This is a genomic window from Nocardia donostiensis, from assembly GCF_002081715.1.
Taxonomy (GTDB): Bacteria; Actinomycetota; Actinomycetes; order Mycobacteriales; family Mycobacteriaceae; genus Nocardia; species Nocardia donostiensis.
The window spans coordinates 114,908-171,865 of sequence record NZ_MUKP01000007.1 but is presented as its reverse complement, the minus strand read 5'-3'; the positions used below and the strand labels follow the sequence as shown (position 1 = coordinate 171,865).

At 67.6% G+C, this 56,958-nt stretch carries 55 protein-coding genes and 1 riboswitch (1 of these 56 running past the window's edge); of the genes, 16 read left to right on the top strand and 39 right to left on the bottom strand.

From position 1 onward, the window contains the following. Positions 1-43 precede the first annotated feature (43 nt). Entirely contained in the window at positions 44-1,672 is a 1,629-nt protein-coding gene (locus B0T44_RS07220) for an AMP-binding protein (RefSeq protein WP_077115878.1), read from the bottom strand. Positions 1,673-1,771: 99 nt separating this feature from the next. Here B0T44_RS07220 and B0T44_RS07215 point away from each other — a divergent pair, with 99 nt between their 5' ends. Next, the gene (locus tag B0T44_RS07215; protein ID WP_077115877.1) at positions 1,772-2,653 is read left to right on the top strand and encodes a helix-turn-helix transcriptional regulator; all 882 of its coding nucleotides are present in this window, start codon (positions 1,772-1,774) and stop codon (positions 2,651-2,653) included. Between the two features lie 20 nt (positions 2,654-2,673). Here the strand turns inward: B0T44_RS07215 and trmD are convergent, their stop codons facing one another. From trmD to ftsY, 10 genes are all read right to left on the bottom strand, one after another. After that, positions 2,674-3,357, bottom strand: coding sequence for a tRNA (guanosine(37)-N1)-methyltransferase TrmD (gene trmD, locus B0T44_RS07210; RefSeq protein WP_077115876.1), 684 nt, complete (start codon positions 3,355-3,357; stop codon positions 2,674-2,676). A gap of 37 nt (positions 3,358-3,394) precedes the next feature. Then, positions 3,395-3,919: a ribosome maturation factor RimM gene (rimM, locus tag B0T44_RS07205; RefSeq protein ID WP_077115875.1), complete on the bottom strand. Its 525-nt coding sequence runs from the start codon at positions 3,917-3,919 to the stop codon at positions 3,395-3,397. Continuing rightward, positions 3,920-4,162 (bottom strand): RNA-binding protein, encoded by a 243-nt coding sequence (locus tag B0T44_RS07200; protein ID WP_040708791.1) that lies wholly within the window; start codon positions 4,160-4,162, stop codon positions 3,920-3,922. Next, positions 4,162-4,620 (bottom strand): 30S ribosomal protein S16, encoded by a 459-nt coding sequence (gene rpsP / locus B0T44_RS07195; RefSeq protein WP_077115874.1) that lies wholly within the window; start codon positions 4,618-4,620, stop codon positions 4,162-4,164. Before rpsP ends, B0T44_RS07200 begins: the two co-directional genes overlap by 1 nt. A 191-nt stretch (positions 4,621-4,811) precedes the next feature. After that, on the bottom strand, positions 4,812-6,368 hold the full coding sequence (ffh, locus tag B0T44_RS07190) for a signal recognition particle protein (protein WP_077115873.1): 1,557 nt from the start codon (positions 6,366-6,368) through the stop codon (positions 4,812-4,814). 97 nt (positions 6,369-6,465) lie between these two features. Beyond that, a complete protein-coding gene (locus B0T44_RS07185; RefSeq protein WP_077115872.1) occupies positions 6,466-6,777 on the bottom strand; it encodes a hypothetical protein in 312 nt (103 codons plus the stop codon). 168 nt (positions 6,778-6,945) lie between these two features. Further along, positions 6,946-9,354 carry a [protein-PII] uridylyltransferase gene (locus tag B0T44_RS07180; RefSeq protein ID WP_367946984.1) on the bottom strand — a complete coding sequence of 803 codons (2,409 nt, stop codon included), beginning with the start codon at positions 9,352-9,354 and terminating at the stop codon, positions 6,946-6,948. A gap of 156 nt (positions 9,355-9,510) precedes the next feature. Continuing rightward, positions 9,511-9,849 carry a P-II family nitrogen regulator gene (locus tag B0T44_RS07175; RefSeq protein ID WP_077115870.1) on the bottom strand — a complete coding sequence of 113 codons (339 nt, stop codon included), beginning with the start codon at positions 9,847-9,849 and terminating at the stop codon, positions 9,511-9,513. Next, the gene (locus B0T44_RS07170) at positions 9,846-11,111 is read right to left on the bottom strand and encodes an ammonium transporter (RefSeq protein WP_077115940.1); all 1,266 of its coding nucleotides are present in this window, start codon (positions 11,109-11,111) and stop codon (positions 9,846-9,848) included. Before B0T44_RS07170 ends, B0T44_RS07175 begins: the two co-directional genes overlap by 4 nt. Before the next feature lie 245 nt (positions 11,112-11,356). Beyond that, entirely contained in the window at positions 11,357-12,907 is a 1,551-nt protein-coding gene (ftsY, locus tag B0T44_RS07165; protein ID WP_077115939.1) for a signal recognition particle-docking protein FtsY, read from the bottom strand. A gap of 168 nt (positions 12,908-13,075) precedes the next feature. Here ftsY and B0T44_RS07160 point away from each other — a divergent pair, with 168 nt between their 5' ends. Further along, positions 13,076-13,465, top strand: coding sequence for a DUF2237 family protein (locus B0T44_RS07160; RefSeq protein WP_077115869.1), 390 nt, complete (start codon positions 13,076-13,078; stop codon positions 13,463-13,465). Positions 13,466-13,497: 32 nt separating this feature from the next. On the opposite strand, the gene smc is transcribed toward B0T44_RS07160, so the two are convergent. The 14 genes from smc to B0T44_RS07090 form a co-directional block, all read right to left on the bottom strand. After that, on the bottom strand, positions 13,498-17,127 hold the full coding sequence (gene smc / locus B0T44_RS07155) for a chromosome segregation protein SMC (RefSeq protein WP_077115868.1): 3,630 nt from the start codon (positions 17,125-17,127) through the stop codon (positions 13,498-13,500). Positions 17,128-17,321: 194 nt separating this feature from the next. Next, the gene (locus tag B0T44_RS07150; protein WP_077115867.1) at positions 17,322-17,756 is read right to left on the bottom strand and encodes a DUF1707 SHOCT-like domain-containing protein; all 435 of its coding nucleotides are present in this window, start codon (positions 17,754-17,756) and stop codon (positions 17,322-17,324) included. Positions 17,757-17,846: 90 nt separating this feature from the next. After that, positions 17,847-18,296 (bottom strand): DUF350 domain-containing protein, encoded by a 450-nt coding sequence (locus B0T44_RS07145; RefSeq protein ID WP_077115866.1) that lies wholly within the window; start codon positions 18,294-18,296, stop codon positions 17,847-17,849. Positions 18,297-18,356: 60 nt separating this feature from the next. Then, complete coding sequence (locus B0T44_RS07140) at positions 18,357-19,523, bottom strand: glutathionylspermidine synthase family protein (RefSeq protein WP_077115865.1); 1,167 nt, start codon at positions 19,521-19,523, stop codon at positions 18,357-18,359. Then, a complete protein-coding gene (locus tag B0T44_RS28675) occupies positions 19,523-20,032 on the bottom strand; it encodes a hypothetical protein (protein ID WP_077115938.1) in 510 nt (169 codons plus the stop codon). Before B0T44_RS28675 ends, B0T44_RS07140 begins: the two co-directional genes overlap by 1 nt. Positions 20,033-20,361: 329 nt before the next feature. Next, complete coding sequence (locus B0T44_RS07130; RefSeq protein WP_077115864.1) at positions 20,362-20,658, bottom strand: acylphosphatase; 297 nt, start codon at positions 20,656-20,658, stop codon at positions 20,362-20,364. Beyond that, positions 20,658-21,161 carry an OsmC family protein gene (locus B0T44_RS07125; RefSeq protein WP_081511747.1) on the bottom strand — a complete coding sequence of 168 codons (504 nt, stop codon included), beginning with the start codon at positions 21,159-21,161 and terminating at the stop codon, positions 20,658-20,660. The genes B0T44_RS07130 and B0T44_RS07125 overlap by 1 nt, the downstream gene beginning before the upstream one ends. Before the next feature lie 91 nt (positions 21,162-21,252). Further along, positions 21,253-22,368, bottom strand: a complete 1,116-nt coding sequence (locus B0T44_RS07120; protein ID WP_081511733.1) for a PHP domain-containing protein — start codon at positions 22,366-22,368, stop codon at positions 21,253-21,255. 6 nt (positions 22,369-22,374) lie between these two features. Then, positions 22,375-22,956: a dihydrofolate reductase family protein gene (locus B0T44_RS07115; protein ID WP_077115862.1), complete on the bottom strand. Its 582-nt coding sequence runs from the start codon at positions 22,954-22,956 to the stop codon at positions 22,375-22,377. A 63-nt stretch (positions 22,957-23,019) separates the two neighbouring features. Continuing rightward, positions 23,020-23,901: a bifunctional DNA-formamidopyrimidine glycosylase/DNA-(apurinic or apyrimidinic site) lyase gene (mutM, locus tag B0T44_RS07110; protein ID WP_077115861.1), complete on the bottom strand. Its 882-nt coding sequence runs from the start codon at positions 23,899-23,901 to the stop codon at positions 23,020-23,022. A gap of 1 nt (position 23,902) precedes the next feature. Beyond that, positions 23,903-24,625, bottom strand: coding sequence for a ribonuclease III (gene rnc, locus B0T44_RS07105; RefSeq protein ID WP_077115860.1), 723 nt, complete (start codon positions 24,623-24,625; stop codon positions 23,903-23,905). Between the two features lie 14 nt (positions 24,626-24,639). Then, positions 24,640-24,822, bottom strand: coding sequence for a 50S ribosomal protein L32 (rpmF, locus tag B0T44_RS07100; RefSeq protein ID WP_077115859.1), 183 nt, complete (start codon positions 24,820-24,822; stop codon positions 24,640-24,642). A gap of 2 nt (positions 24,823-24,824) precedes the next feature. After that, positions 24,825-25,484, bottom strand: a complete 660-nt coding sequence (locus B0T44_RS07095; protein ID WP_077115858.1) for a YceD family protein — start codon at positions 25,482-25,484, stop codon at positions 24,825-24,827. Between the two features lie 104 nt (positions 25,485-25,588). Next, on the bottom strand, positions 25,589-26,335 hold the full coding sequence (locus tag B0T44_RS07090) for a DivIVA domain-containing protein (RefSeq protein ID WP_077115857.1): 747 nt from the start codon (positions 26,333-26,335) through the stop codon (positions 25,589-25,591). 227 nt (positions 26,336-26,562) lie between these two features. On the opposite strand from B0T44_RS07090, the gene B0T44_RS07085 reads away from it, so the two are divergent. Next, complete coding sequence (locus B0T44_RS07085) at positions 26,563-27,075, top strand: GtrA family protein (RefSeq protein ID WP_077115856.1); 513 nt, start codon at positions 26,563-26,565, stop codon at positions 27,073-27,075. Positions 27,076-27,082: 7 nt separating this feature from the next. Here the strand turns inward: B0T44_RS07085 and coaD are convergent, their stop codons facing one another. From coaD to B0T44_RS07070, 3 genes are read right to left on the bottom strand one after another with little or no spacing between them, the layout of a single operon-like run. Beyond that, complete coding sequence (gene coaD / locus B0T44_RS07080; protein ID WP_077115855.1) at positions 27,083-27,568, bottom strand: pantetheine-phosphate adenylyltransferase; 486 nt, start codon at positions 27,566-27,568, stop codon at positions 27,083-27,085. 3 nt (positions 27,569-27,571) lie between these two features. Then, positions 27,572-28,165: a 16S rRNA (guanine(966)-N(2))-methyltransferase RsmD gene (gene rsmD, locus B0T44_RS07075; protein ID WP_077115854.1), complete on the bottom strand. Its 594-nt coding sequence runs from the start codon at positions 28,163-28,165 to the stop codon at positions 27,572-27,574. Continuing rightward, positions 28,162-31,560 (bottom strand): pyruvate carboxylase, encoded by a 3,399-nt coding sequence (locus tag B0T44_RS07070; protein ID WP_077115853.1) that lies wholly within the window; start codon positions 31,558-31,560, stop codon positions 28,162-28,164. Before B0T44_RS07070 ends, rsmD begins: the two co-directional genes overlap by 4 nt. A 284-nt stretch (positions 31,561-31,844) precedes the next feature. Beyond that, positions 31,845-32,034: riboswitch (cobalamin riboswitch) on the top strand. A 118-nt stretch (positions 32,035-32,152) separates the two neighbouring features. Here B0T44_RS07070 and metE point away from each other — a divergent pair. The 5 genes from metE (at position 32,153) to B0T44_RS07045 (ending at position 37,330) form a co-directional block, all read left to right on the top strand. Beyond that, positions 32,153-34,453 carry a 5-methyltetrahydropteroyltriglutamate--homocysteine S-methyltransferase gene (gene metE, locus B0T44_RS07065; protein ID WP_077115852.1) on the top strand — a complete coding sequence of 767 codons (2,301 nt, stop codon included), beginning with the start codon at positions 32,153-32,155 and terminating at the stop codon, positions 34,451-34,453. 168 nt (positions 34,454-34,621) lie between these two features. Further along, complete coding sequence (locus B0T44_RS07060) at positions 34,622-35,191, top strand: TetR/AcrR family transcriptional regulator (protein ID WP_077115851.1); 570 nt, start codon at positions 34,622-34,624, stop codon at positions 35,189-35,191. Continuing rightward, positions 35,188-35,742, top strand: a complete 555-nt coding sequence (locus tag B0T44_RS07055; protein ID WP_077115850.1) for a hypothetical protein — start codon at positions 35,188-35,190, stop codon at positions 35,740-35,742. The genes B0T44_RS07060 and B0T44_RS07055 overlap by 4 nt, the downstream gene beginning before the upstream one ends. Positions 35,743-36,158: 416 nt before the next feature. Beyond that, positions 36,159-37,037: a hypothetical protein gene (locus B0T44_RS07050; protein WP_077115849.1), complete on the top strand. Its 879-nt coding sequence runs from the start codon at positions 36,159-36,161 to the stop codon at positions 37,035-37,037. Further along, entirely contained in the window at positions 37,034-37,330 is a 297-nt protein-coding gene (locus B0T44_RS07045) for a hypothetical protein (protein WP_139347745.1), read from the top strand. Before B0T44_RS07050 ends, B0T44_RS07045 begins: the two co-directional genes overlap by 4 nt. Positions 37,331-37,381: 51 nt before the next feature. Here B0T44_RS07045 and B0T44_RS07040 read toward each other — a convergent pair whose 3' ends face one another. The 3 genes from B0T44_RS07040 to B0T44_RS07030 all read right to left on the bottom strand — a co-directional run bounded on the left by B0T44_RS07040 (position 37,382) and on the right by B0T44_RS07030 (position 41,047). Beyond that, complete coding sequence (locus B0T44_RS07040; RefSeq protein WP_077115934.1) at positions 37,382-38,503, bottom strand: bifunctional 2-methylcitrate synthase/citrate synthase; 1,122 nt, start codon at positions 38,501-38,503, stop codon at positions 37,382-37,384. 5 nt (positions 38,504-38,508) lie between these two features. After that, entirely contained in the window at positions 38,509-39,417 is a 909-nt protein-coding gene (prpB, locus tag B0T44_RS07035) for a methylisocitrate lyase (RefSeq protein ID WP_077115848.1), read from the bottom strand. 106 nt (positions 39,418-39,523) lie between these two features. Further along, on the bottom strand, positions 39,524-41,047 hold the full coding sequence (locus tag B0T44_RS07030) for an MmgE/PrpD family protein (RefSeq protein ID WP_077115847.1): 1,524 nt from the start codon (positions 41,045-41,047) through the stop codon (positions 39,524-39,526). Positions 41,048-41,213: 166 nt separating this feature from the next. On the opposite strand from B0T44_RS07030, the gene B0T44_RS07025 reads away from it, so the two are divergent. Beyond that, the gene (locus tag B0T44_RS07025) at positions 41,214-42,659 is read left to right on the top strand and encodes a short-chain fatty acyl-CoA regulator family protein (RefSeq protein WP_175647971.1); all 1,446 of its coding nucleotides are present in this window, start codon (positions 41,214-41,216) and stop codon (positions 42,657-42,659) included. Positions 42,660-42,662: 3 nt separating this feature from the next. On the opposite strand, the gene recG is transcribed toward B0T44_RS07025, so the two are convergent. After that, positions 42,663-44,945 carry an ATP-dependent DNA helicase RecG gene (gene recG / locus B0T44_RS07020; RefSeq protein ID WP_077115846.1) on the bottom strand — a complete coding sequence of 761 codons (2,283 nt, stop codon included), beginning with the start codon at positions 44,943-44,945 and terminating at the stop codon, positions 42,663-42,665. A gap of 37 nt (positions 44,946-44,982) precedes the next feature. After that, a complete protein-coding gene (locus tag B0T44_RS27905) occupies positions 44,983-47,352 on the bottom strand; it encodes a DAK2 domain-containing protein (protein WP_245839310.1) in 2,370 nt (789 codons plus the stop codon). A gap of 294 nt (positions 47,353-47,646) precedes the next feature. Here B0T44_RS27905 and rpmB point away from each other — a divergent pair, with 294 nt between their 5' ends. The 3 genes from rpmB to B0T44_RS06995 all read left to right on the top strand — a co-directional run bounded on the left by rpmB (position 47,647) and on the right by B0T44_RS06995 (position 49,495). Then, entirely contained in the window at positions 47,647-47,838 is a 192-nt protein-coding gene (rpmB, locus tag B0T44_RS07005) for a 50S ribosomal protein L28 (protein ID WP_011210730.1), read from the top strand. A gap of 305 nt (positions 47,839-48,143) precedes the next feature. After that, the gene (locus B0T44_RS07000) at positions 48,144-48,707 is read left to right on the top strand and encodes a GNAT family N-acetyltransferase (protein WP_077115845.1); all 564 of its coding nucleotides are present in this window, start codon (positions 48,144-48,146) and stop codon (positions 48,705-48,707) included. Beyond that, a complete protein-coding gene (locus B0T44_RS06995; protein WP_077115844.1) occupies positions 48,704-49,495 on the top strand; it encodes an enoyl-CoA hydratase/isomerase family protein in 792 nt (263 codons plus the stop codon). The genes B0T44_RS07000 and B0T44_RS06995 overlap by 4 nt, the downstream gene beginning before the upstream one ends. Positions 49,496-49,497: 2 nt before the next feature. Here the strand turns inward: B0T44_RS06995 and B0T44_RS06990 are convergent, their stop codons facing one another. From B0T44_RS06990 to B0T44_RS06975, 4 genes are read right to left on the bottom strand one after another with little or no spacing between them, the layout of a single operon-like run. Next, positions 49,498-50,370 carry an alpha/beta fold hydrolase gene (locus B0T44_RS06990; RefSeq protein WP_077115843.1) on the bottom strand — a complete coding sequence of 291 codons (873 nt, stop codon included), beginning with the start codon at positions 50,368-50,370 and terminating at the stop codon, positions 49,498-49,500. 49 nt (positions 50,371-50,419) lie between these two features. After that, a complete protein-coding gene (locus tag B0T44_RS06985; RefSeq protein ID WP_077115842.1) occupies positions 50,420-50,686 on the bottom strand; it encodes a hypothetical protein in 267 nt (88 codons plus the stop codon). Positions 50,687-50,722: 36 nt separating this feature from the next. Continuing rightward, the gene (locus tag B0T44_RS06980; protein ID WP_077115841.1) at positions 50,723-51,406 is read right to left on the bottom strand and encodes a uracil-DNA glycosylase; all 684 of its coding nucleotides are present in this window, start codon (positions 51,404-51,406) and stop codon (positions 50,723-50,725) included. Between the two features lie 11 nt (positions 51,407-51,417). After that, positions 51,418-52,446: a thiamine-monophosphate kinase gene (locus B0T44_RS06975; RefSeq protein WP_245839287.1), complete on the bottom strand. Its 1,029-nt coding sequence runs from the start codon at positions 52,444-52,446 to the stop codon at positions 51,418-51,420. Here B0T44_RS06975 and B0T44_RS27900 point away from each other — a divergent pair. Both B0T44_RS27900 and B0T44_RS06970 read left to right on the top strand, forming a co-directional pair. Next, positions 52,423-52,653 (top strand): hypothetical protein, encoded by a 231-nt coding sequence (locus B0T44_RS27900; protein WP_245839285.1) that lies wholly within the window; start codon positions 52,423-52,425, stop codon positions 52,651-52,653. The two genes, B0T44_RS06975 and B0T44_RS27900, sit on opposite strands and share 24 nt — an antisense overlap. Positions 52,654-52,754: 101 nt before the next feature. Then, complete coding sequence (locus B0T44_RS06970) at positions 52,755-53,663, top strand: DUF3515 family protein (RefSeq protein WP_081511731.1); 909 nt, start codon at positions 52,755-52,757, stop codon at positions 53,661-53,663. A gap of 67 nt (positions 53,664-53,730) precedes the next feature. On the opposite strand, the gene B0T44_RS06965 is transcribed toward B0T44_RS06970, so the two are convergent. Continuing rightward, positions 53,731-54,840, bottom strand: coding sequence for a D-alanine--D-alanine ligase family protein (locus B0T44_RS06965; protein WP_077115840.1), 1,110 nt, complete (start codon positions 54,838-54,840; stop codon positions 53,731-53,733). A gap of 42 nt (positions 54,841-54,882) precedes the next feature. Then, positions 54,883-55,878, bottom strand: coding sequence for an NAD(P)H-dependent glycerol-3-phosphate dehydrogenase (locus tag B0T44_RS06960; RefSeq protein ID WP_077115839.1), 996 nt, complete (start codon positions 55,876-55,878; stop codon positions 54,883-54,885). 31 nt (positions 55,879-55,909) lie between these two features. On the opposite strand from B0T44_RS06960, the gene cofC reads away from it, so the two are divergent. Both cofC and B0T44_RS06950 read left to right on the top strand, forming a co-directional pair. Beyond that, positions 55,910-56,602, top strand: a complete 693-nt coding sequence (cofC, locus tag B0T44_RS06955) for a 2-phospho-L-lactate guanylyltransferase (protein ID WP_077115838.1) — start codon at positions 55,910-55,912, stop codon at positions 56,600-56,602. Between the two features lie 83 nt (positions 56,603-56,685). Beyond that, on the top strand, positions 56,686-56,958 hold the beginning of the coding sequence (locus B0T44_RS06950) for an RNA degradosome polyphosphate kinase (protein WP_077115837.1). It continues 1,911 nt past the right edge of the window; the window shows 273 of its 2,184 coding nt (coding positions 1-273); it begins with the start codon at positions 56,686-56,688; the stop codon falls past the right edge of the window.

Genomic DNA, 56,958 nt, shown 5'->3' with positions numbered 1-56,958 from the left:
GCGGCGGTTTCCCGGATCGGCATGCGCCCCTTGCCTTCCGTGGCTACTCCGCGGCTTCCTGCCGCAGCAGGTACCGCTGCACTTTGCCGCTGGGAGTCTTGGGCAGGCTGTCCACGAAATGCACCCTGCGGGGATAGGCGTGCGCGGCGAACTTCTTCTTCACCAGGGTCTGTAGCCGCTCCGCCAGCTCGGTGTCGCCGCTACCGTCACGCGGCACCACGAACGCCTCCAGCACTTCGCCGCGCAGCTCGTCGGGCACCCCGACGACCGCGGCTTCGGCGACCTGCTCATCGAGCAGCAGCACACTTTCCACCTCGAACGGCCCGATCCGGTACCCGGCCATGATGATGACGTCGTCGTCGCGGGAGGAGAAATGGAAGAAGCCCTCGGCGTCCTGGGAACCGGCGTCACCGGTCAGATACCAGCGGCCGTCGGCGGTGTAGCGCTGGGCGGTGCGTTCGGGAGCGTCGAGGTAGCCGAGGAACCACAGCAGGGGGCTCTGCTCGGTATCGATCGCGATCCGGCCCATCTCACCGGTGGGTGCCACGGTGTCGGCGTCATCGGACAGCACCGCACACGCCCAACCGGGCAGCGCACGACCCATGGAACCGGCGGGGGTCTCGGCCGACAGCTGATCGTGCCAGGCATTGCAGATCACCATGCCGTGTTCGGTCTGGCCGTAATGGTCGCGGACTGCGACGCCGAGTGTTTCGGCCGACCAGGCCACCACCTCCGGGGTGAGCGGCTCCCCGGCCGAGGACGCCCGCCGCAACCGCACCTCGGCCGGCGCGGATCCCTCGGCGCGCAACGCCCGGTAGACCGTGGGGGCGGCGGCGAAATTGGTGACGCCGAATCGCTGCAGCACCTGCCAGGTGAGCGCGGGCGAGAAACCGGCGTGCAGCAGCAGGCTGCGGGTTCCCGCCGCCAGCGGGCCGAGGATCGCGTAATACAGCCCATAGGCCCAGCCCGGGTCGGCAGCGTTCCAGAACACGTCGTCCGGGCGCACATCAAGTGCGAACTCCTGATAGGCGTGGAAGGAGGCGAGGGCGCGCAGTGGGATGGGCACGCCTTTCGGGGTGCCGGTGGTGCCGCTGGTGAACAGCTGTACCAGCAGCCCGTCGCCGCCGACGGGAACGGGTTCGGCCCGCGGGTCGTCGGCCTGGTGGGCGGTGAGCAATGCGGACATCGCGAGCTGTCCGGCCGCGGGCTCACCACCGGCGACGATGACCTGCCACGGTGCGTCGACAGGGATATCGTCGCCCGGGCTCAGCTTGGCGGCCTGACCCGCGTCGGCGATCACCACCGACGCCGCCGCGGCGCCGAGCCGGAACGCGATCGCGGGTGGGGCGAACGCGGTGAACAGCGGTACGTGCACGGCCCCGCGCCGCCAGATGGCCAGCAGCGCCACCACCAGATCGGCGGATTTGCCCATCAGAGTCGCCACCCGGTCACCCCGGCCCACCCCGAGCTCAGCCAGCGCCGCGGCGAACCGCGCCGACTTCTCACGCAGCTCACCGTAAGTGAGATCGGTGGACGACAGATCGGCTTCGATGATGGTGCAGGCGACGGCATCGGCGGGGTGACCGTCGCACAGCAGTTGCGCCGCGCAGGCTTCGGGTCCGTCGTAACGATCCAGTAGTGCACGCACCCGCGCGTTCAGATCGGCGACCATTCGGCTCTCCTTGTCGTGATGCAGCTCACTCCCCCGTACCTGACCTAGGATGTAGGCCACACCACGTTCGTCACTACCCCCGAAAAGGGGTGATCGTCCATGCCCGATTCCCACTCGCTGCTGCGACCTCGCGATACCGATGTGGTGCGCGCGCAGATCCGGTGGGCGGCCGGGGTGACCGGGCTGCCGATCGTGTTCGGCGGCGCTGTACACGCCGACACACTGCTGCTGACCGAGTTCGTCGGCGCACGCACCAATGGGTTACGTGGGTTACCGGTGCCGCGAGCCTCCGGTTTGGGCGGATATGTGATGGATTCGCGGCGGCCGACCTTGGTCAGCGACTACCGGAACGCCGCATCGATCACCCACGACTACGACGAACCGGTCACCGGTGAAGGCATCCGCTCGGTGGTCGCGGTGCCGGTGGTGGTCGGGGGCGAGGCCAGGGCGGTGCTGTATGCCGCAAGCCGCGACAGTGGGCCGGTCGGTGACCGTCACACCGACCTGCTACTGCAGGCAGGTCGCAGATTGGCCACCGAGATCACCCTCCGGGACGAAGTTGATCGCCGGGTGCGGCTGCTCGAACGTGCCGCGCCGCAGCAGGCCGTCGCGGGCGTCGTCCCGGAAATCGGGTGTACCTCGCATGCCTCGGAAGAATTGCGCGAAATCCACGCCGAACTGCGCGGGCTCGCCCACACCGCGGCGGATCCGGCGCTCGGCGCGCGCCTGCATGAGCTGGGCGAGCGTCTCACCCGCGCCCTGTCCGGAGAACCGGCCGCCGACGCGCCCCGGCTGTCGCGCCGGGAACTGGATGTGCTCGCCGAAGTCGCGCTCGGCTGCTCCAATCAGGAAGCCGCGCACCGTCTCAGCCTCGCACCGGAAACGGTGAAGAGTTATCTGCGCAATGTGATGACCAAACTCGACGCGCATTCGCGGCACGAGGCGGTGGTCACCGCGCGCCGGCTCGGCCTGCTGCCGTGATCACCGACGCAGAACCGGCATTATTCCGGCGGCAGTAGATCCGGCCGGCGTTCCCGGGTGCGCGCCAATGCTTGTTCCCGCCGCCACGCCTCGACCTTGGCGTGATCGCCGGACAGCAGAATCGGGGGCACGTCCAGCCCGCGCCAGCTCACGGGCCGGGTGTAGCTCGGGCCTTCCAGCAGCCCGTCGGAGAACGAGTCCTGTTGATGGGAAAGCTGATTGCCGAGCACACCGGGAATCAGCCGGACCACGGCCTCCGTCATCACCAAGACGGCGGCCTCACCGCCGATGAGGACGTAGTCGCCGATGCTGACCTCTTCCACCCTGGCCCGCCGGGCGGCGTCGTCGACGACGCGCTGATCGATGCCCTCGTAGCGGCCGCAGGCGAACACCAGGTGTTTTTCGGTGGACCAGCGTTGCGCGGTGGTCTGGGTGAACGGGACCCCGGCGGGTGTCGGGACAATCAGCAGCGCGTCGTCCGGGCACACCTCGTCGAGGGCCGCACCCCAGACGGTGGGTTTCATGACCATGCCGGGTCCGCCGCCGTAGGGCGAATCGTCGACCGATTTGTGCACATCGTGGGTCCAGCGGCGTAGATCGTGCACGTCGAGGGTGATCAGACCCTTATCGATCGCCTTGCCCAGCAGCGCCGTTCGCAGCGGCTCCAGGTATTCGGGAAAGATGGTGATCGCATCGATTTTCATGGCCGTCGATTCACCCAGGTTTCAGTGGCTGCAGACGTCATTCGGGGTCGAGCAGCCCTTCGGGCGGATCGATGACGATCAGCCGGTCCGCGAGCGACACCGTGGGCACGATGGCGGCGACGAACGGCACCAGGATCTCGCGGCCGTCGTCGGCGGCGCGCACCGACAGCAGTTCCCCGGCCGCGGAATGCAGTACCTCGATGACCGCACCGACCACGGTGCCGTCGGCGAGCTGGACGGTGAGCCCTTCCAGTTCGTGGTCGTAGAACTCGTCGGGATCTTCCGACGGCGGCAGATCGGCGCTGTCCACCACGAACAGGGTTCCGCGCAGCGCATCCGCGGCGGCGCGGTCGTCGATTCCGGCCAATCGCACCAGGAGCCGGCCCGAATGCTCTCGGGCCGACTCCACGGTGAACTCACGAACCTGCTCAGCACGCGGCGCCCGCCCACGCAGTATCGCACCGGGCGCGAACCGCGCCTGGGGCTCGTCGGTGCGGACCTCGACAACCAGTTCGCCACGCACACCATGCGATTTGGCGACCCGCCCTACGACGAGTTCCATCTACTGGTCGGTGTCGACCACGTCGACGCGGATACCGCGTCCGCCGATACCGGCGACCAGGGTCCGCAGCGCGGTGGCGGTACGCCCGCCGCGGCCGATGACCTTACCCAGGTCGTCGGGGTGCACATGCACCTCGACGGTGCGCCCACGGCGGCCGGTGATCAGCTCGACCCGGACGTCCTCGGGATTGGCGACGATGCCGCGAACCAGATGTTCGACGGCATCGGCGACGACGGCGCTCATTACTCGGCGGCCTCGGTGGACTCGGCGGATTCGCTGGCTGCGTTGTCTTTGTCGGCTGTGTTGTCTTTCTTGGCAGCCTTCTTCTTCGGTGTCACAGCCTCGGCGACCGGCTCGTTCTCGGCGGCGGCCAGCGCGGCGTTGAACAGGTCCAGCTTGGACTTCTTGGGCTCGGCGACCTTCAGCGTGCCCTCGGCACCCGGCAGGCCCTTGAACTTCTGCCAGTCACCGGTGATCTCCAGCAGCCGCTGCACCGGCTCGGTCGGCTGCGCGCCGACGCCCAGCCAGTACTGAACCCGCTCGGAGTCGATCTGGATCAGCGACGGCTCTTCCTTCGGGTGGTACATGCCGATGGACTCGATGGCCCGGCCGTCCCGGCGGGTGCGCGAATCCGCGACGACGATGCGGTACTGCGGGTTGCGGATCTTGCCCAGACGGGTGAGCTTGATGCGAACAGCCATGTGCTGATCTGCCTTTCCTAGGTTGGTCACGGCGCAATTCAGCGACCCGCACGGTATTGCGAGCCCGGTTTTGCGTTGAAGTGTGTGACCGCCGCGCGGTGCGTAACCGGAGACGGGCTGACACTGTCCTCGAGGACGGTCGACCATTCTGCCAGACGGCCGAGACCCGGCGGAAATCGCCGGTATCGGTCCTACTTGCCGGGGAACTTCAGTTTGGACAGGTCGAAGCCCTCCAAACCCGGTGGAAGCTGGTCGAGCCCCGCGGGCATATTCGACAGATCCGGCATCCCGGCAGGCATACCGGGCATACCCGGGAAGCCGCCGCGCACCTTCGGCTGGGTCGGGCCGCGGCCCTTCTTGCCCTTCTTGCCTTTGGCGCCCTTCTTGTTGCGGCGGTTGGCGCCAGGCATACCCATCTGGCGGCCCATCGCCGCCATCATCTTCTTGGCCTCGAAGAACCGGTCGACCAGCTGGTTGACTTCCGAGACCTGGACGCCGGAGCCGTTGGCGATACGCAGCCGCCGGGAGGCATTGATGATCTTCGGGTTGGCTCGTTCGGCAGGAGTCATACCGCGGATGATCGCCTGCACCCGGTCCAGCTGTTTGTCGTCGACCTGCGCCAGCACATCCTTCATCTGGCCCGCGCCGGGCAGCATGCCGAGCAGGTTGCCGATCGGGCCCATCTTGCGGATCGCCAGCATCTGGTCGAGGAAGTCCTCCAGGGTGAGTTCCCCGCTGCCGATCTTGCGCGCGGCCTCCTCGGCCTGCTGCTGGTCGTAGACCTGTTCGGCCTGCTCGATCAGGGTGAGCACATCACCCATGCCGAGGATGCGGCTGGCCATCCGGTCGGGATGGAAGACGTCGAAGTCCTCCAGTTTCTCGCCGGTGGAGGCGAACATGATCGGCGCGCCGGTGACATTGCGCACGCTGAGTGCCGCGCCACCGCGGGCATCGCCGTCGAGTTTGGTGAGCACCACACCGGTGAACCCGACACCGTCGCGGAACGCTTCCGCGGTGGTGACCGCATCCTGGCCGATCATGGCGTCGAGAACGAACAGGGTTTCGTCCGGCTGCACGGCGTCGCGGATACCGGCGGCCTGAGCCATCAGCTCTTCGTCGATACCGAGCCGACCGGCGGTGTCGACGATCACCACGTCATATTGTTTGGCGCGAGCCTCGGCAACACCGGATTCGGCGACCGCGATCGGGTCGGCCGCGGACACACCGAGCTGGTTCTGACCGCCACCGATGGATGTCCCCGGATGCGGGGCGAACACCTGGACACCCGCCCGTTCGCCGACCACCTGCAGCTGGGTGACCGCGCCGGGACGCTGCAGGTCGCAGGCCACCAGCAGCGGCTGATGCCCCTGTCCCTTCAACCAGGTGGCCAGCTTGCCCGCCAGCGTGGTCTTACCGGAGCCCTGCAGACCGGCGAGCATGATCACCGTCGGCGGGGTCTTGGCCAGCGTCAGCCGCCGGGTCTCGCCGCCCAGAATGGCGACGAGCTCCTCGTTGACGATCTTGACGACCTGCTGGGCCGGGTTCAGTGCCGCCGAGACTTCCGCGCCCTTGGCCCGCTCCTTGACCTTGGCGATGAACCCGCGCACCACCGGCAGTGCGACGTCGGCCTCCAGCAGCGCGAGGCGGATCTCCCGGGCGGTAGCGTCGATATCGGCCGGCGACAGGCGTCCCTTACCGCGTAGGTCGGTGAGGGCACCGGTAAGCCGGTCGGACAGGGATTCGAACACCGATCGCGCTCCTGATCTCGAGTGGCGTCACTTCTATCCCAGCGTAATGGGATCACCCGCCTGCCTGCGCAGGCGGTGCACACCCGAGTGGCGCGGCTTACCGCCGCGCGCCGCGCGGTCGGCCCGGCCTGCTGTAGTCGCGCTGTTCCATGGCGATCATGAACGCTGCCTCCCGCCCGGTCAGACCCAGTTCGAGGGCCCGATCGTCAAGGCAGCTCCAATCACTGTCGACGGGTGGTCCGGCAACGGCCACCGCAACGGCCATGGTCATCGCGGTCACTGCCTGCCGTCCGGTCAGCGTGCGACCGGGCAGCCACGAGACGACCCACCGATCTTCGCCGACGCACCTGGCGATATGTGGGGTGTCATTACTGGACATGATCGACGAGGAAACTACTTCGATTGCCACCGAACTGCTCCCCTCGTGCTCGCGGTTGGACCGACCCAGTGAATAGTAGGGTGTGCGAAGCGCAGGGAATCAGAATTCAGCGAGCAATTCGCGATAGATATTCGACGGTAATAAATAGAAGGTGACCGCATTATCTGCCGGAATTAACTATTAATCGACGGCATCTGATTACGATTTCGCGTCGGGTTCCGGTCTTCGCGGTTCGGGCTGCGGCACCACCGCCAGCACCGCCTTTTCCACCGCCGCGCGCCTGCCCCGGCTGGTGTCGGCGCCCAGATCGAGGCAGAACGCGTCGCCCACCCAGGCGCCCATGGTGACCACCTTCGCCCAGCGCACATCGACGCCACAGCCGGCGAGCGCGGCGGCCAGCCTGCTGAGCAGACCGATCCGGTCCTCGGCTCGCACCTGCAGAATCAGCTGTCCCGGCGTCGAGGTCTGCGCCCACAGCACCCGCGGCTCGGCGTGCGCGTAGCGGCTCGCCCCGATGACCCCCGCTTCCCGTTCGTGTTTTTCCAGCAGCGCGGGCAGATCCAGATCGCCCGCTATGGCCCGGATGAGTTCCTGGCGCAGCAGACCGGGTTCCGGCGGGCCGCCGAACCGCGGCGACACCACGAAGGTATTGATCGCCGACTCACCCGCCCCGCCCAGATCGGCCGAGAGAACCCGCAGTGAATGCACTGCCAGCACGCCCGCGGCACAGGACAGCAATCCCGGATTGTCGGGGGCGATAATCGTGACCGTATAGGTGTATTTTCCGGCCGCCGGACGCAGGTCGACGTGCACGCCGCCCGCGGCGGCGCGGTTGCGCAGATCCGGTGGAACGGATTCCGGGACGGGCAATTCCTCCCCGGCCATCACCATTCGGCAGTGGTGCACCAGCTCCGCGATCAGTGCCGCCTTCCACTCACCCCACACCCCGGGCCCGGTCGCCAGCGAATCCGCTTCCGCGAGGGCGTGCAGCAATTCCAGCAGCTGCGCGTCGCCGTCGAGCGTGTCGACCACGAACCGCACCGTCTCCGGGTCGGTGGTATCGCGGCGGGTGGCGGTTTCTGGTAGCAGCAGATGATGGCGCACGATCGCCCGCAACGTTCGCACGTCCGATGGCCACAGGCCGAGCCGCTGCCCGATCCGAGCGGCCAGCTCGGCGCCGACGACACGATGGTCTTCCGGCCTGCCCTTACCGATATCGTGCAGCAGCGCGCCGAGAGCGAGCAGATCCGGGCGGGCGACCCGGGTACTCAGCGCGGCGGCGTAGGCGACCGTTTCCGTCAAGTGCCGGTCGACTGTCCAGGTGTGCAGTGGGTCGCGTGGCGGCAGGTCTCGCACCGCTCCCCATTCCGGCAGTATCCGCCCCCACAAGCCGGTGCGGTCCAGCGCCTCGACCGCGTCGATGACGCCGCGACCCGCGCCCAACAGCACCAGCAGATCGTCGAGCGCGTCCCTGGGCCATGGTTTCCGCAGTTCGGGTGCTTCTTCGGCGAGCCGCTCCAGGGTGGTCGCCGACATCGGCAAACCGGTCTGCGCCGACGCCGCAGCCACCCGCAGCACCAGACCTGGATCGCGTAGCGGTCGAGCGCCCCTGGCCAGCACCACCTCGCCCGCGTGCTCGACCACGCCTTCGTCGAGCGGGCGGCGCACCGGTATGCGGCGCAGCCGGGCCAGCCCGCGCCGCGGCAGTGCGTTACCCGCGGTGCGCAGGCCGACGTCGACCGAATAGCACACTGTGCGTGCCGAGTCGCTGAGGGCACGCGCGAGGTCGAAGCGGTCGCCGATCTGCAAGGCTGCGCCGATCTCGTCGGCGTCCTGGGCCCGTAACTGGTCGCGAGCCCGCCCGGCGACGCGGTGCAGTTCGGTGCGTACGTCGAGCAGCCACCGACGCGCTTGTTGCAATCCACCGCCGGGAGCATCGGGGCCGAGGCCGGGCATGGCGTCGGTCAATTGCGCGATGGCCAGCGCGTCGAGCAACTGGATATCGCGCAGACCGCCACGCCCGTTCTTCAGATCTGGTTCGGCACGGTGGGCGATCTCGCCACTGCGCTGCCAGCGGGCGCGCGCCCCCGCGATCAGCTCGTCGAAGCGGGACCGGATACCGGTGCGCCATTCCCGGCGTACCCCGCCGATGAGCAGATTGCTCAATTCGACGTCGCCGACGATATGCCTGGCCTCGAGCATGCCGAGCGCGGCGACGAGATCATCGCCCGCGACGCGCAGAGCTTGCGATACGGTCCGGACGCTGTGGTCGAGTGGGATATGGGCGTCCCACAGCGGATACCAGAGCTGGTCGGCGATCTCGGCGACCACTTCCGGGGGGACGGTGTCTTCGTGCAGCAGCACCAGGTCGAGATCGGAATAGGGCAGCATCTCCCGGCGGCCGAGCCCGCCGACAGCGACGAGCGCCACCCCGCTGTCGCCGGTAATGCCCAGCTCGGCGCCTTTTCTGGTCAACCACAGCTCGTACAGGTCGATCAGTGCCGCACGCAGCGATTCGGCGCCCAGCCGGGTATGGCGGAGCACACCGGCGTCGAGCAGTTGTTTCCTGGCCCGGACCAGATCGGCGGCACCGGCGTCGTGCGACACCGGGCGGTCGCTATTGCGTTCGTACCTCCTGGGACCCACAAGCCCACCACCCGTTCACCCATCCGGCCCCGCCCCGACCGGTATCCGGTGGGAGCGAGGCCGTGTTATCGCTGTCAATGCTGTCGTTTCATTTGTCCTGCTGCGCACGGAATCGCGCTACAGTGCGTCGGTCCCGCGCTCACCGGTCCTGACCCGGACGATCGTCTCGACCGGGGTCACCCAGACCTTGCCGTCACCGATCTTGCCGGTGCGCGACGCCTCGACGATCACCTCGACGACCCTGTCGACGGAAACGTCGTCCACGACGACCTCGACCCGTACCTTGGGCACGAAATCAACTGCGTATTCCGCGCCGCGGTAGACCTCGGTGTGCCCCTTCTGACGGCCGTATCCCTGCACCTCGCTCACGGTCATACCGAACACGCCCGCCTGTTCCAGGCCGGTTTTGACGTCTTCGAGCGTGAACGGTTTGACGATTGCGGTGATCAGTTTCATGCGGTCATGCCCTCCTTGACGGCCGAACGTGCCGTGCCACCCACAGCAGCAAAATCGTATGCGGTCTCCGCATGTTCGGATTCGTCCATACCCGCTGCCTCGGCTTCCCGGGTGGCGCGCAGGCCGATGGTGAACCTGAGGGCGACGGCGATCACCAGCGCGATCACGAACGAGTAGCTCAGCACGGCGACCGCACCGACAGTCTGCCTGCCGAGCAGGCCGAGGCCGCCGCCGTAGAGCAGGCCCGCGACGCCGGCCGGGGCCTGGGGAGCGGCGAAGATACCGATCAGGACGGTGCCGAGGAGGCCACCGACCACATGGATGCCGACCACATCGAGCGAATCGTCGTAGCCGAGGCGGAATTTCAGGCTGACCGCCAACGCACACACCGCACCCGCGATCGCGCCGATGGCCAGCGCACCGAACACATTCACCGACGAACAGGACGGGGTGATGGCGACCAGGCCGGCGACGATACCGGAGGCGGCGCCCAGCGAGGTCGGCTTGCCGTCGCGGATCTTCTCCACCAGCAGCCAGGCCGGCATCGCGGCAGCGGTCGCGATCAGGGTGGTGACGAAGGTGACGCCCGCGACGCCGTCGGCGGCGGCTGCCGAACCGGCGTTGAACCCGAACCAGCCGAACCACAGCAGCGCCGCGCCCAGCATCACCAGCGGCAGATTGTGCGGACGCCACGGTGCCTTCGGCCAGCCTGTGCGAGTACCGACGACGAGGGCCAGCGCCAGCGCGGCCGCACCGGAGTTGATATGCACCGCGGTACCGCCCGCGAAGTCGATCGCCTCCAGTTTCGCGCCGATCCAACCGCCGCCCCACACCCAGTGCGCGACGGGAAAGTAGACGACGGTGACCCAGATCGCGCAGAACACCAGCCACGGGCCGAACCTCAGCCGGTCGGCCACCGCACCGGAGATCAGTGCGACGGTGATGATCGCGAACATCGCCTGGAACGCGACGAACACCGTGGCCGGGATCGTGCCGGCCAGCGGGACGCCCGCGGAGTCCCCGGCGAACCCGGTGATCAGCGTGCGCAGCCCGAAGAACTGCGCCGGATCACCGATCAAGCCGCCCTTGTCCGCACCGAAGGCGATCGAGAATCCGTACAGCACCCAGAGCACCGCGACAACGCTCATCGCGCTGACGCTCATCATGATCATGTTCAGCACGTTCTTGCTGCGAACCATGCCGCCGTAGAAGAACGCCAGACCGGGTGTCATCAGTAACACGAGTGCGGCGCTCATGAGCATCCATGCGGTATCACCGGCGCTGGGCGCGCCGATCACAAGATCCACCTGTTGTCCTCCTCATCTCGCGGCCGCACCGTCGCTGACGTGGGCCTGCAGAAGAAGAGTGCTCATTCGGTGTTTCGTCCGTGACGCCGCACCGTTTCACCTGCGTGAACGGATGACGCAGTGGTGTTGCTTCGATGTTTCCGTCCGCGCACAGGTGATAACGGGCTCCGGTGAGCCCGGTGTGTGATCGGTCGCCGGGCTCAGCCGAGCAACGCGTCCACGAACGCGCCGGGTTCGAACGGGGCCAGGTCGTCGGCGCCCTCGCCGAGCCCGACCAGTTTCACCGGGACGCCGAGTTCGTGCTGCACCTGGAAGACGATGCCACCCTTGGCGGTGCCGTCCAGTTTCGTCAGCACCACGCCGGTGATATCGACCACCTCGGCGAATACCCGGGCCTGCATGAGCCCGTTCTGACCGACGGTGGCATCGAGGACGAGCAGCACCTCGTCCACGGCGGCCTTCTTCTCCACGACGCGCTTGACCTTGCCCAACTCGTCCATCAGGCCGGTTTTGGTGTGCAAACGGCCCGCGGTGTCGATGAGCACAGCGTCCACGCCGCCCTCGACACCCGCCGACACAGCATCGAACGCGACGGCCGCCGGGTCGGCGCCCTCCCGACCGCGCACCGTATCCGCACCGACCCGTTCACCCCAGGTCTGCAACTGGTCCGCGGCGGCGGCGCGGAAGGTGTCGGCGGCGCCGAGCAGCACCCGGCGGCCGTCGGCGACGAGCACTCGGGCCAGCTTTCCGGTGGTGGTGGTCTTGCCGGTGCCGTTGACGCCGACGACGAGCAGGATCGACGGGTGATCGGCGTGCGGCAGGGCACGTACGGAGCGGTCGAGTTCCGGGCGCAGCGCTTCGACCAGCACATCGCGCAGGACAGCGCGAGCCTGGTCGGTGGTGCGGACACTGCGCGCGGCCATCTCTTCCCGCAGCCGCTCCACGACGGTGGCCGTGCTCGCGGTGCCCAGATCGGCCAGCACCAGGGTGTCCTCGACCTCTTCCCAGGAATCCTCGTCCAGGTCGCCGCCGCCGAGCAGACCGAGCAGACTCTTGCCTACCGCGTTCTGCGAACGGGAGAGCCGTCCCCGCAGCCGCACCAGGCGGCCCTCGGTAGGCGCGATCTCCTCGATTTCGGGAACCACATGCGCACCGGCGGGAGTCTCGGGGGCGACGACCTCGGGCGGGGCGGTGGCGGTATCGGGTTCAGCGGTCGCGGCGCCTGCATCGGCCGTGGGCGCCTGCGTGCTGTCTACCTCGGGCGGGGCGGTCGTCTCCGCGGTGTCGGCGGTTGTTTCGCCGGTGACCGTGTCGCTGATCTCGGTCTCCGGAACATCTGACGGCGGGGCTTCGGGTACCGCCGTCAGGTCGGGCTCGATGGTGGGTGCGCCCGCGCCGCCGGGCGCTTCGTCGACTTCTACGGGTTCGGGCAGTGGCACGTTGGTGATACCGCGGCGGGGTGCGTCACGTGGCACGGCAGCGTCGTCGCCGATATGCGGTTGCCCCTCGGTATCGGTGCGTTCGACCGGTATCGGTTCGGGTCGCGGCGGAGCCGCGGTAGCCTGGCCGCCCTGGCTGAAACTGAATCCCCCCGCGGCCTGGTATCCACCCGACCGGTCGGTCAGTTCACGTTTCTCGGCCGGCTCGGTCAGCGATACCCGGCGGCGTTTGTACAGGATGAAGCCTGCGACAAACGCCACCAGCAGCACGGCGGCAATCGCGGCGATCAGAATCCAAGCTTCGGCACTCACACCGCCCATCCTTGCAGAACCGGGCCAGGGGGCCGACGACCCCGCCCGCGCGCCCGAGGACGCTGCGGGCACGACCGCCCAGGTCGGCGGGGTGGATACCACCGGTCACAGACATCGAGATTTCTTGTCCTGCGCAACTTCTGGCCCTCGCACAATAGGATCGGCGAGGTGACCGATCGAAACGTGCTTGGGGGTCCGCTCGAAGAGTGCGGCACCGATCCTCTCACCGGGTTCTACCGGGATGGTTGCTGTAGTACCGGACCGGAAGACCTCGGTAGCCATACTGTGTGCACGGTCGTCACGGCCGAGTTCCTCGAACATCAGGCATCCATCGGCAACGATTTGAGTACTCCGCGGCCGGAGAACAACTTCCCCGGCCTGCAGCCGGGGGACAGGTGGTGTGTGGTGGCCGTGCGCTGGTTGCATGCGCACGAGGACGGTGTCGCTGCCCCGGTGGTGCTGGCAGCGACCCATGAAGACGCTCTGGAAGTGATCTCGATGGAGATCCTGCGCAAATACGCAGTCGATGTGCCCGACGACGTCAGCGATCTGCTCTGATCCGGGCCCGGCTCGGCTGAGCTCGTTCTCGGTCAGGTCGCCGCGCCGGCTTGCGCCAGGTTCTCGCCACGCAATCGCTGCGAGATCACCTGGGTGATGCCGTCTCCGCGCATGCTGACGCCGTAGAGGGCGTCGGCGATCTCCATCGTCGGTTTCTGGTGGGTGATGACGATCAGCTGGCTCTTCTCCCGCAACTGCTCGAATAGGCCGATCAGCCTGCGCAGATTGGTGTCGTCGAGCGCGGCCTCCACCTCGTCCATCACATAGAACGGCGATGGGCGGGCGCGGAAGATCGCGACCAGCAGCGCAACCGCGGTCAGCGACTTCTCGCCGCCGGACAGCAGCGACAGCCGCTTGACCTTCTTCCCCGGCGGGCGGGCCTCCACCTCGATACCGGTGGTGAGCATGTCCGACGGGTCGGTGAGCAGCAACCGTCCCTCGCCGCCGGGGAACAGTTTCGCGAAGACCTCGACGAATTCGCGCGCCACGTCGGCGTAGGCGTCGGTGAACACCTGCAGGATGCGGGCATCGACCTCGGCGACGACGTCGAGCAGGTCCTTGCGGGCGTTCTTCACGTCATCGAGCTGAGTGGACAGGAAGTTGTAGCGCTCCTCCAGGGCCGCGAACTCCTCCAAGGCCAGGGGGTTCACCTTGCCGAGGGTGGCGAGGTCTTTTTCGGCGCGTTTGGCGCGGCGTTCCTGCCAGGCGCGGTCGAATGGCATCGGGGCCGGTTCGACGACCTGTTCGCCCCGTTCCTTGGCCTGCTCGTACTCCTGCCATTCCAGTTCGCTCGGCGGCAGCGGTACATCGGGGCCGTATTCGGCGATCAGATCGGGCAGCGCGATCCCGAACTGTTCGGCGATACCGGCCTCCAACTGTTCGATCCGCAGCGCGGCCTGCGCCTTGGCAACCTCGTCGCGGTGCACCGCGTCGGTGAGCTGAGCCAGCTGCGCGGTCAGCGCGCGCACCCGTTCCTTGACCTGATCGACCTGGGCGGCACATTCGGTGCGGCGGCGCACCAGGTCGTCGCGGCGCGCCGCCGCCGCGGCGACTACTGCGTCCAGTTCCGTCGCCACTTCCGTACCGGATTCGGCGACCGCCGCGGCCACCTTGGCGGCCTGCCTGCGTGCTGCCTGGGCTCGTTCAGCCCGTGCCCTGGCCTCTCGTTCGGCGCGGGCGGCGCGCCGAAGCGCATCGGCTTTCCCGCGTACCGATTCGGCGCGTTCCTCGGCGGTGCGCACGGCCAGCCTGGCCTCCACCTCCATCGACCGGGCCTGAGCGAGCGCGGCCGCGGCCTCTTCCCTGGCGAACCCGGCAGCTTCGGTTCCGGCGGTACCGAGCCCGTCGGCGTCCAGATCACCGTGTTCGAGTTCGGCGTGACGCAGCCGGTCCTCGAGTTCGGCAAGCGCGGTCGAGGTCGCGTCGCGGCCGGTTTCCGCTGCGGCGCGCTGGGCTATGAGCCGCTCGCTGTCCGCCTGCGCGGCACGGGCGGTGTGGCCGAGCCTGCCTAGACGGTCGTAAATCGCCACCAGCGCCTGATCGGATTCGTGCAAGGCGAGCAGTGCGTGGTCCACGGCGTCCTTGCGGTCGGCCTGTTCGGCCAAAGCCCCGGACAGGGCAGCCTCTAGCTCTTCGGCCGTGCGCCGGGCGGCGACCAGTTCCGCGCGAGCGGCGTCGATATCGGCCTGGATCTCCAACCTGCTCGGGGCGCGGTCGGATCCGCCGAGCAACCAGCCGGAACCGGTGAGGTCGCCGTCGCGAGTCACCACCCGCAGCGCGGGGTGTTCGGTCAGCACCTGCGCTGCGGCGCGCAGATCGTCGACCACCACCACCTGCGACGCCAGGGCCGCGAGCGCGCCCCGCACCGATTCCGGGCAGTCGAGGACATCGATGAGCCGGTGCGCCGAGGCAGGCAACTCCGGTCCGGTCTGCTGTCGGAAAACGGTCGCGTCGACACCGCCGTAGACGACTGCCGCACGGCCACCGTCGGCGGCTTTGAGTGCGTCGATGGCCGTATGCGCGGTGGCGGCGGAGTCTGCGGCAACCGCGTCGGCGATCGGGCCGAGAACGGCAGCAACGGCGGCCTCGAACCCGGCGTGCACCCGCAACAGGCCCGACAGCGGTCCGAGCAGACCGTCGGGGTGGTTTTCGGTGAGCCAGGCCGCGCCGTCGCGGCGCACCAGGTTCATCTCGAGCGCTTCGATCCGCGCGGTCAGCGAGGCGACACGTTTACCTGCATCGCGGTCGGCGGCCCGCAGCTCGGTAACCCGCTGCTCGGCCAGTTCCAGCGCTGCGACGGCGTGTTCGTGCTGGGCGTCGAGCCCGGCTTCGCCCGCGTCGAGTTCGGCCAGCTCGTCCTGGACGGTGTCGAACTCGGCGTTGGCGGCAGCACCACGCGCCCTGGCCTCGCCGATGGCTGTGGTCAACCGGACGATCTCGGCGTCGGCCGACTGGGCTTTGGTGCGCAGATTCTCCACCTGCCCGGTCAGCCTGGCCAAGCCCTCCCGCCGGTCGGCGATGGCGCGGACCGCGGCCAGATGCGCCTGTTCGGCGACCTTGGCCGCCTGCTCACGTTCGGCGAGGCTGTCACGGGCGGCCTCCAGCGTTTCGGCGGCCATCTCCACTGCCTCTCGCAGTTCGGCTTCTTCGGCCTCCACCCGGTCGGCTTCGGCTTCCAGCTGTTCTGGGTTGCGGCCGGTGCCCACCGGCGTGGCGGTGTCCAGGTGCCGGGCGCGGTCGGTGGCGATCCGGATGGTCGCGTTGACTCGTTCGGCCAGCGCGGACAGCTGGAACCACAGCTGCCCCGCTGCTTCGGCGCTGGGAGTCAACCGGGACAGCTGGAACTCCTGCTGCGCCAGCACCGCGTTGGCGGCGTCGAGTTCGGACTGCACGGTGATCTGCTGTTCGCGCGCGTACGCTTCCTTATTCTGCTGGCTTTCCAGTTCCGCGCGGCGGGTCACCAGATCGTCGGCGGCCAACCGCAGCCGGGCATCGCGCAGATCCGCCTGCACGGTTTGGGCACGGCGGGCGACCTCGGCTTGTCTGCCCAGGGGTTTGAGCTGGCGGCGCAGTTCGGTGGTGAGGTCGGTGAGGCGGGCCAGGTTGGCCTGCATCGCCTCCAGTTTGCGAACCGCTTTTTCCTTGCGTTTACGGTGCTTGAGCACGCCGGCGGCCTCTTCGATGAAGGCGCGGCGATCCTCCGGCCGCGATTCCAGGATGGCCGACAGCTGGCCCTGCCCGACGATGACATGCATTTCCCGGCCGATACCGGAATCGCTGAGCAGTTCCTGCACGTCCATCAGGCGGCAGGAGCTGCCGTTGATCTCGTACTCACCGGCGCCGTCGCGGAACATACGGCGGGTGATGGACACCTCGGCGTAGTCGATGGGCAGTGCGCCATCGGAATTGTCGATGGTCAAGGTGACCTCGGCGCGGCCCAGCGCCGCCCGGCCCGAGGTGCCCGCGAAGATGACGTCCTGCATTTTGCCGCCGCGCAGCGCCTTGGCGCCCTGCTCCCCCATCACCCACGTGAGCGCGTCGACGACATTGGACTTCCCGGACCCGTTCGGGCCGACCACGCACGTGATCCCGGGTTCGAACCGCAGTGTCGTCGCAGACGCGAAGGATTTGAACCCCTTCAACGTCAAGCTCTTCAGGTGCAAAACCGGCGACCCTTTCCGTTTTCCGCCCGGTGTGCCCGCTGACCAGGGCGACCAGCCATGCTAGCCCCCTGACCGCATCCACCCCGCGCACACCGCCCGCGATCCCCGGCCTCGGCTCGGCACAGGTCGCTGGTACGGCGCGAACTCACCCCAGGCTAGCCACCGCCGCTACGTCACGGGCATTCGCCTCGCCGTCACACCGGTCGACGCGAGCAGCGACCCGCTTCGATACCCGTGATCGCACGCACAGCGAGGACGGCGCCCCACGGCCCGATCACCCAGATCGGCCACGGGTAGGTGAATTCGCCTACGGCCAGTGAGATCGCACCCCAGATGATCAGGACGAGAACGCTCACACCCAGCCAGGCGCTCGCTTCGATGCGCTGCCAGATCGGGAAGCGCGAGCGATGTGCGCGCGTGCCTGCGGGCTGGCTCGGGTCATCAGGCAGGGCAGGCAGATCGGAGAGGACGAGATTCAGATCCTCGCGGGTGGAGGTGGCATAGACGCGCTCCACTCGCTGATCGTATTCGGCGAGGTCGATACGGCCGTCGGTCATATGCCTGCCGAGCAGTCGCACGATGTGGTCGCGTTCGGCGTCGGAAGCCCGGGTGCCCGGCGAGATATCCATGTCTCTCCCTTACGACGGTCCCACCCTCCACAGTGGAATACAGCTACCATGCGCCTTCCACTGTGGAATGTCAAGAAAGATGCGGAAGGTTCAGAGAATGGCGACCGCGACCACCAGACCCAGCGAGAAATGCGCCGCGGCAACCGGTAGCACCTCGGTGGTGTAGAGATCCGAATGCAGCACGGCGCCGATATCGATCCCGATGACCAGCTCGACGATCCGCACCGACGCCACCTGCCCGACAATGCCGATCAACCCGAACACCAGCGCGGCGATCAGCCCCTCCAGCAGTCTGCCGCCCGCGGAGTAGATCGCCAACACCACGATCAGCGCCATACTGACCATGCCCGCCGCGGTGACGATGATGGCGTTCGGCTTCCCCGCGACAACCAGCTGACGCAGCCGTCCCGGGGTAGTCAGATCGATCGCGAAGAAACCGACCAACATCAGCACCAAACCGACGAGGGCGTAGAGCAGGATCGCCCCCACCCCCCTGGCCAGCGAACTCCAATAGCCCGAATCGAGGGCGAGAGCGGTCATCGTGAACCTTTCGGCGTTTCCTGCGGCGGTGGTGGACCAGAACCCGGTCCAGTGCGCAATCTATGCCGTGACGATCCGGTGCGGAACGAACGCCGCGCCGTCGTCGGTGATCAGCCCCGCGGTCTCCCTGATCCCCAGCCCCGCCGACTCGTCGCCGACGAGCCACGCCCCGAGCACCGGGCGCATATCATCGAACACCGGCAGCGGGTCGAGCAGTTGATACACATACCCCTCTTCGCCGTACACACCTCCCGTGGCGGTTTCCATCCCCGCGCCGACGATGGTCATATTCGCGCCTTCGCGTCCCAGCTTCGGTTTGCGGATGTATTCGGTGAGCTCGTTCGGCTGATCCAGATAGGCGGGCAGCAGATTCGGATGGCCGGGATACATCTCCCACAGCACCGCAAGGATCGCCTTGTTACTGAGCAATGTCGTCCACAGCGGTTCCACCCACATCGTTTCCGGCAGACTGTCGACGACCCTTTTGCCGAATTCGTCGTCGAGCACCCATTCCCACGGGTAGAGCTTGAAAATTGCCTCGATCGGTGCCTCGGCCAGATCCACGAAACGCTCCAGCTCGGTATCGAACCCGACCTCCTCGATGGGCAGCGCGATGGTGTCGAAACCGGCTTCGGCGGCGGTTTCCTGCATATAGGCGGTGGTGACGTTGTCCTCACCGGTCGCGTCGGCGCTCGACCAGGTGAAGTGCAGATGGGCGCCGGGCAGCGCGTGCCGCAGCGAACTCCATCGCTCGACCAGCTTCTCGTGCAGCGAATTCCACTGGTCGTCATCGGGATACAGATCGGTCAGCCAATACCACTGCACGATGGCCGCCTCGAGCAGCGACGTCGGGGTGTCGGCATTGTATTCCAGTAGTTTCGCCGGCCGCCGGGCGTCGTACCGCAGATCGAAGCGGCCGTACACGTACGGGTCGGCGCGCCGCCAAGATTCGGCGATCGGCCCCCAACTCCATTCCGGCAGACCGAAATCGGCGAAACGCTCGGTGAGCACGATGTGCTCCACGGCATTGAGGCACATCGAATGCAACAGTTCCACAGCGGCCTCGAGCGCGAGAATCTCGTCCATCTCGAACTCGTAATGCACCGACTCGTCCCAATACGGTCGCGGCTGACCGCTGGCATCACGACCGGGTATCCCGTAGACGAGGCCCTGATTTTCGATGATCTGCTGCCAGCCCGGCCGCGGCTCCGACCGCACCCGCCGCATCAGGAACCACCGCCGCCCTTGCTCCCGAGACCGCCGCGCTGGATGACGGTGCCGCTTTTGGTTTTGATCTCCGCGCCTTTGGGTTTGACTGTGGAGCCACCGATCGGCGGCTGCCCAATGGTGTTGTTACCACCGTAGTAGTAGCGGTACTGCATGCCGTTGAGGATGAGGATGCCGCCCATACCCGGTGATCCGCGGGATGCGGTATCGCAGTACCTGTCCTCGACAACCACTTCTTTACCGTTCTCGTCGATCCGGGTGCAGTATGCGGTGACTTCGGGGGCAGCGACCGCGCGATAGGCCAGATAGCCGCCGCCGACCAGCGCGGCCACCCCGACGACCGCGGCACCGCCGATCATCACCCGGTTCCGCTTACGGCGTCTCGCCTCCTCCGCCTCGGCTGCCGCCCGGCGCGCGGCCTCGGCCCGTCGGCGCGCCTTGTCCCTGGCGCGGGCCTCGGCCACGGTCGGCGGCCGGGGCTGGGTCCGGCCAGGTTCCTGGCGCTGGATACTGCCGGGGCGCGGGATACCGGACAGGTGTGCACCCGAACCGGAAGGCGAGCCGCCCGCATCGCCCCGCTCCCCTGACTTCTCCAGGCTCGGTCCGGGTCGCTGCGCCTGCTGTTCGCCGGGAGACTCCGCAGACTGTCTCAGGGGGTGAAACGGCTCGCCGCTCGATGGCTGCGCAGGGCCCGATTGCGGCTCCCCCTGATCGCCGCTGTCATGGCTGTCATCGCCGGGTCGCGGATCAACCCTGTCCGCGTCGCTGTCGCCCGGATCGCCCGCACCCGGATACCGGTTGCTCATCGCTGCCTCCCCGGGGCCGCCCCGGCCCTCGCCTAGCGTTCCTCGAACCCGCGCATACCGCCGCGCGCGTCTTCCCAGCTTTCCACAACCAGGTCGACCCGACCGGGAGTATCACCGGATCGCAGCAACTCGAGCAGCCGGGACACCGCCCGCCGCGGCCCCTCCGCGACCACGTGCACGCGCTGGTCGGCAGTGTTGGTGGCATGCCCGGTGAGGCCGAGCTCCAACGCCCGCGACCGGGTCCACCAGCGGAACCCGACACCCTGGACGTACCCGTGCACCCAGGCGCTGAGCCGGACCACCTCGTCGGGGTCGGTCGGCGCGCCCATCAGTCGGCGGTATCGATATCGAACGACAAGTCCACCGTGGTGCCCGCCTGTAACGTCCGCCCGACGGTGCACACCTTGTCGACGGCGCGCTGCACCGTCACCAGCAGCCGTTCCCGAGCCTGGGCGTCGAGTTCGCTCAGATCGAGCTCGAACACCTCCTCCAGCCGCGGATACACCTCGTTTTCCCGGTCGGCGGCCCCGGACACGCGGATCGTGGCGTCATAGTTGTCGCCGAGCCGCCGGGAGAGCGGGAAATCCGAACTCATCCCGGTGCACGCTGCCAACGCGATCTTGAGCAGCTCCCCCGGCGTGAACACCCCGGGCACCCCTTCCGACCCGATCAGCACTTCCGCACCCCGCGAGCTGCGCCCGGTGTATCGCCTGGTCTCGGTCCGCTCGACCCACAACTGGGCGGGGCCACTCGTCCCCGCGGCCGTGTTCTGCCCTGTCGTCTCGGTGACCGGCGTGGTCGTGTTCGCCGTCACGGCGGTCTGTTCAGCCATACCTTGATCCTGCCATCCGCGCTGCGCTGCCCTCATCAGCACCGAACCGGAACGGGGCAGTGTCCCCGACCCCTTGTTCCCGCGCGGAGGTTCAGGAAGGCCCCGACCTCGTCCACTCCAGCAGCTCGTCCACCGGGCGGGTATTGATGACGCGCTCCGGCGCAACACCATTGGCCAGGGCGCGGGCACATCCATAGCCCTGCCAGTCCAGCTGACCCGGGGCGTGAGCGTCGGTGTCGAGGGCGAATTCGCATCCCATCCCGGCCGCGAGCCGGATCAGCCGCGACGGCGGGTCCCGACGCTCGGGCCTGCTGTTGATCTCGACAGCGGTGCCGTAGACGCGGCACGCTTCGAAGACGACTTCGGCGTCGAACTGTGATTCGGGCCGGGTACCCCGCCCTCCCGTGACCAGCCTGCCGGTGCAGTGGCCGAGCACATCCACATGCGGGTTGGCGACCGCGTAGACCATGCGCCGGGTCATGGTCTCGCTATCGTCACGCAACCGCGAATGCACGCTGGCCACGACGATATCGAGTTCGGCCAGCAGGTCGGCGTCCTGGTCCAGCGCGCCGTCGTCGAGAATGTCGACCTCGATACCGGTGAGGATCCGAAACGGCGCCAGCTGCGCGTTCAGCTCGGCGACCACGTCCAGCTGCCTGCGCAACCGTTGCGCCGACAGCCCGTTGGCGATGGTGAGCCGCGGCGAATGGTCGGTCAGCGCACAGTATTCGTGGCCGAGCGCGGCCGCGCAGCCCATCATCTCCGCGATCGGGCTGCCGCCGTCGGACCAGTCGGAGTGGGTGTGCAGGTCACCGCGCAGCAGCGAGCGCAGCGGCGCGCCTTCCGGGCCGACGGGTGTGGCTGCTGCTCGTAACTCGGCCAGGTAATGGGGCACGACACCGGAACAGGCCTCCTCGATCACCGCCGCGGTCTTCGGCCCGATCCCGGCCAACTCCTGCCAGGTGCCGTGGGCTCGATGCCGGTCCAACTCCGCGTCGGGCAACCCCTCCAGCACGCGCGCGGCCCGCCGGTATGCCTGCACCCGGTGAGTTTGCGCACGGGAACGTTCGAGCCAGAAACCGATTTCCCGCAACGCCGCGACCGGTCCCGGAGCTGTGTTGGATTCGCGGCGCTCACAGGGCCCTCCATGGTCACGCTCCCCTGCCGCATCCGGACCCGTCGCTCCCGCCGCCGTGCCGCCGGCCATGCTGCTTTATTCGACCCTGCTGTATTTCACGAACGCGACGCCGTCCTCGAACACCTGACTGGTGATCACCCGGAACCGGGACGGTTCGGGCAGCTGCGGTTCGGACCCGAACAGGGACCGGCCGTGCCCGAGCACGATCGGATACAGCTTGAGGAAGATCTGATCAATTTCCGGTAACAGCGCCTGCGCCAGTTCCCCGCCGCCGCACAACCAGATGCCGAGGCCGGGCGCATGTTTCAGTTGTCGCACCTTACCGATCGGGTCGGACGAGATCAGCTCGACCGCCGGATCCGGGCTCTCCGGCAGCGTGGTCGACACCACGAACTGACGCAGATGCGCGTACGGGCTCGCGGTGCCGGTGCGCACCCCGAAATCGTGGGTTTTTCGACCCATCAGCACGGTGTCGAAATTGGTGTTGCGCCTATCGATGCCGAGGGCTTCGCGCACCTTCGTGGGCAACGTCTCCGGGTACTGCGCGGTGATCGCAGGCCCGTGATCGCCGCCGACCGGGAAGAAATCCACCGATCCCTCCTCGGTGGCGATGAAGCCGTCGATCGTCGAGGCGACGTAGTAGGTGAGCTTGCGCATGCGGTCCCTTCCCGGCACGACCCGATGGCCTCGTCGCGGGGTGCCTGACAAAACCGTAGCTCGCTAGCGGGCGCGAGGGCGACCCTTCACCTGGCATCGCGGACACGAGTAAGAGGACCGGTTCATGAACTTCTCCCGCACGATCGGCGCACCGCAGCGCAGGCACGGTTCGTCGCCCCGGCCGTAGACCGCCAGGGATCGTTCGAAGTAGCCGGATTGGCCGTTGACGTTCACATACAAGGCGTCGAAAGAGGTGCCGCCCGCGGCGAGTGCCTCGGTCATCACCGCCGTGACCTCGGTGAGCAGGGTGCGCAACGCCGAGCGGGTGAGGTTCGTTGCGATATGGCCACCGTGGATCCGCGCACGCCACAGCGCCTCGTCGGCGTAGATATTGCCGATACCGGAGATCACCGACTGATCCAGCAGCACCCGTTTGATCTGGGTTTGTTTGGTACGCAGCGCGGTGATCACCGATTCGGTGTCGAACTCCGGGTCGAGCGGATCGCGGGCGATATGCGCGATCGGCTCGGGCACCGCCGTTCCCGCCACCTCGACCAGCGGCGCCAGCAACCAGCCGCCGAAGGTGCGCTGGTCGACGAACCGCAGTTGCCCACCGTCGTCGAGGGTGGCACGGATATGCGCATGCTTTTCCACCGGCGCGCCGGCGGGACACACCAACATCTGACCGCTCATCCCCAGATGGACGACCAACGCCGAGTCGGCAGGACCTGAGCCGGGTTCGGCGAAGGTCAGCCACAGATATTTGCCACGTCGTTGAGCGGCCGCCACCTGCAGGCCGGCCAGCCGGGCGGCGAGATCCGCGGCTCCGGCCAGATGCCTGCGCACCGAACGCGCATGGGTGACGGTGACCGACTCGATGACCCGACCGACTACATGATCGGCCAGGCCGCGGCGGACCACCTCGACTTCGGGCAGCTCGGGCACGTCAGTATTCGGCGGTCAACGCCTGATAGGCGGCGCCCGCGGCTTTCTGCTCGGCTTCCTTCTTCGACCGGCCGATACCCTGACCGTAGGCGCGGCCACCGATCACCGTGGTGGCGGTGAACTCCTTGTCGTGGTCCGGGCCGGTCGAGGTGATCTCGTAGTTGGGCACGCCGAGACCGCGTTCGGCGGTCAGCTCCTGCAGGCTGGTCTTCCAGTCCAGTCCGGCGCCCATCCGCGGTCCGCGTTCGAGCAGATCGGCGAACAGCCGCAGCACCACCCCACGGGCCACGTCGATACCGTGCTGCAGATGCACCGCGCCGAGCAGTGATTCCATACCGTCGGCCAGAATGCTCGGCTTATTGCGGCCGCCGGTGAGCTCCTCACCCTTGCCCAGCAGCAGATGCGCGCCGAGACCGCCTTCACCGAGTCCGCGCGCCACCTCGGCGAGCGCGTTCATATTGACCACGCTCGCCCGCAGCTTCGCCAGCTCGCCCTCGGATTTATCCGGGTGCTCATGGTAGAGCCGCTCGGTGATGCTCAGGCCGAGTACCGAATCGCCGAGAAATTCCAGGCGTTCGTTGGTCGGCAAGCCGCCGTTCTCGTAGGCGTAGGACCGGTGGGTCAGCGCCAGCCGCAGCAGGTCCGGCGGTACATCGACGCCGAGCGCGGCAAGCAGGCTCGCGTGGTCGCCGGATGCGCCGGGTTCGTCCTTGCCCGCTGTCACAACTCGAAGCCGGCTCAGACGGCCGCGGTGACCTGGCGGCCCTTGTAGGTGCCGCAGGACGGACAGGCCATATGCGGCAGGGTCTTCTCGCCGCAGCCCCGGTTCGGGCAGGTGATCAGGGTAGGCGCGGCGGCCTTCCACTGGCTGCGCCGCGACCTGGTGTTGGAACGGGACATCCGGCGCTTGGGAACGGCCACGACTACTTCTCCTCTGTCCTATTGCTTGCCTTGTCGGCGGAACTGTCTTCGGTGGCCGCACCCTGCTCGGGGCTGCCGCTGCCGGTCGATCCGGTGGCGAACTTCGCCAGCCCGGCCCAGCGGGGATCAAGTATCTCATGCCGATGATCGGATCCCGCAATCGCCATCCGCACCCCGCATTCGGGGCACAGTCCGGCGCAGTCGGGAGAGCACAGCGGCTGCAGTGGGAGTTCGGTTCCGAGCGCGTCGACGATGACCGGTTCCAGGTCGATCAGATCGTCGTCCATCCGGTACATCTCATCGTCGGAGGTGGTCTGTTCGGTGACGCTGTCGGGGTAGGCGAACAGTTCGGTCAGCCGCAGCTCGGTCCGGTCGGTGAACGGTTCCAGGCAGCGTGAGCATTCGCCGGACAGCGGCGCGGACACCGTCCCGGTGACCAGGACACCTTCGGACACCGCCTGTAGTTGCAGATCGAGGTCCACCTCGGAACCGGCGGGGACCGCGACCAGGTCGAGTCCGATCCGCTCGGCGGTGGTGACCGTGCGGCGCACTTCGCGCAGGGTCCCCGGGGCGCGGCCGAGGCTGCGCACGTCCAGCACGAAACCCGTATCCGGCGCGCGGCGCGAGCCGGTACGCGAGCGCGAGGAGGAGTCGACGGGCATGACAGAGCTCATTTCACGATCGATCGGGTAATGGGCAACCACTCCACAGTACGCGAAACGCCGCTACCCACTCAATCCGCTATGCCCGTCCGAACCGGCGCCGGTCAGCGGCGGAACTCGGCAGCGTAGTCGGGTACCCCGAGCCCGGTGCGTAGCTGCTGACGCCCCCGGCCGACCGTGCGCAGGGTGGCGTTGAGGGTTTCCTCGAATTCGGCAAGTTTGCCGTCGACGTACTGGTCGCAGTCCGCACGCATCCGGTCGGAGTCGGCGTGTGCGGTATCGATGAGGCGGGCCGATTCGGCGTGCGCGGCGCGCACCACCTCGGTCTGTTCGACCAGCCGGGACTGCTCGGCCCTGCCTTCGGCCACCGACCGTTCGTAGGAGGCCTGGCCTGCCTCGATCATCCGGTCGGCTTCGGCGCGAGCCCGGCCGGTCACCGTCTCGTATTCGGCCTTGCCGTCGGCGACGATGCGCTCGGCTTCGGCCTGCGCGGTGTCGACCAGCCGGTCGGCGTGCGCGGTGGCCTCGGCGACCATCCGGTCGGCGTGCGCTTTGGCCTCGGCGAGGATGCGGTCGGCTTCGTTGCGGGCCGAGCCGATGGTGTCGGCGGCCTCTTCGTTGGCGCCGGCCACCGCGGTCTCGGCGGCGGTGCGGGCATCGGAGACGATCTTGTCGCGGTGGTCGAGCACGTCCTGGGCGTCGTCTAGTTCGCCGGGCAGCGCGTCGCGCACATCGTCGAGCAGCTCCAGCACATCACCGCGCGGCACGATGCAGTTGCGGGTGGGCGGGATACCTCGCGCCTCTTCGACAATGGCAACCAGCTCGTCGAGCGCCTCGAATACGCGATACATGCTTACCCTCCTGCTGACTCCTCCGGCGAAACTTTCCCGCCGAGCCCAGTGTGCCTGCCACCACCGCCCCTGCCGCGCCATCGGACGGTGTGTCGTCTGCGGTGAGGCGTGTCTGCAACCCCACACCTCGAAGTGGAGGATATAACTCCGCTTCATGCTAGATTCGGACAAAAGTGCCCCGACGGGTAGCTGCCGGGGCAACTGGCCTGTGCTCGATCGGAACGACAATGAGTGTCCTGCAACTGCCGCCGTACTCGCCGTACACAGCCTTCACCGGCGGGAACGCGGACGCGACATGGACCGATCGCGGCCAAGACGAGAAACCCTGGTTCGGGCGAGTACTGCACTATCTACGCGGGGACCGGGCGTTTGCGCAGTTGATCCGCTTCGCGCTCGTCGGCGGCTCCAGCAATATCGCCTACGTCCTACTGTTCCTGCTGCTCGCGGGCGTCGGCCCGCTGCCTGCCAATATCGCCGGATCGCTGGTCAGCACGGCATTGGCCAACGAGCTGCACCGCAGGCTCACCTTCCACGCCGCAGGCCGGGTCAGCTGGTTCACCGCCCAATGGGAGGGTGGCGGGCTGGCCCTGCTCGGTCTCTGTGTCACCACCACCGCGCTGGCCGCCCTGGAATTCCTCGCCCCCGGCCTCGGCCAAGGGGGCCAGGCAGGCGCGATCCTGGCGATCACCGCGGCGGTGGGCGGATTACGGTTCCTCGCCCTGCGCGGGCTGGTTTTCTGAGCTTGCGCTAGCTCTGACGCTCGGCCAACCGCTCCAGCAGCCGCTTGTGCACCATCGGCGGCAGCATATCGGCGACATCACCGCCGAAGGTCGCCACTTCCTTGACCAGAGAACTGGACAGGAAGCTGAACGCAGGGTTGGTGGCGACGAAGAAGGTGTCGACCCCGGAGAGCTTCTTGTTCATCTGCGCCATCTGCAGCTCGTAGCCGAAATCGCCCGCATCGCGCAGGCCCTTGACGATGGCGGTGATGCCCTGCTCCCTGGCGAAGTCGACCAGCAGACCGTGCCAGGTCGCGACCCGCACGTTCGGCAGATGCGAGGTCGCCTCGCGCAGCATCTCGACACGTTCGTCGACGCTGAACATGCCCTTCTTGCTCTTGTTGATCATGACCGTGACGACGACCTCGTCGAATTGGGCCGCAACCCGGTTGAAGACGTCGAGATGCCCATTGGTCACCGGGTCGAACGAGCCCGGGCACAACGCTCCTGCCATGGTTCAGACGCTAGCAGGCCGGTGATCGACGCCCTCGGACGTCCCGGTGAACTCGGCCAGCTCGATCCTGGTCTCACCGTAACGACGGGGCTTCTCACCGAGAAACCCGGTAGGCCAGTCGATCTCGAGCGACCGGCTGGAACGTTCCACCACGATCAGCGCACCTGACGCGAGCCAGCCGTGCGCGGCCAGCGCGGTCAGGTCGGCGATCACGGCCTCGGTCGTCACGTCATAGGGCGGATCGGAGAACACCAGATCGAACTCGCCCGCACCGCCACCTGCCAGCACCGGGGCCACCGAGCCGACCCGTAACCGGGCACCGGGCAGCGCCAGACCGGCGATATTACCGCGGATCACCGCGGCGGCCTTGCGGTCGGATTCGACCAGCAGCGCCGCCGCCGCGCCCCGCGACAGCGCCTCGAGGGCGAACGCGCCCGAACCCGCATACAAGTCGAGCACCCGCGCGCCGTCGAGATCCAGCCGCGCGCCGATAGCGGAGAACATCGCCTCACGCACCCGGTCGGAGGTGGGGCGGGTGCCCGCGGGCGGCACCCGGAGGCGCCGCCCGCCTGCCTTCCCGGCGACGATCCGGGTCATTCGGATTCGCGCACGGTCAGCTCGACCAGCAGGTCACCACCTTCGACCTGCTGCACCTTGCTGATCGCGATCCGGCCGACCACCCCACCGCGCGGTGCGGTGATCGCGGCCTCCATCTTCATCGCCTCGATACTGCCGATGACGTCGCCCGCCGCGATCTGATCACCTTCGGACACCGCCAGTGTCACCACGCCGGCAAACGGTGCGGCGATATGTCCCGGGTTGGTCTTGTCGGCCTTCTCCGCGGCCGGGACCTCGCTGGCGACCGACCGGTCACGCACCGTAACGGGGCGCAGCTGGCCGTTGAGGATGCACATCACCGTGCGCATACCGCGTTCATCCGGCTCGGAGATGGCTTCCAGGCCGATGAGCAGGGTGACGCCCTTCTCCAACTGCACACGGTGTTCCTCGCCCCGGCGCAGACCGTAGAAGAACTGGTTGGCCGAGAGCCCGGTGGTGTCGCCGTACTTCTCGCGGTGGGCCAGGAATTCGGCGGTGGGGCCGGGGAACAGCAGCCGGTTCAGCGTCGCCCGGCGCTGCGCCGAGGTGCCGCCGAGCCCGGCCTCGTCGTCGACGGTCAGCGGTGTTTCCGGTTTCGCGGGCCCGCGCCCGGCGAGCGCCTTGCTGCGGAACGGCTCGGGCCAGCCACCGGCCGGAACGCCGAGTTCACCGCGCAAGAAACCGATCACCGAATCCGGGATGTCGTAGCGACCCGGGTCGGCGGCGAAATCCTCGACCTCCACACCGTTACCGACCAGCGCCAACGCCAGATCACCGACCACCTTCGACGACGGGGTCACCTTCACCAGCCTGCCGAGCAGCCGGTCGGCTGCCGCGTACTTGGCCTCGACTTCCTCGAACCGATCGCCGAGGCCGAGCGCGATCGCCTGCTGCCGCAGGTTCGACAGCTGACCGCCCGGGATCTCATGGGTGTAGACGCGGCCGGTCGGCGCGGGCAGACCGGATTCGAACGGCGCGTACACCTTGCGCAGCGCCTCCCAGTACGGCTCCAGATCGCAGACGTTGCGCAGGCTGAGGCCGGTGTCGTATTCGCTGTTCGCGGCGGCCGCCACGATCGCCGACAACGCGGGCTGGCTGGTGGTGCCCGCCATCGCGGCGCTGGCCCCGTCGACCGCGTCCGCGCCCGCCTGCCAGGCCGCCAGATAGGTGGCCAGCTGCCCGCCAGGGGTGTCGTGGGTGTGTACGTGCACCGGCAGGTCGAAGTTGCTGCGCAGCGCGGTCACCAGTTTCGCCGCGGCGGGAGCACGCAGCAGACCGGCCATATCCTTGATCGCCAGCACATGGGCGCCTGCGTCGACGATCTGCTCAGCCAGCTTCAGGTAGTAGTCGAGGGTGTAGATGTTCTCGTCCGGGTCGGACAGGTCACCGGTATAACTCATCGCCACTTCCGCGATCGCTGTACCGGTTTCGCGGACCGCGTCGATGGCCGGACGCATCTGGTCGACGTTGTTGAGCGCGTCGAAGATACGGAAGATATCGATCCCCGTCGCGGTCGCCTCCGAGACGAACGCCCGCGTCACCCGCTCCGGGTATGGGGTGTATCCCACCGTGTTACGGCCGCGCAGCAGCATCTGCAGGCAGATGTTCGGCACCGCCTCGCGCAGCGCCGCCAACCGCTCCCACGGGTCCTCGTACAGGAACCGCAGCGCCACATCGTAGGTCGCACCGCCCCAGGCCTCGATCGACAACAGCTCCGGTGTCAGCCGGGCGACATGACCTGCGACGTCGAGCAGACCGTTGGTGCGCACCCGAGTGGCCAACAAGGATTGGTGTGCGTCGCGGAAGGTGGTGTCGGTAACGCCCACCGCGGTCTGCTCCCGCAGCGCGCGAGCGAACCCCTGGGGCCCGAGCGCCAGCAGCCGCTGCCGGGAACCGTCCGGCGGCGGCACGGTCAGGTCGATCGGGGGCAGTTTGTCGTGTGGGTATACGGCGGTCGGCCGCTGACCGTGCGGTTTGTTGACCGTCACATCGGCCAGATAGTTCAGGATCTTGGTGCCGCGGTCGCCGGATTCGCGGAGTGCGAGCAGTCCGGGACGTTCATCGATGAACGAGGTGGTGACCCGGCCGCCGGTGAAGTCGGGATCGTCGAGCACGGCGAGCAGGAACCCGATATTGGTGGTGACGCCGCGGATGCGGAACTCGGCAAGTGCGCGCCGCGCCCGCGCCGCCGCGGTGGGGAAGTCCCGGCCCCGGCAGGTCAGCTTGACCAGCATGGAGTCGAAGTAGGCCCCGATCTCCGCGCCCAGGTTCGCCCCGCCGTCGAGACGGATACCCGCGCCGCCGGGAGTGCGGTAGGCGGTGATGCGGCCGGTGTCGGGGCGAAAACCGTTGGCTGGGTCCTCGGTGGTGATCCGACATTGCAGCGCTGCGCCACGGATGGTCAGCGCATCCTGGCTCAGACCCAGGTCGGCCAGGCTTTCCCCGGCGGCGATCCGCAGCTGCGACTGCACCAGGTCCACATCGGTGATCTCCTCGGTCACCGTGTGCTCGACCTGGATACGCGGATTCATCTCGATGAAGACATGGTTGCCGCGCTCGTCGAGCAAGAACTCGACGGTGCCCGCGCAGCTGTAGCCGATCTGCTCGGCGAAAGCCACCGCGTCGGCGCAGATCCGCTCCCGCAATGCGGGGTCCAGGTTCGGTGCCGGCGCCAGCTCGATCACCTTCTGATGCCTGCGCTGCAGCGAGCAGTCCCGCTCGAACAGATGCATCACATTGCCGTGGTTGTCGGCCAGGATCTGCACCTCGATATGGCGCGGGTTCACCACGGCCTGTTCCAGGAACACCGTCGGATCGCCGAAGGCCGATTCGGCCTCCCGCGACGCCGCCTCGATAGCCTCACGCAGCTGCCCCTCGGTCTCGACGCGACGCATACCGCGCCCGCCGCCACCGGCGACAGCCTTGACGAAGATGGGGAACTCCATCGTCTGCGCCGCCGCCAGCAGTTCATCCACGTCCGCCGACGGTGCACTGGATTCGAGAACCGGCAACCCGGCGGCCTTGGCCGCGGCGATCGCACGGGCCTTGTTTCCGGCCAATTCGAGCACCTCGGCGGACGGGCCGATGAAGGTGATGTTTTCCCTGGCGCAGGCGGCGGCCAGATCCGGGTTCTCCGACAGGAAACCGTATCCCGGGTAGATGGCGTCGGCGCCTGACGTTTTGGCTGCCTCGATGATCGCGTCGATGGACAGATAGGCCCGGACCGGGTGCCCTTCCTCACCGATCTGGTAGGCCTCGTCTGCCTTCAAGCGGTGGACCGAGTTGCGGTCCTCGTACGGGAAGACGGCAACCGTCCCGACACCGAGTTCGTAGGCCGCACGGAAGGCGCGGATGGCGATCTCGCCGCGATTGGCAACCAAGACTTTCGAGAACATTGGCTCACGGTACCCGGCGCCGGGACCTGAGCCGACAGGGAAGTCCCCTTCGCAGCAATCTTCACAACCGATCCTGGCATCGTTGCGAAGTTGCGTTCACACAGCCGTCATCTCTCACTGCGGTTCCGGCGCAGGGGTTCCCGCCACCGCTCGGTCTGGATCATGTTGCCCTACCACCAGGGCAACATCCGCTGACGCGCCGTGTGTCCCTCCCCCGCGACGCGGTCACTGGCTATTCTGGTCACGCAGCTGGTTCGCCGGCCGGACGACAAGGAGCCCCGAACGTCCGCGTCGGCGTCGAGCCCGCGCTCGCGCGGGTGAGAGGGAACCCGGTGGGATTCCGGGACTGTCCCGCAGCGGTGAGCGGGAACGACCGCCGTCATGAGCACTGGGAGCCCCCGGGAAGCGACGGCCAGTAGGTCGGCACAGCCGGAGCCCGTGAGTCCGAAGACCTGCCAGATGCGCCGGGTACGCCGTACCCGGCGGCCACCGCCTCGTGGATTGGGCGCGCGGACCACCAGTGCTGACATGACGGATCCGGTGTATGCCGGGCTATTCGGGGTCTCATCGGTGCCTGTGCGCCCGCAAGGCGATGGCCTTCCGAACCCAGCACTGGAGAAATACCGTGACTGCTACTTCCCGCACACCGTTCACCGCTACGGTTCTCGGCCTGGCACGCGTGGGGCCGCGCCGCGAACTGAAGCGGGCCACCGAGTCCTATTGGGCAGGCCGGATCAGCGCAACGGAACTGCACGCCGTCGCCCGCGAGCTGCGTCGGACGCAGCTGACCGACCTGGTGGCGGCCGGACTGGACTCCGTTCCCGTCGGCACCTTCTCCTATTACGACCAGATGCTCGATACCGCGGTCCTGTTCGGGGCGTTACCCACGCGGGTAGCGGATATCGCCGATCCGCTGGACCGCTATTTCGCCGCGGCACGGGGCACCGACACCGTCGAGCCACTGGAGATGACCAAATGGTTCGACACCAACTATCACTACCTGGTGCCCGAAATCGGCTCCGGCACCGCATTCGAGCTGCATCCGGAAAAACTGCTGGACGAGCTGCGCGAAGCGATCGAACTCGGCGTACCCGCCCGCCCGGTGGTCATCGGGCCCGTCACCTTCTTGAAGCTGGCCAAGCTCGGCCCGGAGGAACTGCGGCAGCGCGTCGAGGAGCTACTCCCGCTGTATCGGAGGCTGCTGGGTCTGCTCGCCGAGGCCGGCGCCAGGTGGGTACAGATCGATGAACCGGTGCTGGTCACTGATCTCACCTCCGACGAACTCACGCTGGTGCACCGGGTCTACACCGAACTGGCCGCTACCGAGTCGCGTCCGGCCGTGCTGGTGGCCACCTATTTCGGGCGTCCGGGCCCAGCGCTGGCCGCAGTGGCGGGAACCGGTATCGAGGCCGTAGCCGTCGACTTCACCGCAGGAACCGAGCCCGGCGAGGTGGCGTCGGTGCCAGCCCTGGCCGGAAAACTCCTGGTGGCCGGCGTGGTCGACGGCCGCAATGTGTGGCGCACCGATCTAGAGGCCGCCCTCTCGAGGCTGGGCACCCTGCTCGGTTCCGCGGGCAGTGTCGCGGTCTCCTCGTCCTGCTCGCTGCTGCACGTGCCCTACACCTTGGCGGCGGAAGACGGGCTGGACGACGCGCTGCGTTCGTGGCTCGCGTTCGGCGCCGAAAAGGTAGCCGAGGTGCGGACGCTGGCCACCGGCCTGCACCAGGGAGCAGAAACCATTTCCGCCGAACTGACCGCCGCCCGGGAAGCGCTGGCCGGCCGCGAGTCCGATCCGCGGCTGAACAACAGTGGGTTGCGGGCGCGGCTGGCCGCACTCGGTCCGCACGCCGCGCGTCGCGCTCCCGCCGAACAGCGCCGCAGGCTGCAACGCGAACGGCTGCATCTGCCGCTGCTGCCCGCCACCACCATCGGCTCCTTCCCGCAGACACCGGCGATCCGGCTGGCACGGGCAGCGTTGCGCAAGGGTGAGATCGACCGCGCCGAATACGAGACCCGGATGCGCGCCGAGATCGCCGACGTCATCGCCCTGCAGGAACGGCTCGGGCTCGATGTGCTGGTGCACGGTGAACCGGAACGCAACGATATGGTCCAGTACTTCGCCGAGCAGCTGGACGGTTTCGCCGCCACCGAACAGGGCTGGGTGCAGTCCTACGGCACCCGCTGTGTGCGCCCACCGATCTTGTTCGGCGATGTGGTGCGGTCAGCGCCCATGACGGTGGACTGGATCTGCTACGCCCAATCGCTCACCGACAAACCGGTCAAGGGCATGCTCACCGGGCCGGTGACGATCCTCGCGTGGTCGTTCGTGCGCGACGATCAGCCGCTCGCCGATTCGGCGCGGCAGGTCGCGCTGGCCATCCGCGATGAAACCGTCGACCTGCAGCAGGCGGGTATCCGGATCGTCCAGGTCGACGAGCCCGCGCTGCGGGAGCTGCTGCCGTTGCGTGCGGGCGACCAGCGGGAATATCTGGACTGGTCGGTGCAGGCGTTCCGGCTGGCGACATCCGGGGTGTCCGATGCCACCCAGATCCACACGCACCTCTGCTATTCCGAGTTCGGCGAGGTGATCGACGCGATCGCCGGTCTGGACGCGGATGTCACCTCGATCGAGGCGGCCCGTTCGAAGATGGAGGTGCTCGGCGACCTGAATGCCGCGGGCTTCGATCTCGGTGTCGGCCCCGGCGTCTACGATATCCACTCTCCGCGGGTTCCCGGCGTCGAGGAGATAGCCGATTCACTCCGCGCTGCTCTGAAAGCCGTTCCCGCTGATCGGCTCTGGGTCAACCCGGACTGCGGGCTGAAGACACGCGGCCCGGCCGAGGTCGAGGCATCGCTGCGCAATATGGTGGCAGCCGCCGACGTGGTGCGCTGACCGAACCCGGCACGATCCACAGCGACCGGCCGGAGGTGCCGGTTCCGGATCCGGTGGTGCCGGCCCGATCAGATGGTCGGGCCGGCCCGGTTTCGACGGTGCTGCCCGCCGGGAGCGGATTCCCGGCGCGATATTGATTATGACTGACCGGTCATTCATAATCAGAGTATGCCAAAGAAAGTCGACCCGATCGCCCGCCGCGCGGAGATTCTCGACGCGGCGGTGCGGGTCTTCGCCCGCAAAGGTTTCGCCGCGTCCCGGATCGAAGATGTCGCCGCCGAGGCGGGTATCGCCAAGGGCAGCGTCTACCTGACGTTCGACAGCCGCGACGCGCTACTGACCGGGGTTTTCGACGCGTACAACGACCGCGCCGCGCACGTGCTCACCGAACTCGGCGCCGGCTCCGGGCTCGATCGACTCGCCGAGTTGATCCGCCGCACGGTCGCGATGCTCGACGCACACCCCGACCATGCCCGCGTACTGCTCGACGTCTGGGCGGCCAAACCACCGATGGACATCGCCGCGGTCTACCGCGAATACCGCAACGTGATCGCCGACCTGCTACGCCAATCCCGCGACGAGGGCGAGCTGCGGCCAGGTATCGGCGACGAGCATGCGGCAGTGATAGTCGGCGCGATCGAAGGTTGTCTGCTGCAATCACTGGCCGATGCGGATATGCCGCTGGCTGCGCTCGCCGAGCCGATCGTACGGATCTGCGTGGACGGAGTCCGGCGATGACGATAACGGACCGGCTCATCGCCCCGAATGCCACACGCGCCGAGGTGCTCATCGGCTACACCGCGGCGTTCACCGGGGCGGCCGTCGCGCTCGGCCTGGCGCTGCACGCCCGGCAACCCGTTCTCGCGGTCGTGGTGGTAACCGTCGTCGGCTTCGATCTGTTCGGCGGGGCGGTGGTCAATGCGACCGCTTCGGCCAAACGCTGGTACCACCGTCCGGGGCGCACCCGGCGGCATCATCTCGCTTTCGTCGCGGTGCATATCCAGCCGTTCGTCCTCGCGTTGACGGTGCCCGGTTTCCCCTGGCTTGCGGCGGCGACAATGTACGCCATCGCGCTCGTCGCAGCCGTTACCGTGTCCGTCGCGACGGCCGAACTGCGCACTCCGGTCGCTTTTCTGGCCGCCGTATTCGGGATCGCCGCCGTGACGAACCTACCTGCCGTCCCCATCTTCCTCGCCTGGTTCGCTCCGGTGCTCCTGGTGAAACTCCTACTGGCCCACCTACTTCCGGAAACCCCACTCGCGCAGAGCACACCCGCAGCCCACTCGTGACCTGGGCGAGGCCCACGACCTCCAGCCGATGGTTCCGGCTCCCCCCTGCCGGAGTCGGAACCATCACCGGAGCAACCTGCTTCACTGCAGCATGCGGGTCATTCGAGTTCTCCCGAATCCACTCCAGGCCGCCTCCCTCGGCATTCGCGCCCGGAATTCCCGCAGTGCTGGTTCATCCGCAACACCGGGCGTTTTCGCGATTGCGGCCCTACCACCCGCCGCCACACCGTCCGGCAGCCCTGGTTCCGTTCCATGCGTTACCCCTCCTTACACGACAACGTCGCTTTGTCTTTCTTTGACGCGGGACCACCGGATTCCGTTCCATTGGTTCCCAATTTTTTTCGAGCAAATAGTTGGCACACCAAGCAAAGATCCGCCGCGCACACTTGCCGGAGGCATCGATTACCTTGCCGCACATGCCGAAACAGGTGCACGAGGTCTTCGTCGAGATGTTCCGGTCCCATCCCGAACTCGCGGCTGGGCTACTCGCCGATGTCTTCGATATCGACCTACCCGACTATCGACAGGCCCGGGCTGCGTCCTGCGACTTCACCGATGTGGGGCCGAACGAGTTCCGTGGCGACACGGCTCTCGTATTCGCCGACGGCGAGGGGCAGCCCCTGCTGGGAATCGTCCTCGAGGTCCAGCTACGGCGAGACCGGACCAGGCAGTGGAGCTGGCCCGTTTACCTGGCGACGCTGCGTGCCCGGTTACGCTGCCCGGTCTATCTGATGATCTTCTGCCCGGACCGTCAGGTGGCGATCTGGTCGAGGCAGCCGATCGAGCTGGGGCACCCGGGGCTGGTGCTGCGGCCACTGGTGCTCGGGCCCGACGTAATCCCTGCCGTCACCGATACGACGATCGCCGAGTCGGCACCCGAACTCGCGGTGCTCTCGGCACTCGCTCATGGCGACGGTCCCGAGTCAGAGAAAGTGTTCGCAGCCCTGGACGCCGGTTTGAAGAAAACCGACGGTGACCTGGAGAAAATGTACTATGACGTGGTACTCACGTTGCTGTCGGCGACAGCTCGGCAGCGTCTGGAGGAGTTCATGATGACCGTTCGCACCGACTACGAATACCAAAGCGACTTCGCCCGCAAGTACGTCGAGGAGGGGCGCGAGAAGGGGCTTGCCGAAGGGACGAGGCATAGCATCCTGATGACCCTCGAGGTACGCGGCATCACGCTCCCCGACGATGCGCAGGCTCGTATCGATGCCTGCTCCGATCTATCCGAGCTCGAGCGCTGGGCTCGGCGCGCAATCACCATCGAGAGCGCCGCGGAGCTGTTCGAATGACCGATCGGTCCGTCCGCTGGCGAGTTAACGGCCGAGACGCCGACCCACCCGAAACCGTTGAGGAAATATTCCGCCAGATAGACCGTTCCGTGCACGCCATACGTCTCACGGAGTGGGACTCCGGCGTAAAGGAGGGGATCGCTCGCAGCATCCTGGCTGTTCTCGAAGTACGCGGGATCACCGTCCCGAAGACGAGCAGGGACCGGATCAGCGATAAAGCCGATCGCGGAGACCTCCACACCTGGATCCAGCGGGCCGCCTTCGTCGAGACTGCGGAGGATTTGTTCGCCTGACGCGCTCGCCGGAGCGCAGTCGGCTCCGGCGAGCGGTTCCACCGGTCCGGCTCAGGTGACAATCAATTCGCGCTGCGGTACTCCCACATATTCCGACAGCGGTCGGATGAGGGCGTTGGCGGCGGCTTGTTCGGCGATATGGGCGGTCCAACCGGTGATCCGGCTCATCACGAAGATGGGGGTGAACATGGGGATGTCGAAGCCCATCAGGTAGTAGGCGGGGCCGGTGGGGAAATCGAGGTTGGGGGCGATGCCGGTGGCTTCGGCCATGGCGTGTTCGAGTGCGGTGTACATGCGGAGCCAGCGGTGGTCGCCGGTGACGGCGCCGACCTCGTCGAGTGCGGCTTTCATGGTGGGTACTCGAGAGTCGCCGTTGCGGTAGACACGATGTCCGAAGCCCATGATCTTGCGCTTGTCGGCGAGCTGGGCGCGTAACCAGCTGCCTGCCGCCTCCGGTTCGCCGATCTCGAGCATATGGTGCATCACCGCTTCGTTCGCGCCGCCGTGCAGCGGGCCCTTCAACGCGCCGATGGCTGCGGTGACCGCGCTGTATATATCGGAGCGGGTGGAGGTGACGACGCGGGCGGCGAACGTCGAGGCGTTGAAACCGTGTTCGGCATACAGGATCAGCGAGATCTCGAAGGCGCGGACTATACGCGGATCGGGCATTGCACCGAAGCACATGTACAGGAAGTTCTCGGCGAAACCGCGATGCGCATGCGGCTCGATGGGTTCCAGCCCGCGCCTGCGGCGCATATCGGCGGCGATCACGGTCGGCATCATCGCGGTCAATCTCAGGGCCTTGGCGAGTATCGCTTTGTCGTGCGGTGCGTCGATCAGATCCTCGGCTGGTTCTGCGGAACCCAGATAGCTGACCACCGTCCGCACCACATCCATCGGATGGCAGTTGTGGGGCGTCTTCTGCACCAGCGACAGTATCGATCGGTCGATCCGCCGCTGTGCGCGCTCACGCTGACACAGCAGTTCCAGCTGCGCAGTATTCGGCAGTTCGCCGTACCACAGCAGGTAGGCGACCTCCTCGAACGAACAGTGCGCGGCCAGATCCTGCACCGCGTACCCGCGATAGGTCAGCGAATTGGTTTCGGGCACCACTTTGGAAATGGCGGTGGTATCGGCAACCACCCCCGCCAAACCCTTCTTGATCTCGGTCATATCGATCACTCGCTCACCGTGAAGTTGAAGATGCCGGAATCGAAGTCGTTGTAACGCTGGTACTCCAGTAGTTCGTAGAGCCGCGACCGATGCTGCATCCGGTCGAGCAGCCCCGTTTGTATTCCCTGTGCGGCGATTTCGCGTAATCCTTGTTCGGCGGCGTGCATCGCCAGACGCAGCGTGGTCACCGGGTAGATGACCGCGTTATAGCCGAGGTCTTGCAATGTCGATGTCGAAATCAGCTCGGTTTTCCCGAATTCGGTCATATTCGCCAGCAGCGGAACCTGCACCGCGGCCCGGAACTTCTCGAACTCGGCCGGTCCCGTCAGCGCCTCGGTGAAGATCAGGTCCGCACCCGCGTCGGCATAGGCTTTGGCGCGGTCGACGGCGGCGTCCAACCCCTCCACCGCGCGGGCGTCGGTGCGGGCACAGATAACGAAGTTCGGGTCGCGTCGCGCGGAGACCGCAGCCCGCAACCGCCGGATCATCTCGGCCGCAGGCACCACGACCTTGCCGTCGAGTTGCCCGCAGCGTTTCGGATTCACCTGATCTTCGATATGACAACCGGCCAGCCCCGCGTCCTCGAGCACGGTCACCGTCCGGGCGGCGTTCATCGGCTCCCCGAACCCGGTGTCGGCATCGATCAGCACCGGCAGGTCGGTGACCCGGGCGATCTGCTGCCCGCGCCCGGCCACCTCGGTGAGTGTGGTGAGGCCGATATCGGGTAGCGCCAGTTCCGCCGACACCACCGCCCCCGATACATAGACGCCCTCGAAACCGAGTTCCTGAACGAGTTTCGCCACCAGCGGGTTGAACGCGCCCGGCAACCGCTGGATACGGCCGCAGGTGAGCCCCGCACGCAGGGCGATACGTTTGTCTCCTGCGCTCGTCGCCGCTGCGATCAGCCCGCTCATCGGCCGTCCTCCCCACTCATCGCACCGGCCACGGACACGGGACCGCTGAGTGGCCGTGAAACAGCGATGTAGCTGTCGAAACGCGCCCTGCCCATCGTTCCTGCCATCAGAACAGCCCCTCCGGAATCCGGGGTCCGCCGGCCAGCACACGGTCGGCGACAGTGAAGTTCAGCTGGTCCAATTCCCCGGCCGCCAACTGCGGCGCGCGCTGCGCCGCGTCGAGGAAACGCCGCTGTTCGGCCTCGTCGAGCACACCATCGGCGAGCGTGCGGAACTTCTCGATGTATTGCTCACGGGCGAACGGCCGCGCCCCCAGCGGATGCGCGTCGGCGACAGCGAGCTCGTCGGTGATCGTTTCCCCGCTCTTCAATGTCACCACCGCGCGGGCGCCGAACGCTTTCTCGTTCGGGTCGGTGCTGTGATAGCGCCGGGTCCACTCCGGGTCCTCGACGGTGGAGATCTTGTGCCACAGCTCGACGGTGTCCGGGCGCTGCGCTCGCTGGGGTGCGTAGGAGCGTTCGTGGTGCCAGACGCCGTCCTGCAGCGCGACGGCGAAAATATAGGGCACCGAATGATCGAGGGTTTCCCGGCTGGCGTGCGGGTCGAATTTCTGCGGGTCACCGGAGCCGGAGCCGATCACCACATGGGTGTGATGGCTGGTGTGCAGCACGATCGAGGCGATCTGATCCAGGTCGCCGATACGCTCCCGCAGGCGACGGGCCAGGTCGATCGGGGCCTGGCTCTGGTATTCGGCGGAATGTTCCTTGGTGTAGCTGTCCACGATGGCGCGTTTGGCTTCGCCGGGGCCGGGCAGCGGCACCTGGTATTCGGCGTCGGGCCCGCCGAGCAGCCAGGCGATCACACCGTCGGCGCCCTCCCAGATCGGAGCGGGCGCAGTCTCACCGCGCATGGCCCGGTCCACCGCTTCGACCGCCATCTTCCCGGCGAAGGCGGGCGCATATGCCTTCCAGCTGGAAATCTCGCCCTTGCGGGACTGGCGGGTCGCGGTGGTCGTGTGCAGCGCCTGCCCGATCGCCTGATAGATAGTGGGAACGTCGAGGCCGAGCAGAGTGCCGATCCCGGCGGCGGCGGAGGGGCCGAGGTGGGCGACGTGGTCGATCTTGTGTTCGTGCAGGCAGATCCCGCGCGCCAGGTCGATCTGCACTTCGTAGCCGGTGGCCAGTCCTCGGATCAGGGCGGCGCCGTCACCTCCCGTGTGCTGGGCGACGGCGAGGATCGGCGGAATATTGTCGCCGGGATGGGAGTATTCGGCGGCCAGGAACGTGTCGTGGAAGTCTAGTTCTCGTACCGCGACGCCGTTGGCCCACGCCGCCCACTCCGGTGATACGACGGTATCGGCGGGCAGGCCGAACACTGCGCTGCCTGCCCGGCTCCGACGCGGCCGGTACGGCTGGGCAAGCGCCTGCGCGCGCGCCGCGGCGACCGGGCGGCGGGTCAGCGCGGCGGCGGCTACCGCGGCATTGTCGATGATCCGGTTGACGATCATCTCGGTGACGTCGCCGGTCACCTCGACCGGATCGGCGGCAACCTCGGCGATCTTGGTGGCCAGATGTTGCGAGCGAGGGAAATCCACCGTGGCGCCGCGCGCGCCTACGACGTGGGTTTTCATGCGTGTCTCCTGAGACGTTGCGGACGAGACATGGGAAGAAACGAGCCTCGCTTCGCACGCTACGCATCGGTAGCATCCGGCAAAACACCTTGCTAAAGCAGATTTATGCGGGCGACGATCGGCCAAGTTGCGATGTTTGCGAAGAAGTGTGGGTACCATCACGGCCGTGCGAAAGATGTACGCAGGCGCTCGATTGCGGCGGCTCCGTGAGGAACGCCGAATGACCCAGGCAGCGCTGGCGAAATCACTGGATCTATCGCCCAGCTATCTCAACCAGCTCGAACGCGATCAACGTCCGCTCACCATCCCGGTGCTGCTGAAACTCAACTCGACCTTCGATCTGGACGTGCAGTTCTTCGCCAGCGATTCCAATGCGCGGCTGGTCTCGGATCTACACGAAGTGCTCGTCGACGCTGCCGGTGGCGACAGCGCACCGCTGACCGAAATCGAGGAGCTGGCCACGAGACAGCCGGAGATCGCCCGCGTCGTCGTCGCCATGCATCGCAGACTGCGCGCGGCCACCGACCAACTGGATCTGTTCTCCGCACGCGTCGCGGCCCCGACAGGCACGACCGGCGTGCCGATGCCGTACGAGGATGTGCGCGATTTCTTCTACGACCACCACAACCACATCACCCAGCTCGACCTGGCCGCCGAGCGCCTGTTCGAAGAACACGGCCTTTCGGTCGGTTCCCTGGACCGCCAACTGGCCCGGGTGGCCGAGGAGCGGGCCGGGGTGACGGTGCTGGTGCGCGGCGACGGCGCGGACCCGTCCATCCCGAAACGCCGATACGACCCCGACACCCGCACCCTCACCCTCGCCCGCAGGCTGCGGCCGGGCCAGCGCGCCTTCCAGATCGCGACCACACTGGCTTTCCTGCTCTACGGCAACGAATTGGATGCGGTACTGGACGAAACTCCCTCGCTGACCGGCGAATCACGACAGCTCGCCCGGGTCGGGCTGGCCAATTACTTCGCGGGCGCACTGGTGCTGCCCTACGGCCGGTTCCTGCGTTCGGCGGAGGAACTGCGCTACGACATCGACCTGCTCGGTTTGCGTTTCGAGGTGGGTTTCGAAACGATCTGCCACCGGTTGAGCACCCTGCAACGCCAGGGTCAGCGCGGGGTCCCGTTCTTTTTCGTGCGAGTCGACCGTGCGGGCAACATCTCCAAACGCCAGTCCGCGACAGCGTTCCATTTCTCCCGTGTCGGCGGCAGCTGCCCACTGTGGGTGGTGCACGATACGTTCGCCAACCCCGGCCGGATTCTCACTCAGGTGTCGGAAATGCCGGACGGACGCCGCTACCTGTGGGTTGCACGGACCGCGATGACCGCACCGCAGGGATTCGGCATCATGGCGAAGAATTTCGCGATCGGATTGGGCTGCGATATCGAATACGCCGACCGGCTCGTGTATTCGAAGGGCCTACAACTCGACGATCCGGCGACCGCGGTGCCGATCGGCGCCGGCTGCAAGGTGTGCGACCGGCCCGCCTGCCCGCAGCGGGCATTCCCGCAGATCGGCAGTCCGCTCGCGGTGTCCGAACACACCTCCATGGATCTGCCGTACCCGATGTCGGTTCGCCAGGGCGGGTACCTGTCGCGCACCTGAGCCTTACGACTTCGCCAGGTACTCGAGTCGTTCGGAGTCGACCGCAGCGTGCATCATCGCCGCCAGGCCGGGATGCTCGACCAACCCGGGATCCGCGGCGACCAGGCTGCGGGCGAGCTCCTGGGCCGCGGTGATCACCTCGAGGTCGTCGAGCAGCGACAGCAACCGCAGCGAACGATTGGTGCCCGACTGCGCCGAACCCAGCACATCACCCTCCCGGCGCTGCCGCAGATCGAGCACCGCGAGCTCGAAACCGTCGGTGGTGGCGGCCACCGCCTCCAGCCGGGTCATGGCGGGACCACCGGGCGCGGTATCGGTAATCAACAGGCACAGACCTGGATGTTCCCCTCGGCCGATGCGGCCACGCAGCTGATGTAGCTGGCTCACCCCGAACCGGTCGGCGTCGACGATCACCATCACGGTGGCGTTCGGCACGTCCACACCGACTTCCACCACGGTGGTGCAGACCAGGACGTCGATCTTCCCCTTGGTGAAGTCGAGCATCACCTCGTCTTTTTCGTCCGCGGGCAGCCGCCCGTGCAGCAGGCCGACACGCAACTGCGCCAGCGGCCCGGCTCGCAGCATCTCGTACACGTCCAGCACCGCCTGGGTGGTCGGGCCTTCCTGCTGATCGGTCTTGCGGGACTTGCCGCCTCGGGTCTTTCCCGCGCCGACCTCACCGTTCTCGTCGTCCCCGATCCGCGAGCACACCACATACGCCTGCCGCCCGGCCGCCACCTCCTCGGTGATCCGCTCCCAGGCACGCTCCACCCAGTTCGGATGCACCCGTCGCGGCACCACCTTGGAGGTGATCGGGGAACGCCCGCGCGGCAGTTGGGTGAGGGTAGAGGTCTCCAGATCGCCGAGCGTGGTCATGGCGATGGTGCGCGGAATCGGAGTCGCCGTCATCACCAGCAGGTGCGGGCTCATCCCGGGTTTCGCTTTGGCGCGCAGGGCGTCACGTTGTTCGACACCGAACCGGTGCTGTTCGTCGACGATGACCATGCCCAGATCGAAGAATTCGACCGTGTCCTGGATCAGCGCGTGCGTGCCGATCACGATGCCGGCCTCCCCGGACACCGCCTCCAGCAGGGCCGCCCGTTTCGCCGCGGCGGGCAGGGACCCGGTCATCAACGTCACTCTGGTCGCTGTCTCGGCCGCGCCCAGCTCCCCCGCGGCGGCCAGTTCACCGAGCATGGCGCGCAGCGACCGGTGATGCTGGGCGGCCAGCACTTCCGTCGGTGCGAGCAGCGCGCACTGCTGGCCGTTATCGATCACCTGCAGCATGGCGTGCAGCGCGACGATGGTTTTACCGGACCCGACCTCACCCTGCAGCAGCCGGTGCATGGGCTGCGAGCGGGACAGATCGCCGGAGATCTCGGCGATCACCTGCTGCTGGCCTTCGGTGAGTTCGAACGGCAGCCGCTGTTCGAACGCCGCCGCGATCCCATCGTCACGCGGCGGGCAGGAGCGGGCCACCCGTGCGGAAATCTCATGCCGCCGTTCGGCCAGCACCAACTGCAGGGCCAGCGCCTCGTCGAAACGCAGCCGCTGCCTGGCCCGCTCGATATCGGATTTGTGTTCCGGCAGGTGGATCAACCGCAGCGCATCCGATACCGCCATCAGTTCCCGCTCGTCGCACACCTGCTGCGGCAGTGGGTCGTCGATCGGGTCGAGCTGATCGAGCACCTGCCGCACACAGGCCAGCAGCTCCCAGCTCTGCACCCGCGCCGTCGCCGGATAGACCGGGATGAATTCGCGCTCGAAGAACGACATGTCCACGCCCTCGGTGCCTTTCGCGCTCTGCGCCAGCCCGCGCAGATCCCCGCCACCGCGCACGGTGGTGAGGGTGGGCAGCGTATCGTCGCCGGTTTCGGGCAGGATCAGATAGCCGGGGTGGCTCAGATTCCACTGGCCGGGACGCCAGTAGTTGACGGTGCCCGACATCATCGCCCGGGCGCCTTGGCGCACCACATACTTCACCTTGTCGCCGTTGAAGAACGTGACATCGACGCCGCGTCCGGAACCGGTGTCGAGCACCACCTTCAACAGCGATCCGCGGCGCTGGCGCATGGGTTTGAGTTCGGCCTTGGTGATGCGGCCGATCACGGTGATATGCGAACCGTCCTCAGGGGCCTCCTCGGTGAGCGGCTGCCCCTGGGTGGCGTAGCGCAGCGGGTAATGCCGCAGCAGATCTTCCACGGTGTGCATATCGAACGCGTCCGCCAGCGAGCCTGCTGCTTTCGCGCCGAGCAGATGATCGAGCCGGTCGCTCAGTGTCGCCATGACCTCGTTTCTCCCTCAGCCTGTCCCGGGTCGCCCGTCATTCGACGCCGATCTGCAGTAGGTCGTCGTGCTGACCACCGGTGTACACGGTGACCTCGACGCCGGGGAATTCCACGCCGATATGGCCGGCCAGTTCGCCGGCCAGCCCGTCCGGGGCCGCCGCGCCCACCAGCAGGGTGACCAGTTCGCCGCCGAGGCCGAGCATCCGATCGAGCAGCGTCTGCCCGGCGGCGCGCACGTCCCGGTCTATCACCACCACGTCATGACCGACCAGCCCGAGCCCGTCACCGGGTTCGCAGGTGCCGACCATCGTCAACGCCCGGCCGGTCGCGGCGCGTAGCGAACCCCAGCGGGTGGCCGCGGCCGATTCCGACATGGCGAACACATCGTCCACCGCGACCCGGTTGCGATCGTGCACGGCCAGCGCCGCCAAACCCTGCACCATGGCGCCGCTGGGCAGCAGCAGCACATCCCGGTCCGCATCACGGGCAGCCATACCCACCGCGACCAGTTCGTGTGCGGGCAGCGCCCCGTTCGGCAGCACCAGCACCTCCCGATGTGGCATCCGCCGGATCGCCGACAGCAGCGCACCGGGGGTCACCGGTTCGTCTCCACCCAGCACCACCGCCCCTGCCGCCTCGAACAATGCTGCCGCACCCACCCCGGCCACCACTGCGAGAACTCCGCGGTCGGCAACCGGTACCTCAGCAGCAGGTTCGGTATGCGTTTCACAACTCGAGCGTGGCTCGAGGCAATCCGACACCGCGGCTTGTTCGGCGGGGCTGCCCTGAATGGCCCCGTACTCGAGCGTCTGGCCGTGCCCGTGCGTGTGCTCCGCCGGAGCCGGCCCGAAATCCTGGCTGGGTTTCTTGGTCGGGATATGTCCTGCCGGGTCCGGTCCCTCATCCGGCGGTGGACTCATCGGCTGATCGAGTTGGTCGCTGCCGTGAACCCGGACTCGACAGGTTCCCTCGACCTGTTCGGGACTCCGACCAAGGTGCGGGGTCTGCTCAGCAGTCCGGTCCGCGGGATCGATGCGGTGACGACCATGCGCGTTCGTGTGGTCGTGGGAGCGGAGATATGCGTGAGTATGCGCATCGCTGGGGCGGTCCGAGGCGAAGCTTTCGATCCGGATCCCGCTGACGGTCCCGGCCGCGAGCCCCACTTCCACCGCTGCCCCCGCATCTACACAGTGGACGTGCACCGACCACGTGCGGTCGCCGTCCCCGACGACCACCACCGAGTCACCGATGTCGGCGAGCCGATGCCGCAGATCGGCGACTCGCGCTTCGTTCGTATCGGCCACGCGGTACATGACCTCGTATCCGGGTGCGAGCGGCGGCTCCGGCGCACGCGCCACGCCCACTCGGTCACGCAGATATTCCGGTCGCACCGGCGGCTCACCTCCTGCGATCACCACCATGCAGTCGAGCAGCACCAGTAATCCCAGCGCGCCCGCATCCACCACACCGGCCGCGCGCAGTACACCCAACTGGTCCGGGGTGTCTTCCAGTGCACCGGCAGCGCCGTCCGCTGCGGCCAGCGCGATATCGGCCAAGATCGTTTCTGTGCAGGCTGCGGCGCAGGCGGCAGCTCGATCCAGCACAGTCAGCATCGTGCCCTCCACCGGCGCACTCAGCCCGGCGCGCACCAGCGCCGCACCGCGCGCCAACGCGGTCCGGTAGGTGTGTCCGGTCAGCGGCCCCGTCTCGGTGGCCTCCGCGAGCCCACGCAGCACCTGCGAGAGGATGATGCCGGAATTGCCCCTGGCGCCAGCGGTAGCGCCCCGTGCCATAGCGGCGGCGGCCAGGTGCGCCGATGCTTCCGCTGCTGGGAAACGGTTGGCCGCCCGCGTCGATGCCGGTTCGCGCACGCCGTAACCCGGCACCATGGTTTCCTGGCCTGCCGCACGTACCTCGGTGGCAACGCCTCCGTCCCCCGGGGCGGGCTGGGCACCGCGGTTCGCCGCTGATCCAGGGCCCGGCCTCCGGCTCTCCGGCATCCCATCGGGCAGAGCGCCCGGCGGCCGCGCGTCGCGGACCCGAGGCGATGCGCTCATATCGTGGTTCCAGCCTGCATCGGCGATGCGCCGGATCGGGTTCTCGTCAGCGGGCAGCAGCCCGAGCTCGCTAGACGTACCCGGGCGACCGGCGCTGCTCGCCCAGTGGACGGTGTCGTCGGAGTAATGAGTCTCGGTGAACTCCTCTGCGGCCTCCGGATCAACCTTGCCCGGCACGACCCCGCCGTGGGCCGTGAGTACCGCGGTTTCGGCGGCGGCGACCGCGGCGCGCATGGTGGCCAGCAGGTTGGTGCCGGTGTCGCCGTCGGGAATCGGGAAGACGTTGAGGGCGTTGATCTCGTCGCGGCGGTGTTGTAAGCCCTCCAGGCAGGCCCGGCCCCAACGCATCAGCGCCGCGCCGTCGAGCTGCCCGATTCCGCCCACCGTCACCTCGTTTCCCGTTCGTCACACCACCGGTGGCCAGGTTAGCCGGATCCGCCGACAGCTCGGCCGAACACCCGTCCGGCTCGTCGGGGCCGGTTTGGTAGATCATTGGCCTGCCAGCTACCCTTGCAGGGTTGCCTCGCGCAGCCGTTACGGCTTGCGTTCGCCAATCTGTGTTGGCAGGCATTGACGACATTGATCTCGGGCCGGTTGTGCGCTACAGCGGGTCCACTCGAAGATATGAAGGAGTTCGCGACTATGGCTGCCGTCTGCGACGTCTGCGCCAAGGGCCCCGGCTTCGGGAAGTCGGTCTCGCACTCGCACCGACGCACCAACCGTCGCTGGAACCCGAACATCCAGACCGTGCGCGCACAGGTTGCGCCGGGTAACACCCGCCGCATGAACGTGTGCACCTCCTGCCTGAAGGCGGGCAAGGTCGTTCGCGGCTGACCCAGCGGACGTAACGCGCAACCCCCGTGTTCCGGCGGGGGTAAACGCATCTGGTAGAGCCACGGACTGTCGCTACCGGACCGGTGGAAACGTAAAACGCCTGCGGAGCGGATGGAAGACTGGGCAAGTCTTGTCCCTTCCAGCTGTCTGCGGTGAAACACCGAAATCCCACTCGCGAGGTTGGAAGCCCCTTCTTTCAGGAAGGGGAGGAGCTCAACCAGCGCATATTCGCTCTCCGCGCCCCGGCATCCAATGGATGATCCGGGGCGCGATGGTTTCCGCCTACCCGCTGGAACGGCCTCGAGGTGCTGAACCGATCCTGGCGTGTCGAACACGCAACCCCTAGGCACGCTCACGCCATCGCCGCGTGCCATATCACCTGCTGGCGCGAGGCATATCAGGGGCTGGTACCGGATCATGTTCTCGCCGCATTCGATATCGAACGCCGCGCGCAACAGTGGCAGCGCACCCTGCGGACCAACCCCGCTCGCACCCTTCTCGCGCTCGAGGGCTCCGAGGTCATCGGCTTCGTTCGCGCCGAACCGTCACGTGACCGCCCGCCGCTCGCCGAGATCGAACTCAGCGCACTCTATGTCCGCGCGCCCTGGTACGGCACCGGCCTCGCCCATGAACTGCTCCGGGCGGCCCTTGATCCACCTACAGGAGCGAGCCCTGCGGAAACGGGCCCCTCCCGACTCGCGGCAGACGTCTCCTGTTCTCTGTGGGTGTTCCAGGACAACCCGCGCGCCAGGGCCTTCTACCGTAAACACGGTTTCGCGCCCGACGGTGCGAGCAGAATCGACTACTTCACCGGGGTCACCGAGGTCAGAATGCTGCGCCCGGCCCGCACGATAGGGTCCTCGGCATGAGCAGCATCGAACACGCCGAATACGTATCGACCGTCGACCATGTCCTGCGGATCACCGTCGCCACCGCCGCCAACGGCACGTCCATGGACTTCGACGGCATCGCGGCAGGCGCCGCCGCCCTGGCCACGCTCGGAGCCGACACCGGCGCGGTGCTGCTCACCGGTAGCGGCCCCAACTTCTGCGCGGGCGGCAATGTCCGTGGGTTCGCCGCCGCCGCGGACCGCTCCGCGCACGTCTACCAGCTCGCCGACACACTGCACGAATTCGTGCGGGCGCTCGACACCTGCCCGGTACCGGTTGTCGCCGCGGTACACGGCTGGGCCGCAGGCGCGGGTATGAGCCTGGTCTGTGCCGCCGATATCGCCATCGGCGGACCTGGAACGAAACTGCGCCCGGCCTATCCGGGGGTCGGGTTGAGCCCCGACGGCGGTATGTCCTGGACACTGCCCCGGATCGTCGGCGCAGGCCGGGCCAGGGAGATCCTGCTCACCGATGCGGTGCTCGACGCCGAGGAAGCGGCGCGGCTCGGCATCCTCAGCCGCTTGACCGGCACGGATGACGAGGTGCAGGCCGAAGCGCTGCGGGTGGCGAATGCCCTGGCCACCGGGCCGCGCGCCACCCACACCTCGATCCGGCGGCTGTTGCGCAGTTCGGTCTCGGCGAGCCTGAGCGACCAACTCGACGCCGAACGCGACGCCATCGCCGCCGCGGCGGGCAGCCCCACCGGCCGCGAAGGAGTCGACGCGTTCGTCGCCAAACGCGCACCCGACTACACCGGTCTCGCCTGAGCTCAGCCCAGCCGCAGCACGAACTGTGCCACCGCGTCGGTGAAGGCATCGTTGTCGTCACCGGCGGCGGTATGGGCAGCATTACCGATTTCGACGAGTTCGGCGTGCGGCACCAACTCTTGGAAATGCGCTGCCGCCGCCTCGCTGACCACATCCGAGCGCAGTCCGCGCACCAGCAGCACCGGGATGGTGACGGCGCGAGCGGCCCGCTCCATGGTTTCGGTCAGTCGCTCATGGTCCAGCACGGTGTCGCTGTCGCTGTCGCCGAGCATGCCCGGATCCCAATGCCAGTACCAGCGCCCGTCGCGTTCACGCAGATTCTTCAGTAGACCATCGGTGTTCTTCGGACGCGGCCGGTGCGGCATGTATTCGGCGACCGCATCGGCCACCTCATCGAGGGTGTCGAAACCGTCGCGGTGTTTGCCGAGGAAATCGATCACACGCATCACGCCCTCGGTTTCGGGGCGGGTCACGATATCGACCAGGACCAGCGCGGTGATGGCTGCATTGCCGGGCACGGCGGTGGCGAGCAATCCGGTGATTCCGCCCATGCTGGCGCCGACGACGACAGCCGGTCCGCCCAGCTGATCGAGTACCTCGATCAGGTCTGCCACCATGGTTTCGCGGCGGTAATCGCGATCCGGCGCCCACTGGCTGTCACCGTGGCCACGGGCGTCCAGGGTGACCACACGCATCCCGGATTCGGCCAGTTTCGCGCCGGTGCGCTTCCAGGAATGTCTGGTCTGCCCGCCGCCGTGCAGGAAGACGACCAGGGGGCCGTCGGGGGGACCGAACTGGTCCGCAACGAGCTCGATCCCGCCCGAACCGCGCAAGCGCAGCCGGACGGGATCGAGCAGATTGTTCGCATTACTCACGATCCGAGGATCGCATAGCCTGCGTGATACGCCGTAAGAACCGGCGAAATCAGCAGTCGAGCTTCATGGCGCTGAAGGTCCGCTGGAAAATGCAGGCAACCTTCGCGTTGACCGACGACGAGATCGTGGACGAGCCGCTGGAGGTGAAATCCTCCGCGACCTCGGTGCTGACAACAGGCGCTCGAGTCGCCTCGCTCGCCGGCTCCAACGCGAGCGGTGCCGCGCCCGCGCTCGCCGCGCCGCCCGCCAGGGCGGCACAGACGGCGACCGCGGCGGTGATGCCGCGCAGTGCGCCGCGAACAGTGGTGGTCTGCATGACAGTGCTCCTCACTTGTTTCCTTTACGGCGCCTGTCAGGGCAGGCGCCAATCCACCGGTTCCGCCCCCAGTTCGTCGAGCAACTCGTTTACCCGAGAGAACGGACGGGAACCGAAGAACCCGCGCGACGCCGACAACGGCGACGGATGCGCGGACTCGATATAGGGAACCTCGGCCTGGACCAGCGCTGGTTTCAGCGATGCGGCATCACGGCCCCACAGGATCGCGACCAACGGCTCGTCCCGCGCGACCAGCGCCCGGATCGCCTGTTCGGTCACCGCTTCCCACCCTTTACCGCGATGCGAGGCGGGTTTACCCGGCGATACGGTCAGCACCCGGTTCAGCAACAGCACCCCCCGATCCGCCCAGGGACTCAGGTCGCCGCAGGACGGGGTGGGATGGCCGAGGTCCTTGCTGTATTCGGCGAAAATATTGGCGAGACTGCGCGGAACCGGCGAAACATCCGGCGCCACAGAGAAACTCAACCCCATCGCGTGCCCCGGAGTCGGATACGGGTCCTGGCCGACGATCAGCACCCGCACCGCCTCGAACGGATGTTGAAATGCGCGCAGCACGTTCTGGCCCGCGGGCAGATAACCGCGACCGGCCGCGTTTTCCGCGCGCAGGAAATCACCCATGATCGTGATCTGCTCGGCCACCGGTTCCAGTGCCTTCACCCAACTCGGGTCCACGATTTCTGCCAGTGGTTTCGTGCCCATAGCCGGACAACCTATCGTGATCGACCCCGATCCACCGAGTCTGCCCCGGAGAACGATTCCCAGCCCCCACCGCCTGATACGGACACACCATCCACCGTGACACCGTGACCTGGCGCAACGCTTCCGATCCTGGCCCAGCCCGGCGGCAATTCCGTCTCCGGTGGCCATACGGCGGCGAAGGCGTGATCCTCGCCTCCGGTCAGAACCCATTGGGCTGCATCGGCATCCATGGCAGTGGCGAGTGCGTCCAGCGCCGGGTCGTACAGCGCAGCGGAATCGATATCGATCGCGACTCCGGCAGCGTCGGCCATATGCCGCAGATCGGCGAGCAACCCATCGGAGATATCGGTCAATGCGTCGGGTACCGCGCCGGCAGCCAACGCATCGAGCACCACCCGGTACGGCGGCTGCGGAACGCGATGCGCGGCAACGGCCGCCGCGAACTCTCCTGCCGCGGATCCGCCCTCCGCGAGCTCTACCGTCATCGATCCATCCTCAATGGACTTGCCCGGGGCAGGGTCGGCCTCGGGCGATTCGACATCGGCGAACCCGCTCTGGGTTGGCTCTGCCTGAGTGGGCCCGGCCTGAGTGGACCAGGTGTGCGCACGGCCCCCTGCGAGAACCGCGTAACCAGCCGCCGACCAGCCGAGCCGCCCCGCGACGGCAACCGTACCGCCCGCCCGCGCCCCGGACCGGGTGATCGGTGCGGGTCCGATGGGATCACCGAACGCGGTGACAGAGATGACCAACTGCGGGCTGCGCACCAGGTCACCGCCCGCGATCGACCCGCCAGCCCGGACCGCTTCATCCCACATCCCGGCGCTCAACTCGTCGACGAACCCGACCGCTGTCTCGGCCGGGCATCCGAGCGCGACCACGAATCCGGTGGGCTGGGCTCCCATGGCCACCACATCGGCGGCATTCTGCGCGATGGCTTTGCGCCCGATATCGCGCGGGCTCGACCAGTCCAGCCGGAAATGCCGGCCCTGCACCAGCATGTCGGTGGTGACAACGTAGTGGCCGCGCGCGGCGGCGAGCACGGCCGCATCATCACCGGGCCCGAGCCGGACCGCAGGCGATTGGACCCGACCGGCGTTGATCCGCTCGATCAGCGGGAATTCCCCCAGTTCCCGTACCGTGCGCGGCGGCGTGCTCTCGCTGATGACCGGCCCTTTCCCGACACCATCGGCGCCCCACCGGCCAGCGAGGCGCGCGTGCTGGCTGCAATCGCCCCGACGGTACCCTGAGCACCGGAAGCCGGGCACACCTGGGCAGGTCGACGCCACAGCGAACCGTCAGGGCCCACCGGCACCCGGCCGGTAACCAGCGTGCAGGAAGGATCGTCGAGATGGCGGCGAAATCGCCGGACCACGAGCCGTCGGACCCCACAGGTTCCGAACCCGCCGACCAGACCCCAGCCCCCGGACCCGCGGAGGACCGGGAAAAGCCCACCCCCCCTGCCGCTGGTACCGAAAGCGCGGCCGATGATACGTCGGGGCCTGGCGCGGAAGCCGACCGTCCGGGGCCGGGCGAACCCGATGAACCCGCGGACGCGGCAGACAGCACCAGGGCGGATTCCGCCACCTCCGAAACCAGCGGCCGTACCGGCACCAGTCGCATGGACACCGCCGCAGACACGAAGAACACCGCGGGCAACGAAGTCGAAGGCGATGCCGAGGACGACAACTCCGAGGCCGACGACACCGAGACCCCCACCGAGCGGACGCCGTACTCCCCCGCATTGATCGCCACCGCTGTTGCGCTACCGATCGCACTGGTGGTCGCGGTCGTCGTCGCGGCAGGTATCGCACTGCGAGCCCCGACCGAACGGGAACCCCTCGTGCTCGGTGCGGTTCCCGCCCCGCAGGCCGAAGGTCCTGCCTGCAGCGCCCTGATCCCCGCACTGCCCGCAGAAGTCGGTGAGTTCACCAAATCCACTCTGGTGGAGCCCGCGCCTCCCGCCACCCGCGCCTGGCAGCGTCCCGATGGTGGCGAGCCCATTGTGCTGCGTTGCGGTTTGGAGCGGCCGCTCGAGTTCAATCGCGCCTCGCCGATCCAGATGGTCAACCAGGTGCAGTGGTTCGAGGTCCGCGACCAGGCGACGACGGCGAGCACCTGGTTCGCCGTGGACCGCGGAACCTATATCGCGTTGACGATTCCCGACGGTTCGGGCCCCACGCCGCTGCAGGTGGTGTCCGATACCATCACCGCGCAGCTACCGGCCCAGCCGCTCGATCCGGGCGAGCTGCCGAACTGATCGACAGCCCAGCGGCACCTCCTCCGCCGCGCCGACCTCTGCGCAGGCAACGCCGTCGGCTCGAGCGCTAACGCAATCCGGTACCCCGCGCCAGCGCTGTCTCGATGAGGGTCGACACGAGCGTGCCGTAGTCGATCCCGGTGGCCTCCCACATGCGCGGGTACATCGAGATGGCGGTGAAGCCGGGCATGGTGTTGATCTCGTTGATCACGGGGCCGGATTCGGTGACGAAGAAGTCGACGCGGGACAGACCCTCGCAGTCCAGAGCATGGAAGGCACCGATCGCCAGCGCCCGCACCTGGTCGGCGATATCGTCGTCGAGTTTCGCCGGGACATCGAATTCACAGATGTCGTCGAGGTATTTGGTGTCGAAATCGTAGAACTGCGGTCCCGCCCCGGGATCAGCGGCATCGGACTGCGGCATGCGGATCTCGGCGAGCACACTGGCCTGCACCCGGCCATCGGGGAATTGCAGCACACCGCATTCGACTTCGCGGCCGATGATGCCTGCTTCCACGATCACCTTCGGGTCGTGCGCGCGTGCGGTTGCGATGGCCGCATCCAAATCGGCCCAGCCGGTGACCTTGGTGATGCCGATGGAGGACCCGCCGCGTGCGGGTTTGACGAACACCGGCAAGCCGAGTCGCGCGCGGTCCTCCTCCGATACGGTATCCACACCGGGCCGCAGCACCACCTGGGGTCCGACCGGAAGACCTTCGGCCGCCAGCAGCTTCTTGGTGAATTCTTTGTCCATACCGGCCGCGCTGGCGAACACACCGGGTCCCACATACGGGATGCCGGCCATTTCCAGCATGCCCTGCACGGTGCCGTCCTCGCCGAAGGCACCGTGCAGCACCGGGAACACCACGTCGACCGCGCCGAGGGCGGCCGTGGGGTCGTCGAGCGCGACGAGCGTTCCGGACCGGCTCGGGTCGGCGGCCAGCATCAGCGCGGTGCCGGTGTCGTCCACCGATGGCAGGCTGTGGTCGCGGATGGCCAGCGACTGTACGTCCCCGCCCGCAAGCATCCAGGTGCCCTCGGCGGTGATACCGATCGGCACGGCCTCGTAGCGCCGCGGATCCAGGTTGCGCAGCACGGCGCCGGCCGATACACACGACACGGCGTGCTCGTTACTGCGTCCTCCGAACACCACGGCCACCCTGATCCGGTTCGTCATGCACCGAACGGTACCTGGAGCAGTGCCGAACCCCGGTGCCGACTACTCCGGTTTGATCCGCCTACCCAACAGATTGTCGACGGCCTCGCGCACCGCGAGTCCCTCATGACATACCTGATGCACCGCGTTGGTCAACGGCATCTCCACATCGTGCGCGGCAGCGAGCGCACGCACCGATGTGCACGATTTCACTCCCTCGGCGACCTGGCCGTGCGTGGCTTCCTGCGCGGCCTGCATCGAACCGCCCGCGCCGAGCACCTGCCCGAAGGAGCGGTTGCGCGACAGCGGCGATGTGCAGGTCGCCACCAGATCGCCCACTCCGGCCAGCCCGGCCAGCGTCGTGGGTTCGGCGCCGAGCGCGACGCCGAGCCGGATGATCTCGGCCAGTCCGCGGGTGATCAGCCCGGCGATCGAATTGTCGCCCAGCCCCATCCCGGAGGCGATACCGCAGGCGAGCGCGATGACGTTCTTACAGGCCCCGCCGATTTCGCAGCCGATCACATCGGTGTTGGTGTAGGGGCGGAAATACCCGGTGGCGCACGCCTGCTGGACAGCGACCGCGCGATCGGCGTCGGTGCAGCCGATCACGGTGGCGGCGGGTTGGCCCGCGGCGAGCTCCTTGGCCAGGTTCGGCCCCGTCAGCACTGCTATACGCCCCGTTTCGGCTCCGGTGACCTCGGCGATCACCTGGCTCATCCGCAGCAGGGTCCCGGTTTCGATTCCCTTGATCAGGCTCAACAGTGTGACGTCGGCGCCGATCGCCGGTTTCCAGGTTTCGAGATTGGCGCGCAGCGACTGCGACGGCACGGCGAGCACGACGATATCGGCGCCGTCGAGGGCAGCCGTGTAGTTGTCGGTCGCCGCGATCGGCGGCAGCTGCACGCCGGGCAGGTAGAACGGATTGCGGTGGTCGCTCGCCAGCGTCTCGGCGACCTCGGGGCGGCGTGCCCACATGACGACATCGGTTCCCGCATCGGCCAACACCTTCGCGAACGCCGTGCCCCACGATCCCGCACCAAGTACCGCCGCCCTCGCCATCAGACCAATATGCCATGCAAAGATCGGTCTCATGCGTCCGCACGCTGTGCACGCCGTGATCGCGGTCAAGAGTTTGGACCGGGCGAAGAGCCGGCTGGCCGAGCACCTGCGCCCGCCGCAACGGGCACGGTTGGTGCTGGCCATGCTCGCCGACACCGTGCGCGCCGCCGCCGCGGTTCCCGCGATTGCCTCGGTGACCGTTGTCACGCCCGACCCCCTGGTCGCCGAGCTGGCGCGTTCGCGCGGCGCGATGGTGCATCCCGAACCGGTCGCCCAGCGTTCGCACTCCGATCCCGACAAGCTCAACACCGCGCTCGACTCGGCAGCGGCGGCACTGCGGCGCCGCCACGGGCCGGTCGATCTGCTGGCGTTGCAAGCGGACCTGCCCGCGCTACGGCCGGACGAACTCGCCGCCATGTTCACCGCCGCACCCCCCGCAACCCGCTCGCTCGTCGTCGACCATGCCGGTAGCGGCACCGCGGCACTGCTGGCGCCTGCGGGTATCGCGCTGCGGCCACGGTTCGGACCGGGTTCGGCCCGCAGGCATATCGGCGATGGTGCCGCCGCCTTGGGTGGCGACTGGCCGGGGCTGCGCCTCGACGTCGACACCGCCGCCGACCTCGACCGCGCGCTGCTGCTCGGCGCGGGCACAGATACTCGTGCTCTGCTGTGTGATATCGGCTGGCCACACAGCGTTCACCAGCCGGTTCCGCGTGTGTGCTAGCCGGTCGCCGCACCGGGTGTGACGGAGACTGCACTAGCGCTATATCGGCCTACACCAAGTGCACACCGGGCGGTTTGTCAGGGATGATCGTAGGTGTGAGCGATACGGAAACCGTCAAGCAACAGCAGGTGCTTCCCACCCCACCTCCTGCCGCCACGCCTTTACGTGACGGCTCGACCGCCCCCCTGTTGCCTGCCGATCGCTACCTCAACAGGGAATTGAGCTGGCTGGACTTCAACGCCAGAGTGCTGGCGCTGGCCGAGGACGCATCGCTGCCGCTGCTGGAGCGGGCCAAATTCCTGGCGATCTTCGCCTCGAACCTGGACGAGTTCTATATGGTGCGGGTCGCCGGTCTC

Excerpts from the sequence above, each read along its gene's own strand:
- B0T44_RS07220 (WP_077115878.1), bottom strand. The coding sequence starts at position 1,672 with ATGGTCGCCGATCTGAACGCGCGGGTGCGTGCACTACTGGATCGTTAC.
- B0T44_RS07215 (WP_077115877.1), top strand. The coding sequence starts at position 1,772 with ATGCCCGATTCCCACTCGCTGCTGCGACCTCGCGATACCGATGTGGTG.
- trmD (WP_077115876.1), bottom strand. The coding sequence starts at position 3,357 with ATGAAAATCGATGCGATCACCATCTTTCCCGAATACCTGGAGCCGCTG.
- rimM (WP_077115875.1), bottom strand. The coding sequence starts at position 3,919 with ATGGAACTCGTCGTAGGGCGGGTCGCCAAATCGCATGGTGTGCGTGGC.
- B0T44_RS07200 (WP_040708791.1), bottom strand. The coding sequence starts at position 4,162 with ATGAGCGCCGTCGTCGCCGATGCCGTCGAACATCTGGTTCGCGGCATC.
- rpsP (WP_077115874.1), bottom strand. The coding sequence starts at position 4,620 with ATGGCTGTTCGCATCAAGCTCACCCGTCTGGGCAAGATCCGCAACCCG.
- B0T44_RS07175 (WP_077115870.1), bottom strand. The coding sequence starts at position 9,849 with ATGAAACTGATCACCGCAATCGTCAAACCGTTCACGCTCGAAGACGTC.
- B0T44_RS07170 (WP_077115940.1), bottom strand. The coding sequence starts at position 11,111 with ATGCTCATGAGCGCCGCACTCGTGTTACTGATGACACCCGGTCTGGCG.
- B0T44_RS07150 (WP_077115867.1), bottom strand. The coding sequence starts at position 17,756 with ATGGATATCTCGCCGGGCACCCGGGCTTCCGACGCCGAACGCGACCAC.
- B0T44_RS07145 (WP_077115866.1), bottom strand. The coding sequence starts at position 18,296 with ATGACCGCTCTCGCCCTCGATTCGGGCTATTGGAGTTCGCTGGCCAGG.
- B0T44_RS07140 (WP_077115865.1), bottom strand. The coding sequence starts at position 19,523 with ATGCGGCGGGTGCGGTCGGAGCCGCGGCCGGGCTGGCAGCAGATCATC.
- B0T44_RS07130 (WP_077115864.1), bottom strand. The coding sequence starts at position 20,658 with ATGGGCGCGCCGACCGACCCCGACGAGGTGGTCCGGCTCAGCGCCTGG.
- B0T44_RS07125 (WP_081511747.1), bottom strand. The coding sequence starts at position 21,161 with ATGGCTGAACAGACCGCCGTGACGGCGAACACGACCACGCCGGTCACC.
- B0T44_RS07120 (WP_081511733.1), bottom strand. The coding sequence starts at position 22,368 with ATGGCCGGCGGCACGGCGGCGGGAGCGACGGGTCCGGATGCGGCAGGG.
- B0T44_RS07115 (WP_077115862.1), bottom strand. The coding sequence starts at position 22,956 with ATGCGCAAGCTCACCTACTACGTCGCCTCGACGATCGACGGCTTCATC.
- B0T44_RS07095 (WP_077115858.1), bottom strand. The coding sequence starts at position 25,484 with ATGCCCGTCGACTCCTCCTCGCGCTCGCGTACCGGCTCGCGCCGCGCG.
- B0T44_RS07090 (WP_077115857.1), bottom strand. The coding sequence starts at position 26,335 with ATGTATCGCGTATTCGAGGCGCTCGACGAGCTGGTTGCCATTGTCGAA.
- B0T44_RS07085 (WP_077115856.1), top strand. The coding sequence starts at position 26,563 with ATGAGTGTCCTGCAACTGCCGCCGTACTCGCCGTACACAGCCTTCACC.
- coaD (WP_077115855.1), bottom strand. The coding sequence starts at position 27,568 with ATGGCAGGAGCGTTGTGCCCGGGCTCGTTCGACCCGGTGACCAATGGG.
- rsmD (WP_077115854.1), bottom strand. The coding sequence starts at position 28,165 with ATGACCCGGATCGTCGCCGGGAAGGCAGGCGGGCGGCGCCTCCGGGTG.
- B0T44_RS07070 (WP_077115853.1), bottom strand. The coding sequence starts at position 31,560 with ATGTTCTCGAAAGTCTTGGTTGCCAATCGCGGCGAGATCGCCATCCGC.
- metE (WP_077115852.1), top strand. The coding sequence starts at position 32,153 with ATGGCCTTCCGAACCCAGCACTGGAGAAATACCGTGACTGCTACTTCC.
- B0T44_RS07060 (WP_077115851.1), top strand. The coding sequence starts at position 34,622 with ATGCCAAAGAAAGTCGACCCGATCGCCCGCCGCGCGGAGATTCTCGAC.
- B0T44_RS07055 (WP_077115850.1), top strand. The coding sequence starts at position 35,188 with ATGACGATAACGGACCGGCTCATCGCCCCGAATGCCACACGCGCCGAG.
- B0T44_RS07050 (WP_077115849.1), top strand. The coding sequence starts at position 36,159 with ATGCCGAAACAGGTGCACGAGGTCTTCGTCGAGATGTTCCGGTCCCAT.
- B0T44_RS07045 (WP_139347745.1), top strand. The coding sequence starts at position 37,034 with ATGACCGATCGGTCCGTCCGCTGGCGAGTTAACGGCCGAGACGCCGAC.
- B0T44_RS07040 (WP_077115934.1), bottom strand. The coding sequence starts at position 38,503 with ATGACCGAGATCAAGAAGGGTTTGGCGGGGGTGGTTGCCGATACCACC.
- prpB (WP_077115848.1), bottom strand. The coding sequence starts at position 39,417 with ATGAGCGGGCTGATCGCAGCGGCGACGAGCGCAGGAGACAAACGTATC.
- B0T44_RS07030 (WP_077115847.1), bottom strand. The coding sequence starts at position 41,047 with ATGAAAACCCACGTCGTAGGCGCGCGCGGCGCCACGGTGGATTTCCCT.
- recG (WP_077115846.1), bottom strand. The coding sequence starts at position 44,945 with ATGGCGACACTGAGCGACCGGCTCGATCATCTGCTCGGCGCGAAAGCA.
- B0T44_RS27905 (WP_245839310.1), bottom strand. The coding sequence starts at position 47,352 with ATGCGTTGGGGCCGGGCCTGCCTGGAGGGCTTACAACACCGCCGCGAC.
- rpmB (WP_011210730.1), top strand. The coding sequence starts at position 47,647 with ATGGCTGCCGTCTGCGACGTCTGCGCCAAGGGCCCCGGCTTCGGGAAG.
- B0T44_RS06995 (WP_077115844.1), top strand. The coding sequence starts at position 48,704 with ATGAGCAGCATCGAACACGCCGAATACGTATCGACCGTCGACCATGTC.
- B0T44_RS06985 (WP_077115842.1), bottom strand. The coding sequence starts at position 50,686 with ATGCAGACCACCACTGTTCGCGGCGCACTGCGCGGCATCACCGCCGCG.
- B0T44_RS06980 (WP_077115841.1), bottom strand. The coding sequence starts at position 51,406 with ATGGGCACGAAACCACTGGCAGAAATCGTGGACCCGAGTTGGGTGAAG.
- B0T44_RS06970 (WP_081511731.1), top strand. The coding sequence starts at position 52,755 with ATGGCGGCGAAATCGCCGGACCACGAGCCGTCGGACCCCACAGGTTCC.
- B0T44_RS06965 (WP_077115840.1), bottom strand. The coding sequence starts at position 54,840 with ATGACGAACCGGATCAGGGTGGCCGTGGTGTTCGGAGGACGCAGTAAC.
- B0T44_RS06960 (WP_077115839.1), bottom strand. The coding sequence starts at position 55,878 with ATGGCGAGGGCGGCGGTACTTGGTGCGGGATCGTGGGGCACGGCGTTC.
- cofC (WP_077115838.1), top strand. The coding sequence starts at position 55,910 with ATGCGTCCGCACGCTGTGCACGCCGTGATCGCGGTCAAGAGTTTGGAC.